Consider the following 57,671-nt stretch of genomic DNA (forward strand, 5'->3'; position numbering starts at 1 on the left):
CCCCCCCCCCCCCCCCCCCCCCCCCCCCCCCCCCCCCCCCCCCCCCCCCCCCCCCCCCCCCCCCCCCCCCCCCCTGCCGCGCGGCCTCGGCCTGCAGCGCGGCATCAGCCCGCCGCGCGCCGCCAGGCCGATTCGCGCAGCAGGCGCAGGCCGTTCAGCCCGACCAGCACGGTCGAGCCCTCGTGGCCGGCGACCCCGAGCGGCAGCGGCAGGTGCCCGGCCAGGTCCCAGACGACCAGGGCGCCGATGCAGACCCCGGCGATGACGAGATTCTGGACGACGAGCCGGCGCGCGCGGCGGGACAGCGCGACGACCGCGGGCACGGTGGCCAGTTCATCGCGTACGACGACCGCGTCGGCGGTCTCCAGGGCGAGGTCGGAGCCGGCCCGGCCCATGGCGACACCCGCGTGCGCGGCCGCCAGGGCCGGGGCGTCGTTGACCCCGTCGCCCACGACGAGGACCTTCTCCCCGGCCGCGGTCCAGGCGCGTACCGCTGCCACCTTGTCCTCGGGCAGCAGGCCCGCGCGTACCTCGCGGATGCCGGCCTCCTCCGCCACCCGGTCGGCGGCGCGCCCGTGGTCGCCGGTCAGCAGCGTCGGCGCTGAGCCGGTCAGCCGGCCGAGTGCGGCGACGGCGGCCGGGGCACCCGCGCGCAGCCGGTCGGCGACGGCCAGTACCGCGGCCGGCGCGCCGTCGACCCGCACGACCACGGCGGTGCGGCCGGTGTCCTCCACCTCGGCGACGGCTAGGGCCGCTCGTTTGGATCTTGCCGGGCTCGCGGGCCCTGGCACCGCACCTCGCCGCGTTGTCGTCAGTCGCCAGGGCTCCGCCATGGCTCCCTCCTCCGCCTTGCGATGCACGGCACCAGACCACGCTCCCTGATCCGGCCTGATCCAAACGAGCGGCCCTGGGCGGGCCTTGCTCGCGGGGCCGCCGTCACCGGCGTTGCCTTCCGTTGTGCCTTCGGTTACGCCTTCGGTGTCGCTTCGGGCATCGAGCAGCGCCGCCGGGCTGCCGACACGGATGTCACGTCCGGCGACGACCGCCCGTACGCCACGGCCCGGTTGCGAGCAGAACGTCTCCGGAGCGCCCGGCCGCAGGCCGCGTTCCCGGGCGGCGCTCACCACGGCGCGCGCCAGCGGGTGTTCGCTGGGGTGCTCTGCGGCCGCGGCCAGTTCCAGTACCGCGTCCTCGTCGAGTCCGGCGCCGGCCAGGACGCGTACCTCGGTCACCCGAGGGGTCCCTTCGGTGAGGGTGCCGGTCTTGTCCAGCGCCACCGTGGTCACTTCGCCCAGCCGTTCCATCGCGACCGCGGACTTGACGAGCACGCCGTGGCGGCCGGCGTTGGCGATCGCCGAGAGCAGCGGCGGCATGGTGGCGAGCACCACCGCGCACGGCGAGGCCACGATCATGAACGTCATGGCGCGCAGCAGGGTCGGGGTGAAGTCCGCGCCGAGGGCGAGCGGTACGAGGAAGAGGGCGAGCGTGGCGGCCACCACGCCGACCGAGTAGCGCTGTTCGATCTTCTCGATGAACAGCTGCGTGGGCGCCTTGGTGGCGCTCGCCTCCTCGACCATCGCCACGATCCGCGCGATCACCGAGGAGGAGGCGTCCTTGCGCACCGCGACCCGCAGCGCGCCGGTCCCGTTCAGGGTTCCGGCGAACACCTCGTCGCCCGGGGACTTCGGCACCGGGAGCGGTTCACCGGTGATGGTGGCCTGGTCGACCTCGCTCGCGCCGTCGAGCACGGTGCCGTCGGCGGGCAGCCGCTCACCCGGGCGTACGAGTACGGTGTCGCCGACCCGGAGCGCGGCGACGTCCACCCCCTCCTCGTCGCCGGTGCCCGTCAGCCTGGCCGCCCGGGCCGGCGCCAGGTCGAGCAGACCGCGTACGGAGTCGGCGGTGCGACGGGTGGCGAGTGCCTCCAGGGCGCCCGAGACGGCGAAGATGACGATGAGCAGGCCGCCGTCGAGGAACTGGCCGATCGCCGCCGCACCGACGGCGGCCACCACCATGAGCAGGTCGACGTCGAGTGACTTCTCCCGCAGGGCCCGCAGCCCGGCCCAGCCGGGCTCCCAGCCGCCGGCCGCGTAGCAGAGCGCGTACAGCGGCCCCCAGGTCCACGCCGGCGCGCCGGCCAGGTCGAGCGGGAACGCGCACAGGAACGCGAGGGCGGACAGCGCCGCCCAGCGCACCTCGGGCAGCGCGGACAGCCCGGTCCGGCGCGGGGACGGCGGTACCGCGGGCGGCGGCGCGGGCCGGCCGCCGAGCGCGTTGTCGAGTACCGGGGATGCCATGAAGCACACCTCTTCGGGGAGCGATCGGGGGATCGGGCACCACCATACCGGAAGACATGAACATCTCTTCATGTATTGCACCTGATGCGCGGTTACGATAGGCGCATGGGACACGGAGTCAACGGCGAGACCACGCCCGCCGCGCATCTGGACGCGGACTCCGCAGCCGCCATCGCCGCCACGCTCCAGGCGCTCGCCACGCCGTCCCGGCTGATGATCCTCACCCGGCTCCGCCAGGGGCCCTGCGGTGTGACCGAACTGGCCGAGGCCGTCGCCATGGAACAGTCCGCGGTCTCCCACCAGTTGCGGCTGCTGCGCGCGCTCGGGCTGGTCACGGGGACGCGCCAGGGCCGGCGGATCGAGTACAGCCTGTACGACAACCATGTCGCCCAGCTGCTCGACGAGGCGGTCTACCACATCGAGCACCTGCGCCTCGGCGCCCGCGACCTGCCGGGCCGTACGGACGGGTCGTAGGGCCGGCCGGTCCAGCGGGCAGCGGGTTCAGCGGGCAGCGGGTTCAGCGGGTGAGGACCTGCGCGAACGCCCCGCCCTCGGCGGTCAGTTCCGCCCAGGTCCCCTCCTGGGCGACGCGGCCGGACTCCAGTACGGCGATCCGGTCCGCGCGCCGGATCGTGTCGGGGCGGTGCGCGATCACGAGGGTGGTGCGGCCCCGCGAGGCGGCCCGCAGAGCCGCGGTCAGCTCGGCGTCCCCGGCCGTGTCCAGGTGGGCGGTCGTCTCGTCCAGTACGAGGATCCGCGGCCCGGCGAGCAGGGCGCGGGCCAGCGCGACGCGCGCCCGCTGGCCGCCCGAGAGGGTGGCGCCGCGCTCACCGACGAGGGTGGCGTAGCCGTCCGGGAGGCCGCCGGCTATCCGGTCGACGCCGCAGACCCTGGCCGCGCCGTACAGCGCGCCGTCGTCCGCCTCGGGGGCGGCGAGCCGCAGGTTCTCCGCCAGCGTGCCGTGGAACAGCGGGGCCTCCTGGCCGACCACCGCCACCGCGCGGCGCAGCTCCGGGTCGGCGAGGTCCCGTACGTCCACCGGATCGCCGTACGCGGGCACCAGCTCGACCGCGCCGGACACGGGGTCCCAGAAGCGGGCGAGGAGATGCGCGCAGGTCGACTTGCCCGCACCCGACGCGCCGACCAGGGCCGTGGTCCGTCCCGCCGGGACGGTGAGGTCGACGCCGTCCAGCACGGGTGCGCCTCCGTAGTCGAAGCGGACCTCGCGCAGGCGCAGACCCAGTGGCCCGGCCGGCAGCGGCCTGGGCCGGCCCGGTTCCGGCGCGCCGGCGGGGGCGGACACGGCGGCCCCGACCCGGGCCGCGGCCGCCCGCAGACCGCCCGCCTGGCTGAGCGCGGCGGCGGAATCGGCCACCGGTGCCAGGATGCCGAGGGCGAGGGCGACCGCGGCCGGAGCCCAGGCGCCGCTCAGCCGTCCGGCCGCGACGGCCTGCGCGGCGACGGCGACGACTCCGAGCACGGCGGCGGCGACCAGCACGTCCCGTACGGCGGCGGCGGTCGCCTCCCAGGCCGACTCGGTGCGCTGCGCCTGCCCCAGTGCCCGGCCCCGGTCGGCCAGTTGGGCGCGGCGCCGGTTCAGCGCCCCGAAGGCGAGCAGCTCCCGCAGTCCGTCGACGGCCTCCACGGCGTCGGCCGAGAGCCGCGCCGCCGCCTCCCTGGTGCGCGCTCCGTGCTCGGCCCTGCGCCGCGCGGCGACGAAGGGCGCCAGTGCCAGCAGGGCGGCCGCGGGCAGCACGGCGGCGAGCAGCAACGGCTCCGCGACGGCCAGTACCACCGTCCCGGCGCCGAACACGCCGCCGGAGGCGAGGAGTTGGGCCGTGCTGTGCGCGTAGAAGAACTCCAGCGCCTCCACGTCTCCCAGCGCGGTCGCGGCCAGGTCCCCGCTGCGCCGGCCGGCGATCCTGGCGGGCGCGCTGCGCGCGAGCCCGTCGAAGACGCGGACCCGCAGTTCGGCGAGGACCCGGTAGGCAAGGTCGTGGGAGAGGTCCATCTCGCGCCAGGTCGCGAACGCCCGCAGCAGGACCAGGCCCGCGATGGTCCCGACCACGGCGGGTCCGGGGACCGTGCCCGCGACGACGGCCGTACCGACGGCATGGGCGACCAGGGTGACCAGCGCGACCAGTGACGCCTGGTCGGCGAGCGCGGCGGCGCAGGTGCGGGCGACCATGGCGCGGTGCCCGGCGAGGGCGGGCAGCAGGGCGCGCAGCGCGCCGCGCCGGTGTCCGTACGCGAGGCCGGGTTCTTCGTTGCTGCCGTAGCTGCCGTAGCTGCCGGGACTCATGCTGCCCGCTCTCCATCCGTCTCCAGGCCCGCCGTGACCAGGCGGGCGTACAGGCCGCCGTCCCCGAGGAGACGGTCGTGGTCGCCGACCGCGTCGACGCGCCCGCCGTCGAGGACGACGATCCGGTCGGCGTCGCGTACGGACTCCAGCCGGTGCGCGACGATCAGACAGGTGCGTCCGGCGGCGGCCTTCAGCAGCTCGCGCCCGATGCGGGCCTCGCGGTGCTCGTCGACCGCGCTGGTCGCCTCGTCCAGCACGAGGAGCGGCGCGTCGGCCAGCAACGCCCGGGCCAGCGCGAGGCGTTGGCGCTGGCCGCCGGAGAGTGTGGCGCCGCGCTCCCCGAGCACGGTGGCGTAGCCCTCGGGCATCGCGGCGATCTCGTCGTGGATACCGGCCGCGCGCGCCACGCGCACGAGATTCTCGTCGGCCGCGTCGGGGCGGGCGAGGCGCAGGTTGCCGGCGATCGTGTCGTGGAAGAGGTAGGTGTCCTGGGAGACGACGGCGATGCCCCGGCGGAGCGAGTCGAGCGTGTACGAGCGGACGGGCGCGCCGTCGACCACCACCTGGCCGTGCTGCGGTTCGCACCGGCGCAGCAGCAGGGCGAGCAGGGTCGACTTCCCGGCGCCCGAGGGGCCGACGATCGCGGTCGTACGGCCGGCCTCGGCGGTGAAGCTCACCCCGTCGACGGCGGGGCGGCGCGCCTCGGGGTAGCCGAAGCGGACATTCTCGAACCGGACTTCGGGTGCCTGCCAGCGTGCGTCGGTGGTCCCGGTGTCCAGGATCCCCGGCTCGGCGGTGCGCAGCGCGGCGATGCCGTCGGCGGCCGAGACCCCGAGGTAGCCGGCGTGCCACTCCCGGGAGAGATCACGGACGGGACGGAAGCACTCGGAGGCGAGCATCAGCAGCAGATAGGTGCCCGCCGGGGTGGTGTGCCCGCCCGCGGCGGCCGCGCAGGCCAGCAGCGCGGCGGCGACCGTGCCGCCCTGGATGGCCAGGTCCGTGAGTCCCGTGTCGACGAGTGACACCCGCAGTTTGGCGACGGTGGCGCGGTGCAGCGCCGCGGACCTGTGTTCCAGTTTCCGGCGGGTGCGGGCGACGGCGCCGGCGGCGCGCAGCGCGGACATGCCCTGGAGGGCTTCCAGGTAGTCGGCGGCCAGGTTCTCGTACGAGTCCCAGTGCTCCTTGCCGCGGCTCTCCAGCAGCCGGTCCCACCAGCGGGGCACCAGCAGGGCCAGCACGAGCGCGGGGACCAGGGCGAGCAGGATGAACGGCTCCAGGATGCCGAGGGGGACGAGCAGCAGCTGGGGGACCACGCAGGTGATCACCAACTGGGGCAGGTAGCGCGAGAGATACGCGTCCACGCCTTCCACGCCGTCGACGAGTGTGGCGCGTACGGCGCCGGCCCGCGCGGCCGTGAGGGGTGCGGGGCCGGCCTGCCCGAGCCGGTGCAGGAGCGTGTCCCGCAGGCGTACGCGGGCCAGCGCTCCCGCGCGCACGGCGACCGCGCGCTGCCACCGGGTGAGCCAGGCGCGGACGGCGACGACGGCGAGTACCGCGCCGAGCAGGGCGGGCAGTTGGCCGGTTTCGCGGCGCGCGACGGCGGCCAGGGCGTGGGCGAGCAGGACGGCCTGGGCGAGGTGGGTGGCGCTCACGGCCGCGAGCAGGCCGGTGGCGCGGCCCAGCGGGCCGCGTACCGTGCGGGCCGCGGTGACGAGTTCGGGGTGCAGCATCATGGGCGCTCGCCCTTTCCGGTGGTGCCGATCGCGAGGGCGTGGATGATCCAGTCCCGGCCGGGTGCGCCGCCGAGCGCGGCACCGAGGTCGGCCTGCTGCCAGGACCCCACGGGCCGGGTGGCGAGGTCCGGCCGGGTCGCGGCGGCCTGGGCGAGCCCTGCACCGAGCCCGGCGGTGAGATGGTCCTGCCGGATGCGGCGGGGGGAGGCGTCATCGGGGCAGCCGTACGCCAGGAGTACCGCGCCGGCCTCGGCGATCCAGCTCTGCCGCGCGCCCCAGACGGCGAGGGTCGGCCGCGCGTCGCCGCCGGCGAGCCGGCGCAACTCCCCGGTCCCGGGCACGGCTTCGAGCAGGGCGGGCCGCGGCCCGCCGACGGCCACGCACCACCGGGGCCCGGCCCCGGCACTGCTCGCGGCCGCGAGAAGAGCGCGGAGGTCCTCCGCCCGCGGCACGCCGCGCAGCGGCGGCTCGGCACTGCGCCGCTCCGCCCGGCCCGTGCCGGGCAGAGCGGGGGTCACCTGCCAGGTACCGGCCCCGGACCCGGACCGCCCCAGGACGTCCAGGACATGCCCACCGGCCGCGGCAGTGCCGGGCGCAGGCCCTCCGGCCCAAGCCGCCAGGGCCGCCCGACCGACCGAACCCCCGGAGCCCGTCCCTCCGGCCGGCCCGGGCGGGCCAGACCCGCGCGACACGCCGCTCGCGCTCGTCGCGCGGGACGGCCGCGATACGCCGGACGCGATGGACCCGCCGGACAGGCCGGGCAAGGCCGTGCTGCCCGACACGCCGCCTGGGCTCGTCGCGCCGGAGCGCCCGTTCGAGTCCGTCGAGCCGCAGGCGTGTGACGAGCCGGTCGAGCCGGTCCGCCCGCTCGCGGCAGCCCCGCCCGCCGGACCGGTCGAGGAACCGGACCGGTCCCACGCGCCGGACGGGCCGGGCGAACCGGAGCGGCCGGACCCGCCCGACAGGCCGCCTGCGCTCGTCGCGCCAGAGTGCCCGTACGCGTCAGTCGGGCCATACGCCTGTGACCAGCCTGACCGCCCGCTCGCGACGGCCTCGCCCGCCGGGCCGGTCGAGGAACCGGAGGGGTCCCACGCGCCGGACGGGCCGGGCGAACCGGAGCGGCGGGACCCGCCCGACAAGCCGTCGGCGCTCGTCGCGCCGGAGTGCTCGTACGCATCCGTCGGGCCGTACGCCTGTGAGCTCGCGGCAGCCCCGCCCGCCGGGCCGGTCGAGGAGCCGGACAGGCCACGCGCGCCGGACCGGACACGCGCGGCAGTCGGGCCGGGCGGGGTCGGCGGGGGGAAGTGCGCCGCTGCGAGTGGGTGTTCCGGGGTGGTGTCCGGCCAGTCGTGTGCGTCGGCCGGGAGGGCCGCCGCCGCGGCCAGCAGGCTCGCGTCCGCGTCCAGGCAGAGTGCATGCGCGCCCGCCAGGGCGAGTGCGGCCAGTGCGTGGCCCGTGTCCAGCAGGAGCAGGGGCCACGCGCGGTGGGCGTAGTGGGACTCGGTCCGGCGGGCGGTGACCGTCAGCACGACCAGCGCACCCGCCGGCGCGCCAGCCGGGGCCGGGCCGCGTCGCCGCAGCCGGTGGGCGAGCGGGTCGTACGCGTACCGGCCCGGCGGCACCGAACAGCCGGGCCCGGCGAGCACATGCGCGTTGACCGGGTGCAGCGCTCCTGCCGACGGCACCGCGCGCAGCCGGCCGCCCCGGTCCCGCGCCGCGAGCGAGCGGCGCAGCACGGTCCCGAGGTCGACCCCCGTGGCCTCCGGCGCGGCAGGGAGCGGTTGCACCGGGCCGGGCCAGCGGGTGACGGGCGGGCCTGCCGAAGGGCCGGGGCCCGGTTCCTCGGCCGAGCGTGCCCGGGCCAGCGCGGCGGCCGGGTCGGTGGTCGTCATCGTCCGCCCCGTCACATGTGTGGGGGTGGGGTGAGGGTGAAGTCCCCCGGACCCGTAGGGAGTTCGGTACGCCAGCCGCGGGCGAGCGCCGCCCGGCCGAAGCGTGAACTGCCCAGGTAGGCGAACGCGGCGGGCGCGTTCGGGATGAGGCCGGAGACCAGCACCCTGGCCACCCGCAGGGTGGTCTCGGCGACGTCCTCCGTGGTCAGGTCGAAGGTCATCACCCGGTGACCGCCCGCCGCGAGCGCCTGGTCCAGGTGCTGTCTGCTGCCGGCGGCGACCGCGTCGATGCCGATGACCCCGCCGGCCGGGTCGGTGAAGCGCCGGGCGAGCGGCGCCACTCGGTCGTCGAGCCAGACCTGGACGTGCGCGCCGAGGTCCCGGACGGCTCCGAAGTCCTCGCCGCAGTCGTCGAGGTAGCGCCGGTCGGCCCGGTGGTCGAGGTAGAGCCCGCGGGCGAGCAGCCCGGCGTCGACGGCCCGGAAGACCCAGCCGTCCGGGTCCGTCAGCCCCTGGGTGAAGACCCAGGTGTGGACGGCTTCCAGTACGGCCTTGCGGGCCGCCTCCGCCGGGTCGTAGCGGCAGGCGAACCCGGCGGCGTACAGGCCGCGTACCGGATCGTGGACGAGTGCGGCCATGCAGGGCGCGAATTCCGACGGCATCTCGACGATCCGGACGCCGAGCCCGCAACCGGCGAGGTCGGCGGAGAGCCCGGGGACGCTGTCGGGGTCGATGCCCCGGGCCGGCCCGTCCAGATGCCACCACAGTTCCAGTGCGTCGCGCTCGACGACTTCGAGGAGCCCGCGCTCCACGGCGTCGTCGAACCCCTGCCCGGTGGCGATGCCCGCATAGTTGAGGTGGTGGGTGCGCGGCAGCAAACGCAGTTCGCCCTGGCGCCAGTTGAGGTGGGTGAGGGCGACGGGCGCCCAGCACTCCGCCTGCTCCCCCGCCCCCATCAGCTCGTGGCCGCGCGCCCACAGGGCCGGGGTGTCCTCGGTCAGCGGCCGGTAGGGGAAGCGGTCGCGCGCGTACTGCCAGTCCGCGTAGGCGGGCAGCTCGCCGGGGCCGTACAACCGCAGCCCCTTCTCCGTGAGTTCACCCGCGGTGGCCCGCAGCGGTGCCTCCGGATGGCCTGGCGGGGGCAGCCGGTTGCCGCAGTAGCGTTCGGCGGCCTCGGCGATGGCGGCGATCCGGGCGCCCTCGGGGTCGCCGAACGTGGTGCCGAGGGCGACCCGGTCGGCCGGCCACGCGCCGAAGCGCCGTGCGTCGGAGACCTCGGCGGTCATCGCGGTGTAGCGGGGCGGGGCACCGGCGGGGTGCTCGACGGGGGCGACGCTGCGGACGATGCCGCAGACGGGGTCCACGAGCGCGTCGGGCGACAGCGCGGTCATCGGCAGATCTCCTGTTGGGGGTTCACGGCGTGGGTGAAGTTCCTGGGCGAGGCCACGGGCAGCAGCAGAGCGCTGCCGTCGAGGCCGACCCTCCGCGCGGACGGCAGCAGCCGGGTCGCGGTCAGCGGGTCCTCGCCGGTGTGCGGATTGCGGGCGTGGGCGGGGAAGTGGTGTCCGGCGATCTCCAGGCGGAGCCGGGTACCGGCGGGCAGCCGCCGGGCGATGTGGCCGAGCGGCACCTGTACGTCGGCGGGGCGGCCGGGGTCCGCCCGCTGGCGTACGACCCCGGTGGCCAGCGGCTGGGCCGCGCCCTCGGGGCTGAGCGCCACCAGGCGTACGGCCCAGTCCGCCACCGGGGTGTCCGCGGTGGCGCGCAGCCGGACCTCGGCCGGGCCGATCAGGTCGACCGGGCGCGGCTGGGGGGCCGTGACCAGCAGGCAGCGGTCGGCGGGGCCGGTGCGGGGGACGACCAGGTCGTCGGAGCGGACGGGCCGGTCCGGGTCGGCGGTGAACTCCGGGCCGCGCAGCAGACGCAGCCCGGCGCAGTCGGCGAACCGGAACTCCCTCGGCCGGGTGTCCAACTCCCCCGCGTCCAGCCACAGTTCGCTGCCGCCGAGGGCGACGGCTCCGGCCCGGGCCGGGGCGGGGCCGGCGAATGCGGCCGTGGCCCAGCGTACGTACAGCTCCCCCAGCCGCAGCCGGTGCGCCGCGCCGGCGTCGGGGCCCGGTCCGGCGGTCAGCGCGTGCCCCCAGGGGCCGAGCAGCAGGCGCGCCGGGCCAACCCAGGTGCGCCACAACCGCAGGGTGTCCTCGGCGAAGGGGTCGTGGGTACCGCCGACGGCGAGCAGGGGCACGCGCGAGCCCGCCCCGGTCAGCGCGGGCCCACCGTCAGGGTGGTGCTGCCAGACGTAGCGCCAGGACGGCAGTGCGCGGCCGAGCCAGGCCGGCAGTTCGAGGAGGGGAAGGTGTTCGAGCAGCCGCGGATCGTGGGCCAGCGCCTTGGCGAGAGCATCCTCGTCACCGTCGCGGCGGTCCCCGTGCGCCGCCCACCAGCCGGCCCGCGCGAGCAGCCGCTCGGGCCCGGTGGCCTCCCGGGCCGTCTCGGCGAGGCCGAGGGCGGGCACCGCGGCGATCACGGCCTCCGGTGGCCGGGGCCCGGTCGTGGCGGCGAGGGCGCAGTGTGCGGCGTAGGAGGCGCCGGCGGCCACGACTCGCCCGTCCGACCAGGGCTGTTGGCGTATCCAGGCCAGGGTGGCGGCGCCGTCGGCGGCCTCGTTCCGGTACGGCTGCCAGCCGCCCTCGGAGTCGTGCCGTCCGCGTACGTCCTGGGCGAGGGCGGCGAAACCACGGGTGGCCCAGCCGCTCAGTTCGGCGTGGTGGCGGCGACGGTCGTACGGCGTACGGATCAGGACGGCGGGGAAGCGGACGTCCCGCGGCGACCCGGAATCGTCGGGGAGGCAGAGGTCGGTGGCGAGCCGGACCCCGTCGTCGGTCGTGACCACGTACGACGTACGTATGCCGCTTGTGCGAGGGGTCATGCGGCGGGCCGGGGCAGCGGCGCGACCTCGGGCACCGGCAGCACGGTGTGCGCGGTGACGGTGAGGTCGCGCAGGTCGATACGACGCAGCAGCCGGCCGGCGGGGGTGCCGTGCGCCCAGGCGGCGAGGTCGGTGGCCAGCAGAGCGGCGATCAGCGCCGCCGAGGCAGCGGTCGAGGCCGGTGTGTCGCTTTCCAGCCGGTGGCCGTCCCAGTAGGCGGCCAGTTCGCGGTGGGCGGAGGTCGCGGCCAGCCGCCGCATCCGTACCTGGGCGGACGTCACGTCACCCGGGTGGGCGGCGGTCGGTTCGATCCATGCCTGGAGGCCTTCGCGGTGGCAACGCAGCCAGGCGACTCCGTGTTCCGGCAGCCGATCGGCACCGTCCCAGAGGCCGGGCGGGACCGGCTCGTCGAGGCACCACACCACTGCGGCGGTCTGCTCCCGCCGCGCGGTGGCAGCCTCGTCGGCCGTCCCGGTGCGCGGCTCGGCTCCGGCGGCCGTCAGCAGCGCGGCGAGCGGACCGGTGAGCGCGGGGGCGCCGGTGAGCAGGACCGCACGGCGGGCGGCCAGCCAGGCGGCGCGGGGCGGCGCGAGATAACCCGCGGCCGCGAACGCCCCGACCAGGGCGTCCGGTTCGGCGTCCCGTTCGGTGTCCGGCCCAGCGTCACCGGCTGCGAGCCGGGCCAGCAGGGCCTGCGGTGACACCTGCCCGGTGTTGACGCGCAGGAACTCCCCGTCCGGCGTACGGACCGCGAGTCCCTGTCCAGGCACGGTGACGACGGCCGTACCGGGGGCCAGTTGCGTGCGGGTCACGTGACGTTCTCCGTTCGGGAATTGCGTTGCGGCTCTGGGTTGGGCGCCGAGGTGCGGCTCTGGGGGGCGAGTGGCGGGCCCGCCCGCTCAGGTACGGGCGGGCCCTCGGTGCTGCTTACTCCTCGCCGTCGTCGAAGGGGTTCTCGACGAGGGCGTTGGAGTGGGTGGCCGACAGGTGGGCGAGCTGGCCCTGCTCGGCGATCGGGGTGAACACCTTGTCCTGCTCCATGAGTTGAGCCTCCATGTCATGCGAGAGATGCCGCGTGTGAGGCGGCATCGGGGCCCGGTGGACCCCGCACGGACAACTTAATGAATATGATTGTCATTTTACAAGTGGCAGCGGGTGATCTGGGTAACACACCGGCCAGCCGCCCTGCGGGTCACGCCCCACCCTCCCCGCCACACCCAGCACATACGCGAGCAGCTCCGGCGTCACCACGTCGGCCGGGGCGCCGTCGGCGGCCACCCGGCCCTCGCGCAGCGCCACGATCCGTTCCGCGAACCGGGCTGCGTGGGCGAGGTCGTGAAGCACCATCACCACCGTCAGCGCCCGCTCCTCCCGCAGCCGCACCACGGTCTGCAGCACCTCCAGCTGGTGCCGCAGATCCAGGTAGGTGGTGGGCTCGTCGAGCAGCAGGACGGGAGTGTCCTGGGCCAGCGCCATCGCCAGCCGCACCCGCTGCCGTTCGCCCCCGGACAGCGAGTCCACCGGGCGCGCCGCCCACGCGCCGACCCCGGCGTCGGCCAGCGCGCGCCGGCACGCCTCGTCGTCGCCCTCGCGCAGCATGCCCAGGGGGCCCCGGGCCGCGTATCTGCCCTGCCGGACGAGCTGACGTACGGTCATTCCCGGTACGGGAGGCCCGGATTGGTGGAGCAGGGCCACCCGGCGAGCCGTCGCACGCCGGGAGAGCCGGGCCAGATCCTGGTCCTGGAGCAGTACGCGGCCCTCCTGGGGCCGCAGCAGTCCGGCCACCAGGCGCAGCAGTGTGCTCTTGCCGCAGCCGTTGAGACCGATCAGCGCGACCAGCTCGCCCGGGCGGATCCGCAGATCCACCCCGTCGAGCACCGGACGGCCGGGATAGCCGAAGCGCACGCCTTCGACGCGCAGGACGTCCTCTCCGGGTGGGGCGCCCTCGGCAGTACGGGGTGCGGCGGGTGCGGGTTGCGTCATGTCCGTCCTCGAATCTCGAAGTCACGAAGTCATGTGGCCTGGAGGTGTCAGTGCCCGTCGGCCGGCACCCGGCGGACCACCATCAGCAGCAGGGCCGCCCCGACGAGCGTGGTCACCGCGCCCGTCGGCAGCGTCAGCCGGTCCGTGTCCAGCACCGCGGCGAGCCACCGGGAGGACGCCTGTGCCACCGCGTCCGCGCCGCCCACCACGACCGCTCCCAGCAGGGCGGCTCCGGGCAGCGTGACGCGCAGGTCCGCGCCGGACAGGGCGAGCGCGAGATGGGGCACGAGCAGCCCCACGAACCCGAGGGCGCCCACCACCGACACCGCTCCCGCCGTCAGCGCGACGGCACACACCAGCGCGGCAGCCCTGGCCCGGCCCACGGCGAGCCCGGCCGCGGCGGCCTGCTCGTCGCCGCAGCGCAGCAGCGTGAGCGGCGCCGCGAGCGCACAGGCGGCGGCCACCCAGGGCAGGGCCCACGGCCACAGCAGGTTCCAGTGGTCCCAGACCCGCCCCTCGGTGGAACCGACCAGCCACTGCACCACGCTGCCCAGTTCACCCGGTGCGACCAGCAGCACCATGGCGGTCAGGCCCGCGAGCAGGGCGGAGACCAGCACGCCGTACACCGCGGTCCGGCCGGGATCGCCGCGGTCCCGCCCGGCGAGCAGCCACAGCAGTCCTGCGCCGGTGAATCCTCCGGCGCAGGACACGGCCACCACGGCCGCGGGCGACTCCCATCCCGCGAGGCCCACGCCGGTCGCGGCCACCGCGCCGAGCACGGCGCCCGGGGTGACCCCGGTGACCTCCGGTCCGGCGAGCGGGTTGCGCAGCGCCGACTGGAGTACGAGTCCGGCGAGCCCCAGGCACGCTCCCGCGCCGAGCGCCACGAGGAGTCGCGGGAACCGGAGTTGGAGGACGATGTGCCGGGCGGTCTCGTCGCCCCCGCCGAGGAGCACCTGCCACACGTCCGCGGGCGTCACGGCCCGCCCGGCCAGCAGGCTCGCGCAGCCGACGAGCGGCAGCAGTACGGCGACCAGCGCCGGCCGCCGCCAGGGGTGCACGCGCGCGGGCGAATCCGCGGGCGGCGTTATGGTGCGGGCGCTCATCGTGCCGCCTCCCGGTCCGGACCGAACGTCCTGTCCCGGCCTGCGTCGAAGCCCGCACCGCCACCACCGGCCTGCGCGGGTACGGCCGTACCGCAATGCGCGGGAGCCGCACCGGAGTCCGTACCGGCGGGCGGCCGCCCCCGCATCCGCAGCAGCGCCACGCCCGCCGGCACCCCGAGCAGCGCGGTCCACGCGCCCACCGGTGTCTCGGTCGGCGCCAGCGCCAGCCGGGCCGGCAGGTCGGCGCAGACCACGACCACCGCGCCCCACATCGCCGCCCACGGCAGCCACCGCACCGCGTCCGCGTCCGGGCGCAGCCGGCGGGCGAGGTGGGGGGCGAGGAAGCCGACCCAGGCGACCGGGCCGCACACCGCCACGACCGGGGCGATCAGCAGCACGGCCACGGCGAGCGCCGCGAACCGGGCCCGTCGCACCCGTACGCCGAGCGCCTGGGCGTCGTCGTCGCCGAGCCGCAGCACGGCGAGGACCGGCGCGCAGCACACCAGGGCGGGCACCGCGATCAGCAGCCAGGGCCACAGACCGGTCACGTCGTCCCAGGTCCGCGCGGACAGACTGCCCAGCAGATAGCGGTAGATGATCTGCAGATCGAGCTGATCCGCCATCACCATCAGGACCAGCAGGGCGGCTTGAAGGGCGGCGGCCACCGCCGCACCGGTGAGCAGGACCGCCGAAGGGCTGCGCCCGAAACCCGCGGCGACCAGCGTCAGCGCCCCGCCCAGTGCCGCGCCGCCGAGCGCCAGCAGCGGCTGTACGGCCATGGGGACGGCGAGGGCGAGCACCAGCGGCGCCGCCACGCCGAGCGCGGCGCCCGACGAGACACCGAGCAGTTCGGGGACGGCGAGCGGATTGCGCAGCGCCTCTTGGAGTACGAGCCCGGCGGCGCCCAGGCAGGCGCCGGCGACGAGGGCGAGGACCAGCCGGGGCAGCCGGAGCTGGGTGACGATCACCTGGGTCACGCCGTCGCCGGCGAAGAGCCGGTGCGGTGGCACCTGCGGGGTGCCCAGGCACAGGGTGAGCAGCGCGGCCGCCGCCAGGAGGGCGGCGGCCGCGACGCCGGGGAGGCGCCGGCTCACCGCAGTGCGGCCGTCGCCTCGTCGAGGACGAGGGAGAGCGAGCGGGTGCCGCGGCCCTTGGCCCAGACCTCCGGATCGACCTCGACGACCTTGTCGTTCCGTACCGCGGGGATCTGCGCCCACAGGGGGTTCTTGGCCAGCTTCTCGGAGAGCTTTCCGTCGGGCTTGCCGAAGGACAGCGTCTCGACGAACAGCACGTCCACGTCCCGGGCGATGATCTCTTCGAGGCTGTAGGTGCCCTCGACCCCGCGGCTCTTCCACGGGTAGTCCGCGATCGTGGGGAAGAGGCCGGCCACGACGTCGTTGCCGGGGGTGGCGACGCCGAAGTTCTCGTCGCTGCCGAAGATGATGAGCGCGGTCTTGTCGCTCTTGTCCGCCTCGGCCGCGGCCAGCTTGGTGCGGAACTTCTTCTCGGCCGCGACCGCCTGCTCACCCCGGCCGGTGAGCGCGGCCAGGTCACGCAGGTACGCGACGCTGTCCTGCCACGAGCCCGGCTGGACGGGCCAGAACGTCGTGGCGCCCTTCAGGGCGGGGGCGAGCTTTCCGTGGGTGTCGCCGAGTCCGATGACCAGGTCGGGCTTGTGGGAGAGGATCGCCTCCGCCTCCGGGCTGAGGAAGCCGCCGGGGATCACCGGGATCTTCTTGGCGCGGGCCTCCCCGAGGAACTTCGGGTGCGCGAGCAGGGCGGAGTTGGTGGCGGCCGGTTCGAGGCCGAGCTCGGTCAGCATGTCGTCGCACAGCGCGACCAGGCAGACGATGCGCTTCGGCGGCGCGGTGGTGGCGACGGTGACGCCCTTGACGTCGGTGATCTTCCGCGCGGACTTCACCGGTTCGACCGTGGTGTCCGTCTTCGACGCGGCCCTGGTGCCCTTGGCGTCCTTGGCGTCGGCCGGGTCCGCGGGCTTGTCCGTGGCCGTGCCACAGGCCACGAGTACGGATCCCAGTACGGCCGTCGCCAGCCAGCGGCGGGCGCGGCTGATCGCGGTGCGCGACATGGCAGCTCTCTGTTCTTCTCGTCTTCCGGAGCGCTGACGACAGTCACGTCAGATGCGGAGGGGCGCCCCGGCCATCCCCCCGAGAGCCACATTTAGACATGATAATCATTACCAAATCAAGTCCACCCGTCCCGCCCGGACCGAAGGAGCCCGCCCGTGCCCCCGCTGCCCCGACTGCTCGTCGCCGACCAAGTCGCCGGAGCCGTACATCTGTTGGAACTTCCGGAGGGCCGGCCGCTGGAGCGGCTCGACGGCCGTCACCTCGCCGAGCACGCGGGGTTCCTCGCGCTCCCCGGGGACCGCACGGCGTTCGTGGACGACCGCGCCGGAGAACTGGTCGTGCTCGCCCCCTTCGCGGCGGGCGCCGGCCGGCCCTGGGTGGAGACCACCGTCCCCGTCGCGGTGCCCGCAGAGCATCTGGCCGCCGACGCGACCGGCCGCCGCCTCGCGGTCACCACCGGCCTCGGCCGTAACTGGGAGCCCTGGAGCGACCTGTTGACCGTCGTCGACCTGGCGGCCGCGGGCGGAGCCCGCGCGGTACGGGTACGAACCCGGGTCGGCGAACCGGGGGTTGTCGTGCTGGGCGACCGGGATCCGCTGGTCGTGCTCCGGCACCGGGAGCCCGGCTCCCTCACCGCCTACCGGCACGCCGAACTGCTGGCCGCCGCGCCTGCCTGCCCGCCGGCCGAGGCGCGGCACAGTCTGCCGTTGCCGGCCGACGGACACGGGGACGCTCAGGACCCGTTGGCCGCACGGCTGTTCGCCGCGACCGGCGAGGGGGTGCACCGGGCACGGGCGGAGGACGGCCGGCTGGTGCCCGAGATCCCGCTGTCCTGGGGCGGCGCCGGGCGCGGCTACTACCTGCGGCTCGACCCGGCGCGGCGGACCCTGTGGTCCTGTGTTCGCGGCGGACCGGGCGCTCCCGGCGACTGGCCCGAGTGGACCAACCACGCCTGGTGGCACCGGCTCGACGAGGCCACGACGGGGCGCCTGGAACTCGGCCCCGGTCTGGTCTTCCGGCTCGCCGTGGCCGCCCGGCACGTCGCTTTCGTACGGATCCATCCGGACGGCGACGAACTGATCCTGATCTCCGCGGCCGGCCGGCCCGAGGTCACCGCCCGCGTCCCGCTCCCGCCGATGGCGGGCGCCCCTCGGCGCGGCGGAACCCCGTGGGACGGCGTCCAGCGGCGCGCGGTGGCTGCCTCCCCCGGCTCGTCACTGATCGCGGTGACCCGCGGCGGCCACGGCGAGATCCACCTGGTGGACGCCGAACGGCCCGCCCGCCACCGGGTGCTGAGCGTTCCCACGCCGCTGGACGAGGGCGGCCATCTGACCCTGATGACCCCGGCCGACGGTGCCCACGGAGACCCGGTCGGCCGTTAGGGGATGCCCGGTCAGTTTCAGTCGATGACGAGTCGGCTGTCGTTGGCCTGCTCCGTCTGGCGGCGCACCAGATAGGTGCCGGGGGCGTGGCCCATGGCTCCGTGTTCGGGGTGCAGGACGTAGGCGACAGCACCTTCGTGGACGGTGAAGCAGCCGACGTCGGCGCCGTCGGGCTCGATCGGCGTCCAGGTGACCGGTCCGTCGGCGACGAGCAGATGGGTGTTGCCGCCCCCGCCGGACGACACCAGGGGCACTCCGGCGGCGGGGACCTGCCCGCCGCCCGCTGGAGGCTCGTAGCCGATGAGGCCCACGGGGATGAGTCCGACGTCGCCCTGGCGCTGCAGGCCGGAGGAAACACGGATGGTGGCCTCGCGGTCGAGGTGGTCCAGGACATCGACCCCCGCGAGCGCGGTGACGTGCGCGAGCGTGGAATGCCGTTCGGTCATGTGTCGCTGCCTTTCAGGTGGCTCGGGTGAGGGTGAGGTACTGCTCGCGGGTCAGGCCGAGGAGACCGGCCGCCGCGGTGACGGGGTCGGGAACGTCGGCGGGGACGGTGAGCCCGTACTGGCGGCGACTGCCGTCACGTTCGGGTGAGGCATTGGTGCACAGCAGAACGCGCACGGGGACGTTGTAGATCTCGGTGGGCATGTCGTAGAGAGTGAGCCTCTGTCCCGGGTTGCCGGGATCGGGCTCGCTGTCACCGACCTGCCGCAGTCCCGCCGCCGCGACGAACTGCGGCCACCCCATCCGCTCGATCGCACAGCGGCGCACCTCGGTGTTGGGCTCCCGCAGGATCCGGTCGGTGTCCCATGCGCCCTCGATCAGGGAGGACGGAACCGTTGTTCCGTGCCAGGCATGGATCGACCAGCCGTCCGGCCACACCACCGCCGGACCGTCGGAGCAGTGGGCCCGCCCTTCCGCGTCCTGCCGGAAGACATCGGGACGGGGGGTGAGGACCGCGTAGTCGTGGAAGGCCCACCACCAGCCGGCGTGCCGGGCGACCTGCTGCTCCCCGTGGGTGATGCCGAGACCGGGCACGCCGATGCGTTCCATGGCGTCCGCCCACGCGTAGCACGAGACCCCCCATCGGCCCTGGGGGGTGTGGTGCCACCAGTGGAAGGGCAGCCGGGCCGGTACCTTCACGGGTCCGGGACGAACCCCGGCCTGAGCGGCCACCTGAGCCACCAGCTCGGCGTGCACCCGTGGCAGCACGTGACGGTCGAGTCTGGCCTGCGACTGGGTGTAACCGGAGACGGACGAGAGTTCCTCCCGTACGACACGCGACAGCTGCGCGGTGACCTCGTCCCTCGTCCGGCCCAGCGCCAGGAACTGCCAGCCGGACAGCGAGGACCAGGGTTGCAACGCAAGGCTCGTGACCCGCTCGGCCACCTCATCGGTCACCCGGGCGTCGATCCGGTCGTGGACGTCGGGCGAGAGGAAGGCGGCGAAGCGTTTGTCGGGCACCTGTCTGCGCAGCCGGGGGCGAAACGGGGCCAGCCGGTCCCCCGTCACCGAGGCGATGATCTTGGGGAGAATCGACTGCCCGATCACGCCGGCCCAGGGCGAGCCGAGCCAGACGATGAACCGCGGGGGCGCCAGTCCGAGGGCTCGGTATGCGGTTCGGACCCCGTCCTCCGCGGCCGCCCGGTCGCCCGGTCCGGTGGCGCACTCGACCGCTGCCCAGTCCTTCCCCACCCGGCGCAGAGCGAGCTCCTGCGCCTGGGTCAGATCCGCGATCCGCCGGCCCGATCTCATTCCACCCCCGTGAACTCCCCTCCAGAGTCTCATCGTTCTGCCCGCTGGAGAATGGACCCGGCCAAAGCCACGAGACCGGGCACCCTTAACCGACGGCCGGGGTCCTGGTGATCCGGCGCAGGCCCACCGCATAGCGGAGCCAGACCACACCGATCACCACCGGGAACGCCAGGGCGCACACCCCCTGGGTCACGGCCAGCGCGATCCCGGCCGCGCCGAAGTCGTCGAGGTCCAGCCTGAGTCCCTGCAGCGGCAGCCAGCACAGGCCGGCGAAACCGGTCACCGCGTGGACGACGGACGCCCGCGGTGCGAGGTGCCGGGCCGCGCGGGACTGCTGGAGGTGGCCGAAGCCGTACATCGCCCAGACCACGGCGAGCCCGATCACGGTGCGCGCCATGGTCTCGTCCCGCCACTCGTCGGTACGTCCGAAGGCCAGGACGCCCGAGGTGACCGCGGTGAACTGCAGCAGGCCGCCGGAGACGAACGCGCGGGCCGGGCGCGGGCCTTCGAGCCGGGCCAGCGCGCGACCCAGAGCCAGCGAGAACAGCGCGTTGACCAGCGCGCAGCCGCCGAGCACGACAACCGCGCCGATGAAGAAGCGCAACTTCTGCTGGGCCGTGGCCACTTGGATGCCGTCACCCATCAGCAGCAGGACGGCCGGGATGAGGAGCAGCCAGGCCACGCCGTTGGCGGTCACGAGCGCGGGCAGCACACCGAGGGCCCGGCCGGGCCCGGGGCCCGCTGCGGGCGGTGCGAGCGGCGCCGGCTGCGGCATGGGCGCAGGAGGTGGCGGTGTCCCTGCTCCGGCTCCGTTGAACGCCATGCGCCTGCCCTCCCCGCGGGGCGGCTTCCCCGCCCGACCGGTCGGCATCCTAGACCAGCGAGGTCAGCGTCCGGCGCGGCAGGAAAGTCGGCGGTTTCTTCCCGGGGACCGATGAGTTGTGCGTCGCGCCGGGGTCTACCCCTGCGAAGCAACCGCAATCGCAACCGCAACCGCCGACCAGGAGGCCCCGCCATGACCGCGACCGCGCACACCACCCCCCGCGCCGCCCGCACCTTCTCGATCCGTTCCGTGGTCACCGGCCGGCCCGTGTGGCAGGTCGGCGTCCTCGCCGCCGTCACCGGGGCCGTCGTCACCGAGGTGTTCGCGCTCGGCGCGCGGGCCGTCGGCGTGCCGATGGATGCGGCGAGTCCCGGCGCACCGGAGGCTCAGCCGATCCCGGTTCTCGGGTTCGCCGGCGGTGTGCTGTTCTGGTCGGTCGTCGGGATCGTGCTCGCGGTGGCGCTCTCCCGATGGGCGCGCCGTCCCGCGCGTATGTTCGTAGCCGTCACGGTCGCCCTCACCGCCCTTTCGCTCGTGGGACCGTTCATCGCACCCCACACCGCCGCGTCGACGCAGGTCGTGCTCGCCCTGTCCCACCTGGTCGCCGCGGCAGTGATCATTCCGCCGCTCACCGTGCGGCTCTCGGTCACGCGTGCAGCGTCGCCTCGCCGGTGACGCGGATGCCCGTCTCCTGGCCCGGGCGTACGGTCACGGGCCCCGAGACGCGGATGTCCACCGGGAGGTCCAGGCCGTCGACCGTGACGCTGACCATCGCGTCGTGGCCGTAGAAGCACACATCGGTCACCGTGCCGCGTACGCCCGTCGCAGCTTCGGTGAGCTGCAGCTGCTCGGGCCGGAGCAGGACCGTCCCGTCGCGCCGGCCGGCGGCGGGCGCGGCCAGCGGCAGCCGGCCCAGGGCGGTGGCGGCCGTGCCGTTGTCGGCGGTGCCGGGCACGAGGACGGCGTCGCCGACGAAGCCGGCCACCCAGGGGTTCGCGGGCCGGCGGTAGACCTCCTGGGGGGTGTCGCACTGGGCGATCGTCCCGTCGCGTACGACCGCGACGAGGTCGGCCGTGGAGAGGGCCTCCTGCTGGTCGTGGGTGACCAGGATCGCGGTGGCGCCGGTGGCCCGCAGGGCGGCCCGGACATCGGCCCGTACTCCCGAACGCAGGGCACTGTCCAGCGCGTTGAACGGCTCGTCGAGCAGTACCAGCGCCGGTTCCGGGGCGAGCGCCCGGGCCAGGGCGATGCGCTGCTGCTGGCCGCCGGACAGCTCGTGCGGCATCCGGTCGCCGTAACCGCCGAGTCCGACGAGTTCGAGCATCTCCTCGCTGCGGCCGCGCCGCTTGCCGCGGTCGAGGCCGGTCAGGCCGAAGGCGACGTTGCGCGCCACGCTCAGGTGCGGGAAGAGCGCGCCCTCCTGGGGGACGATGCCGATCCGGCGGCTCTCCGGCGGCAGATGCAGCCCCGGCCCGGTCAGCGTGCGTCCGCCGACCGTGACGGTGCCCGCGTCGGCCCGCAGGAAGCCGGCGATGATGCGTAGCAAGGTGGTCTTGCCGCAGCCGGACGGGCCGAGCACGGCGGCCAGCGCGCCGCCGGGAACCGTGAGGTCCAGCCCGTTCAGGACGGCGGAGTCCGGGCCGTAGGCCTTGGACAGGCCGGAGATCTGCAGTTCGGTCATGTGCGGTGCCCCTTCTTTCGGGCTCGGTTCGCCTCCGGGGCGCTCGGAGCCTGCGCCGACGGCGTCGTGCTCGGTCGTTCGTTCCTCACTCCCTGCGCTCTCCTTCCTTTCGGCGCAGGCGCGCCCCTTCGGCTCACCGGCGACGGCCGAGGAGGTAGGAGGGGACGGCGGCCAGCAGGATGAGGAGTGCCGCATACGGGGCCGCGGCGGCGAAGGATCCGGTGCCGGTCTCGGTCCACAGGCGGGTGGCGAGGGTGTCCATGCCGGTGGGGCGCAGCAGAAGGGTCGCCGGAAGTTCCTTCATGCACACCACGAACGTCAGGGCGGCGCCCGCCGCGACGCCGGGCGCGGCCAGCGGAACCGTGACCTCGCGCAGGACCCGCAGCGGGCTGCGGCCCAGCGAGCGGGCGACGTCCTCCAGCACCGGCGGCGCCTGGAGCACGGCGGCACGGGTGGCCGCCACCGAGACCGGCAGGAACAGCACGGCGTACGCGCAGACCAGCAGCGGCAGTTGCTGGTACAGCGGCTCGGCGTAGCGGACGGCGAAGAAGACCAGGGCCAGGGCGACCGTGATGCCCGGCAGCGCGTGTCCCGCGTACGCGGACTGCTCCAGCAGGTGCGCGGCGCGGCCCCGGTACCGGGCGGCGATCACGCCGACCGGCAGGGCGAGCAGCGTGGTGAGCGCGGCGCCGGCCGCGGCGACACCCAGGGTCGTGCCGGCGGTGTCGAGCAGCCCGGCCGGGTCCCAGGTGGCGGAGTTGCCGACGGCCAGCCAGTAGGCGAGCGTGCCCAGCGGGATGACGACGGCGATCGCGGTGACCGCCGCGCACCACAGCAGCGCGGGCGCCCGCAGCCGGCCCAGCGGCGCGGGGACGGCCCGGCGTGCGGTGCCGGTGCCGGTCCTGGCGTGCCCGGCACGCCCGCGCGTACGGGCCTCCAGGGCGACCAGGGCCACGGTCATCACCACCAGGACGACGCTGAGTGCGGCGGCCGGGGTGCGGTCGAAGCTGGCCCGGTAGGACGTGTAGATGCCGCGGGTGAAGGTGTCGTAGCGCATCAGGGACACCGCGCCGAAGTCGGAGAGCACGTACAGCGCGACCAGCACCGCTCCCCCGGCGGCCGCCGGGCGGACCTGAGGCAGAGTGACGCGCAGAAAGGTCCGCAGCGGGCCGAGGCCGAGCGAGCGGGCCACTTCCTCCTGCGCCGGATCGGTGCCGCGCAGCGCGGCGGTGACCGGCAGATAGACGTACGGGAAGCTCACCAGCGTCAGCGCCAGGGCGGCGCCGGTGAAGCCCGCGGTCTCCGGGAACGCCGACAGCCAGGCGAAGGCCGCGACATAGCTGGGCACCGCCAGGGGCAGCGTGACCAGCACCGACCAGGCGCGGGCGCCGGGCAGCGCGGTCCGTACGGTCAGCCAGGCCAGCGAGACGCCCAGCACCAGGCAGACCGCCACGACGACCGCGGCGAGACCGAGGCTGCGGCCCAGCAGCAGCGCGGTGCGCTCGTTGGCGACGACGTCCCAGGCGTAGCCGGGGCCGCGTTCCAGGGAACGCACCGCGAGGTAGCCGAGCGGCAGCAGGGCGAACACCGCGGCGACCGCGGCCGGGACCACCAGGGCGGCCGGCGGTCTGCCCTGGACGCGCAGCCGCCCGGCCGGCGCGGGCGAGCCGGCCGGGCGGGCGGCGGGACCCGTCCGTTCGACGGGATCCTTCGTACGCATGACCGCTCAGACCATCCCGACGTCCTGGAGCATCTTCAGGGTCTCCTGAAGAGAGTCGAGCTTGCCGAGGTCGATCTTGGGGGCGTCGAGGGAGTTCAGCGGCGGCAGGCCCTTGACCGTGCTGGTGACTCCGGCGGCCAGCGGGTACTCCTTGGTGTCCTCGGCGAAATAGGTCTGCGCCTTCTTCGAGAGCAGGAAGTCGACGGCCTTCTGGGCCACCGGTGCCTGGTCGCTGCCCTTGAGGATGCCGACACCGGCCACGTTGACCAGCGCGCCCGGGTCGCCGCCCGGCAGGAAGTGGATCTTCGCGCCGACCTTGTCCTCGCCCTTCTCGGCGACCTGCTCGTACCAGTAGTAGTGGTTGACCAGGCCGAGGGACACCTCGCCCTCGCCGACGCCCTCCAGCACCTTGAGGTTGTTCTCGTAGACCTTGGGGTCGTTGGCCTTGAGGCCCTTCAGCCAGGTGCGGGTCGCCTCGTCGCCCTCGAGGACGCGCATCCCGGTGACGAAGGCCTGGAACGAGGCGTTCGTCGGGACGTACCCGACCTTGCCCTTCCACTCCGGCTTGACCAGGTCGTGCACGCTGTCCGGCGCCTTGGCGACCTTGTCCGGGTTGTACGCGATGACCCGCGCGCGCCCGGAGGTGCCCGTCCAGTCGCCCGCGCCGCCGCGGAACTCCGCCGGCACCTGGTCCAGCGAGGCCTGCGGCAGCTTCTGCAGCCGGCCCTGCTTGGAGAGCGCGCCGAGGGCGCCGGCGTCCTGCGAGAAGAACAGTCCCGCCTTGGTCTTGTCGCCCTCTTCGAGGATCTGGGCGGCCAGCTCGGCGCTGTCGCCGTAGCGGACGGCGACCGTGGTGCCGACCGCCTTCTCCAGCTCCTCCAGGAGCGGCTTGACCAGCTTCTCGTTGCGACCGGAGTAGATCACCAGACCGGCGTCGTCCTCGTCGCTGCCGCAGCCGGCGACGGTGGGGAGGAGCAGGGCTGCCGCGGCGAGAGCGATCAGCGGGCGGGCCAAGGGGCGTCGCATGGGTGAAGCCTTCCGCGGAGGTACCTGGAAACGAACGCCCTATAAATAAGGTAAAGCTAACCTAAACGTCAAGAGTGACGTACGCAACGTTCCACCCTCAGTGGATCAGTTGTGACTTCTCTGTGACTATCCAATAAAGTAAGGCTTTCCTAAGATGCGCTCGTGATAGTCCCCTCCGGCCTGCTCTCGGGCAGCACCAAGGCCGTCCCGTTCGCCCGTTCTCTCGCCCTCCATGGCGAACGCACCGCGCTCATCACCGCCGACGGCACGGTCTCCTACCGCGAGCTGGCCGCCCGGGTCGACGCGACCGCCCGCCGCCTCGGCCGGGAGCGGCGGCTGGTCCTGCTGGTCGGCGCCAACACGGTCGAGGCCCTGGTCGTCCACCTCGCGGCGCTGGCCGCGGGGCACCCCGTGCTGCTGGTCCCGGGCGATCACCCCGAAGCGGTGCGGTCGCTGGTCGACGCCTACGACCCGGACGTGGTGGCGCGCCCGGAGGGCGGGGCATGGGTGCTCGACGAGCGGCGCGCGGGGTCCGTACACACCCTGCACCCGGACCTGGCCCTGCTGCTGAGCACGTCCGGCTCGACCGGTTCCCCCAAGCTTGTCCGCCTCTCGCACGAGAACCTGCAGGCGAACGCCGAGTCCATCGCCGAGTACCTCGGCATCCGGGACACCGACCGCGCCGCCACGACCCTGCCGCTTCACTACTGCTACGGCCTCTCCGTCGTCCACAGCCACCTGCTCCGCGGCGCCGGGGTGATCCTCACCGACCTCTCGGTGGCGGACTCCTGCTTCTGGGAGCTGTTCCGCGCGGGCCGGGGCTCCACGTTCGCCGGTGTCCCGTACACCTTCGACCTGCTCGACCGGGTGGGCTTCGCGGGGATGGAGCTGCCGCATCTGCGCTATGTCACCCAGGCGGGCGGCCGACTGGCGCCCGACCGGGTCGCGCACTACGCCGCCCTGGGCCGGACCGCCGGCTGGGACCTGTTCGTGATGTACGGCCAGACCGAGGCGACGGCACGCATGGCCTATCTGCCGCCGGACCTCGCACAGACCCGCCCGGAGGCGGCCGGGGTGGCCATACCGGGCGGCTCCTTCCGCCTGGAACCGCTGGCGGAGTGGCCCGGCGAGGACACCGGTGAGCTGGTGTACGCGGGCCCCAACGTGATGCTGGGCTACGCCGAGCGCCCGGCCGACCTGCGCCTCGGCCGGACCGTCGGGGAACTGCACACCGGCGACATCGCCCGGCGCGCCCCCGACGGGCTGTACGAGCTGGTTGGGCGGCGCAGCCGGTTCGCCAAGATCCTGGGCCTGCGGATCGACCCCCAGCGGGTCGAGGCGATGCTCGAAGGGCACGGCATCACCTCCTGCTGCGCCGGGGACGACGACGAGCTGGTGGTGGCGGTCGCGGGCGGCGCGGACGGCGTCGAGGCCGCGCACGTCCGTCGGCTGGTGACCGGCGAGTGCGGTCTGCCGGCTCGCGCCGTCCGGGTCTGCGTCGTCGCCGAACTGCCCCGGCTCGCCACGGGCAAGCCCGACTACCGGGCCGTCCGCGAGCTGGCGCGGGCGGCGGCCGGGCCGGGGGGCCGGCCGGCCGCGACGGTCACGCCCGAGGGGCCGGTCGATCTGTGCCGGCTCTACGCCGAGATCCTCGACCGTGACGACGTCACCGAGGACAGCAGCTTCACCGGGCTGGGCGGGGACTCGCTGTCGTACGTCGAGATGTCGCTCCGGCTCGAAGCGGCGCTCGGCCGGCTGCCCGACCACTGGCACACGCTCCCCATCCGGGACATCCGGGAACTGAGGCGGCCGGGCGGGCCGGCCGCGGACCGCACCGGCGTCCGCGGGCGGCGCCGCTCGCTGGAGACGAGCGTCGCGCTGCGCGCCGTCGCCATCGTCCTGATCGTCGGCTCGCACATCCATCTGTTCATGGTCAAGGGCGGCGCACACATCCTGCTGGGCGTCGCGGGATACAACTTCGCCCGCTTCCACCTGACCTCGGCCGACCGCCGCGAACGGCTGCGGAACACGGCCCGGAGCGTCGCGCGGATCGCCGTGCCGAGCATGGCCTGGCTGGCGCTGATGTTCCTGGTCACCGACGACTACCGGCTCACCCACGTGCTGCTGCTGACCAGCCTCCTCGGAGAGCACGACGGCTTCTGGTTCATCGAGGCGCTCCTGTACATGCTGGTCGTGGCGGCCACGGTGCTCGCGGTGCCGCTGCTCGACCGTACGGAGAGACGCTTCCCGTTCGCCTTCCCGTCAGCTCTGATGGCGCTCGGCCTGATCGGGCGGTACGACCTGTTCGGTCTCGACGCCCGGGGTCATGTCCCGCTGGCGGTCACCGTGTTCTGGCTGTTCGCCATGGGCTGGGCCGCCGCGAAGGCGGTCACGGTGCGCCGCCGGCTGCTGGTGACGGCGGCGGCGCTGGCGACGGTGCCCGGCTTCTTCGGCCAGCCCGCCCGGGAGGCGGTCATCGTGGCGGGACTGATGCTGCTGGTGTGGGTGCGCAGTGTGCCGAGCCTGGCGTCGGTCAACCGGGTGGCCGGGGTGCTCGCGAGCAGCTCGCTCTACATCTATGTGACGCACTGGCAGGTCTTCCCGCGCCTGGAGGACCAGTTCGCGGTGGTGGCGTTCCTCGCCTCGCTCCTGGTCGGCATCGCGTACGCCGTCGTGGTGGCGCGCGTGATGCGGTGGCGTCCCGCGGCGGCGCTGCGCGCCCGGCGGACGCGGGACGGCGGCGGAAAGCCCGACCTCGTCGCCGAGATCAACCCGTGAGGGCCGGGGAGGCCGCCGCGACGACGGTCCGCGTTCGCCGGGTGACCCCGTTGACGGTCACCGCGAGGGCGACCGTCCCGGGCCGCAGGGCGGTCAGGGTGCCCGTCGCCGGATCGAACGCGGCCGTGTGGCGCTCGCGCGCGCCGTCCGGGGCGCCGATGTGCAGATTCGGCGAGCCGGTCCAGTCGGCACTGAGCGGGAAGCCGACCGGGACACTGCGGCCGCCCTGGGTGACGGCCGCGGCAACGTCCGCGCCGCGCCCCGGAGTCAGCTCACGCGGAGCGTCGAGCGCCAGCGCGTCGGTGTGCGCACGGGTCTGTACGGAGACCCAGTCCGGGCCCCCCGCCCACGGCTTCGCCCGCGCTGCCGACCGCTCGCCCGGGGAGACGCGGTCCACCCCGACGAGCGACCAGCCGGTGAAGCCGCCCCGGTCCGGCGGACCGGCCGGTACCTTGCCCGCGTTGCCGTTGATCAGATACGGCACCGCGTCCACGCGCGAGGCGTGGAAGACGCCCACATGGCTGCCGATGAATCCGGCGCCCTTGCCGCTCGTACGCCGGAACTCCGCGAGCCACCCCTCGATCAGCGCCGCCTCCTTGCGGTCACCGAGCTGACTGGCCTGCTGCACGGTCGGGTCGCGCGGCGGCACATGCGCGATCAGCATCACCGAGCCGACGCGGTCGTCGCGCAGCGCCGCGTCGAGCTGCGCACGCAACGCCCTGATCTGGGCGAACCCGCCGCCGCGCAGGGTCAGGCGGGAGGTGTCGAGCGTGATGAAGCGCGTCCCCCGGTGGTCGAAGACGCGGTGGGCGGGCCCGAACTCGGCGGTGAAGTGGTCGATTCCGCCGCCCATGACCTCATGGTTGCCCGGCACGTAGTACCAGGGCAGGGCGTCGCCCAGTTCCTGGTCGAGGACCCGTCGGGCGAAGGCGAGGTCGGCCGGCGCACCCTCGTCCACCAGGTCCCCGTTGACAACCAGGAAGTCCGGCTTCGCCGCCCGGATCTCCCGCAGAGTGCGGCGCGCCCGGGCCACGATCGCGCTGTCCGGGTCGCGGGCGACGAACTGGGCGTCGGACATCACCGCGAACCGCCAGTCACGGCCCTCCGTTCCGGCCGCGGTGTCGATCAGCGGGTCCCGGGTCCGTGGCTGCTCGGGCAGGTCGACGGTGGGCGGCAGCTGCGCGGTGAGTTCGTCGATCACGATCTCCCCGGCGTACTGCCGGGCGGCCGCCGTCTCGGCAAGATAGAAGCGGTGCACCGTCAGCGGCATGGCGGCGCCGGGCGGCACCCGGAAGGTCACCTGCCGCCAGCCGGACCAGGTGAGGAGGGGCCCGCGCAGCAACTGGTCGGAGCCGGCCGCGTCCTTGAGGTGCAGGGTGGGCCAGGCGCCCTTGCCGTCCCCGTTGATCCAGAGGGTGAACGACTGCGGCCGGCCGGGCACCGCGAGCTGCCGCGGCGGGTTGGCGTAGGCCGCGCGGGTCGCTGTCGAGGCGGTGAAGTCGTAGGTCAGCCTCAGTCCGGTACCGCTGCGGCCCTCGGGAGTGGCCTCGGTCCGGCCGGTCGCGCGCGCCTGGGTGAAGGTCCAGGACGCGGCGTCGTCGAGGCCGGAGACCTGACGGTCGGTCAGGCCGACACCCGCGGCGAGGACGGTGGTGGCACCCGCGACGGTGGCCGTGATCCGTCCGGCGCCACTGCCCGTAAGGGATCTGACGGTGAAGGAACCCCGGCCGTCGTCACCGATGGCGAACAGCGTGCGGTCGTAGTCCAGGGTCACGTCGGCCGGTTCCACGGGCGCGCTCGCGCCGTGCGCGTCGAATCCGACCAGCCCGAAGGTCCCGGTCGACGCCGCGTCCGCGAGGCCGATCCGCCGGGTGGTCGGCTCGATCCGGTCGAGCTCGTCGAGCACGGTCAGCCGTGTGCTTCCCCGGGCGGGCCCGCGTTCCGCGCGGACCTCCGTGCTGCCGGGGCGCCGTGCGGTGAACACCCCGGCGCCGTCGATCCGGCCCACGGACGCCCGTACGGCATGCCAGCGCGGGTCTCCCGCCGCCGGCCCGTACGTCTCGTCGTAGCCGGCGGCGGTGAGCCGCCGGGTCAGGCCCGGGAAGACCCGGTCGGGCCGGCCGCCCCGGACGGGACCGGCGGCCGGGGCGACAACGGCCGGGGTACGGGTCCCGACCCAGAAGCCCCGGAGCCGGCCGCTTCCGTCCGGTGCGGTGAGGGCGAGGCCGTTGGGGACCGTGCGCTCGCTGCCGTCGGAGGGGCTGTTCTCGACCTGGAGGGTGTCGCTGCCCGGTTCGCGGGCGAGCAGGGTCGAGGAGCCGCCGCCGTCGAGGTTGAGCGCGCTGTGCGCGCCGGCCTGTTTCATCATCAGGCCGAGTTCGGTGAGGGTGACACCGCCGCTGTCGGCCTGCCGGCCGTCGACGGTGACCACCTGCATCACGCGGCCGTCCCGGGAGAAGCCGACGGCGGTGCGCGGCGCGGCGGTGTTGTTGCCCGCGCCCTCGTGGTTCTGCGGCACGCCGTCCACGACCAGGAGTTCGCGGCCGCCGACCGCGGTGCGCGGCACGGGTCCGCCGTCGGTGCGGGGCCGGTACTCCACGCCCACCGGGTCGCCGGGCCGCAGCGCCGCGAGTACGCGGGCGCCGGCCTCGCGGCCGACCAGGACCGTGCTGTCCGCCGGGACCGGCCCGGTGCCGGGCCGGCCGGTCACCGAGACGACACGGCCGTCCCGGACGAGCACCTCGGCGACAGGAGTTGCGGCGTCCACGGTCAGCGCCCGGTCGGCCTCGCCCCAGCCGGCGGTGTAGGCGCCGATGCCGCCGGGCGGTACGTTCGCCGCGTTGTACGCCGCCAGCGGGTGCGGCCCGGCGGGCACCGTCACGGTCCCCTCGAAGTACAGCTGGAGGACACGCCCCGCGCCCCCGGGTCCGAAGCCGACGGCCCGGTGGGCGCCGTCGGCCGGGGAGTGGACGGGGCGGCCGTCGCTGATGCCCGGGCCCTGGGGCGCGCCGGTCTGGCTGATGTCGAAGAAGTCCGCGTTGATCGCGGCGACCGTGCGGCGGCCCGCTCCGGGCACGTGGCGCGCGGCGAGTTCGGAGACCGTACGCCGGTCGGCGACCTTCCCCGAGGAGAGATAGTCGGCCTGGACACCGCCGCCGCCGAGGTCTACGGAGAGCGCGTCGACGCGGAGCCACTTGTCGGATTCGAGCCGGTCGTAGGAGGTCAGTGCGACGCCGGGGGCGACCGGGCGGGAGCTGCGCGCGGTCTCGATGCCGTCCGCGTCGGCGACGGATCCCGGGGTTCCGCGGGGCCAGTTCGCGGGTGGCGGCGCGATCGGCCGGAGTACCTCCGCGGCGTTGCGGGGACGCGGGTCGGGGGTGGTGTCGGCGGCGGCCGGGGGGATCGCCCCCGCCATGAGCGCGGTCACCGTCGCGAGCAGTACGACGGACCGGCCGGCGAGCCTTGGGCCCACAACTTCTCCTGGAATGCGGCTGGTTGTGCACGGGGTAAGCGCTGTCAGCGGCCAGCATCGCCGTGCACACGCCAACACACCAGGGAGTCAGGGAGACACCGGGATGGCACCGGGAAGAACCGGCGGCGCCGCCGGGGTGACACCTCAGGAGGGATCAGTCGCGCTCAGGGACGGTGAACTCGCACCACACGCATTTCCCACTGCCGCGCGACTCCACGCCCCACGCGTCCGCCAACTGGGCGACGAGGAACAGCCCGCGCCCCGACACGCCCGACTCGCCGGCCTCTCGGGGCCGGGGCAGCGCGCTGGAGGTGTCCTGGACCTCCACACGCAGCCAGCGCCCCTTGCCGCGCGCCACCACACGGATCGTCACCAGCGCCCCGCCCTCGGTGTGGACGAGCGAGTTGGCCATCAGCTCGTCGGCGACCAGCTCGATCTCGTACGCCGCCTCACCCGCGCCCCACGCCGACGCGGCCGCGCGGATCATGTGCCGGGCCGAGGCCAGGGCCTCCGGGTCGGACTGGGCGACGTGCTGCTGGAGCCGGCCGCCGGCCCGCGGCGCGTCGGAGCCGCGGCGGCGCAGCAGGAGCAGCGCCATGTCGTCGCCGCCGCCCCGCTCGCCAGGCATGTCGCACAGCAGGTCCGCCAGTTGTTCGAGGTCGGCCGGCCCCGAGCGGACGGTCCGCATCAGCCGCTGGAGCCCCTCGTCCAGATCGGCTCCCGGGCGCTCCACGAGTCCGTCGGTGCACAACAGGAGCGTCTCGCCGGGGTCGAGCTCCAACGTGGTCACGGGGTAGCCGAGCCCGCCGCCGGTGGCGAATTCGACCGAGAGCCCGAGCGGGAGTCCGCCGGCCACCGGAATCCGCCGGCAGCTCCCGTCGCCGCGCCGCAGGAAGGGATCCAGGTGCCCGGCCCGCACGATCTGGAGCACACCGGTCACCAGATCGGCCTCGGCATAGGTGCCGGTCGCGAAGCGGTCGGAGTCCAGTTCGTGCAGGAAGGCCGAGGCGCGGGCCATCGCGGTGGCGGGTGGGTGCCCCTCGGCCACGTACGCCCGGAGCACGATCCGCAGCTGGCCCATGATGGCCGCCGCGTCCGTGTCATGGCCCTGGACGTCACCGATCATCACACCCACCCGGCCACCGGGCAGCGGGATCACGTCGTACCAGTCGCCCCCGATGTCCTGGCGGCTGTGCGCGGAGCGATAGCGGACGGCGATGTCCGCTCCCGGTATGTCGGGGATGCGGCGCGGCAGCATCGCCTGCTGAAGCCCTTCGGCGAGATCGTGCTCCTGCTCGAAGAGGATCGCCCGCTGGAGGCTCTGCGCGATGCTGCTCGCCAGCGCGACCAGGACATTGCCCTCCTCGCGGGTGAAGTCGCCGTGCCGGGCGTAGAGCAGCCCGAGTACGCCGATCGGCCGGGCCTGCGCGATCAGCGGCAGATAGACGCCCGAACCGACGTCCAGCGGCTCGATGTGCGGCCACAGGACGGGGTAGCAGGAGGCGAACTCCTCGCGGGAGACGATGAAGCGGGGCTGGAGGGTGCGGACCACCTCACTCATGGGGAAGCCGTCGTCGATCCGCGTGTACTCGAACTCCGGTACGTTCGCGCCGAGCTGGCCCTCGGCGACCAGATGGATGCCCCGCGTCGACCAGACCCAGCATCACGCTCACCGCGCCGAGGTGCCCGAGCGCCTCGGGATCCTTCAGTACGTCGATGACGTCGCTGACCGTCCTGGCGTGCGCGAGGATGGCGGCGGTCCGCTCCACCACACCGGTCATCCGGCGGCGTCCCTCGTCCAGTTCGAAGCGGACGTTGGCGTCGTCGAGCTCCTGGGCGGCGTCCCGCACGATGCCGATGATCCGGTGGGGCCGGCCGTCCCGGTCGCGTTCGATGTGTCCCTGGGTGTGGGTCCAGCGCAGCGACCCGTCGCGGCAGCGGATCCGGAAGTACGCGCCGTACGCCGTCCTGCCGTCCTTGAGCGCCTGCGCCACCAGGGCGTCCAGGCGCCCGGACTCGGTCGGCGGCACCCGGTTCGCCAGGGAGGCCGGATGGCCGTCGTACTCGTCCCGGTGCAGGTCGAAAACCTCGAGCGCGGGTGTGTCCAGATACATCAGCCCACTGTCGAGGTCCCAGTCGAAGCTGCCCATGCGGTTGAGGGCGAGACTCAGGTCCGCATGGGCCGGCCAGTCGTCCGGCACCGACACGGCGGCCGGAGTCGCGCCCCGCTCAGCCATGCAGCCACTTTCTCACCGATCGCCGGACTTCTCGAAGGGAAGTCCGAGAAGTCAGGGTTCCGGAGCGGCGGCAGGCCCCCCGGGGGTATCCGGTCCAGGGCGCATCAGCATCAGGGCGACGTCGTCGCTGCGCTCGTACCGCAGGGTCTCCTCGGTGTGCCGGATCAGGCTGTCGGCCAGCTCCTCGAGCGGCCGGCCGCCCTCGCGGGCGAGGTGCGCGCCGAGGTCGGCCAGCGTGTCGTCGAGATCGGCCCCCGGGTCCTCGATCAGCCCGTCCGTGTAGAGGGCGAGGACGCACCCGGTGCGCAGCGGGACCTCGGTGACCGGGTACGCGGCGCCCGGGTCGACGCCGAGCAGCGGCCCGCCCGGCACGTCGAGCACACCGACCCGGGCGTCCGGCTCGCGCAGCAGCGGATGCGGATGGCCGGCCCGGGCCACCAGCGCGCAGCCTCGCGCCAGGTCCAGGCGCAGATAGACGCAGCTGACGAACAGCTCGGCGTCGAGGTCGATCAGCATCAGGTTGGTACCGGCCATCACCTCACCCGGGGACTGCCCGACCGCGGTGTACGCGCGGACGGCGGTGCGGACCTGCCCCATCAGTCCGGCCGCGGTCACGTTGTGGCCCTGTACGTCACCGATGACGGCGACGGCCGCGTCACCGGTCCGGATCAGGTCGTAGAAGTCGCCGCCGATCTCCATGCCCTGGGTGCCCGGCCGGTAGCGGACGGCGACGTCCAGCCCGGGCACGATCGGCAGGGTGTGCGGCAGCAGGGCCTCCTGCAGTCCATGGGCCAGCCGGTGCTTGGCGTCGTACAGGCGGGCCCGTTCGAGCGCCTGAGCGATCAGACCGCCCAGGCTGGTCAGGACCGCCCGCTCGTCCGGCGAGAAGCGGTGCGGCTCGGCGTAGCCGAGGACGCAGGTGCCCACGGGGCGGCCGGAGGCGATCAGCGGCAGATAGGCCCAGGCCGCCATGCCGTCGGGCAGCGACTGGCGTGCCGGATAGATCAGCTCCAGCTCCCGGCGGGACTCGAAGAAGGACGGCACCCCCGTCGCCAGGGTCCGGGCTCCCGGTGTCGGGGCCGTCAGGAACATCCCGTCGAACCGTTCGACGACCGAGGCGTCCTCGTACCCCCGGTGGCCGAGGACGTGCAGCCGGCCGCCGGACGACGCCAGCATGACCAGCGCCTGGCTGCCGACGGCCGGCATCAGTTCGTCCGCGACCAGCCGGATCACGTCCTGGACGCCCACCGCTTCGGTCAGTCCGCTCGCGAGGCTGAGGATGTGGGAGATCGCCACGAGGCGCAGCGGAGCGTGCGGCCCGGCCGGCCGCCGGCTGTCGTGCCGGATCGTCCGGGCCGGGGTGATGCGCACGCTGATTCCGGTGGTGGTCGGGTGCAGGATGAAGCGGAGCCAGTCCCGCGGCGGGCGCAGTGCGACGAACGTGGTGGACTCCTGGCTGATCAGGGCCGCCCGGTAGCGGTCCTCGTACACCGGATCGTTCAGCCAGGGCAGCACCGTCCACAGCGGGCGGCCCAGCAGCCGGCCCACGGGCGTGTCCGTGAGGGCGGCGGCGGCCGCGTTGGCGAAGGTGACGCGTCCGTGGAGGTCCAGGGAGCACAGGCCGTCCGACATCCGGGCCACCAGCTGGAGGGCCTCCTCGGCCTCCGATCTGTCGGTCATCCTGACGCCGCCGAGCAGGTCCGCCTCGGCGCGTACCGGATGTCCCGCGTTCGCCGCCCGCTCCAGCCGCAGGGCCAGGCGTTCGCAGGCGGCCGTGAGGTGTTCGCGTTCCCAGTCGGAGAGTTCGGGCGGGTGGGAGCCGGGCCAGGTCAGGAACACCGAGCCGTACACCGTGGCGGGGGTCGCCACCGGCAGTGCGGCCACTGTGAACGGGTACGGCAGGACCACGGCGACCCGCGGGAAGCGGCGCGCCATCTCCTCCTCGCTGCCCACCCAGACGAGCCGCCGTTCCCGCACCGCCTCGGCGACCGGGATCGGCGTGGCGATCCCCACCCGCTCCCAGGGCGCGGCGAACGCCCGGGGCAGCCCGGCCATCACGGCCATCTCCAGGACGGAACCGCCCGGCGCGAGGAGGTACACCGCGCCGGAGTGGGCGTGGACCTCGTGCATCATCCCGGCCAGCGCCATGGACAGCAGCGGCTGGTGGTGAGTCTCGCCCTCGCCCTGGGGTGATGCGGGCTCGGACGACAGCCGGTCGGACACGCCGGATCACCCCCTACGGCGCCGGGTCGACCGGCTCATCGACGACGGGCGGGGATTCCGAAGCGGGCGAGTCGGCCGGCGGTTCGGGTTCCGAGGCGGGCGAGTCGGCCGGCGGCTCGGGCTCCGACGCCGGTGAATCCACCGGAGGCTCCGGCTCCGACGCCGTCTCGCCCGGCGGCGGCTCGGGTACCAAGGCCGGCGAATCCACCGGAGGCTCGGGTTCCGAGGCCGGCGGGTCCACCAGGGACTCGTGCTGCGAGGCCGGCGTCAGCTCGCCGGTCTCGCCGGGCGGCGGTTCGGGGGACAGCGGCCGCGGCGGTTCCGACGGTGAGCCCGGTGGCCGGGACGACGGCCCCGGGGGCGTCGCGGCGTCCGGCACCAGGCGGTCGGGCCACGGCCGTGCCGGGGGCGGGACCTTCTTGTCCTCGCGGCCGTCGTCACCGTGCTCACGGGCGAACCAGTCCTTCTTCTGCTGGTCGAAGACGATGAACTCCTCGACGACCTGGACGGACGGGGCCACGACCACGACGTCCGACGGCTGGAACGCCGGCCACGGCGTGCCCGTCCGCCGGGGCGTCCCCTGCACGGCGACCGGGGGGAGCAGCGGATTGCCGCAGACGCACCGCGCCCGCGGCACACCGCGGCCGTCGACCAGGACAGCCGTGCCCGCCTGCAGCACGGCCTGATAGCCGACGGGTGATCCGTCCTTGTAGCCGTGCGTGGTGACCCGGGTGTCCATCCGCAGCTGGACGGGCGTCAGAGAACGCAGATACGAGGGGACGCCGGACGGCTGTATGTCCAGGACCGAGGCGAACGCACTGTTCCTGGCCGGGGCGGCGGCGAGGGAGGTGATCTGCTTCTCCACATCGCAACTGGGGGCGTTGCGGGTCCCGCTGTACACGCCGGGCGCCGAACCCTGCACGCTGCGCGTCACGTTGGCCGGCGGCGGCGCCGATTCGCGCGGGGTGGGCGGCGGCGGCGAGGGAGCCGCCTCGCGCGCGGAGGACTCGGTGAACGGATCCGGTCCGGTGGCGGCGGCGGGCTGAAGGAAGACCTCCCCGCCGGCGCCCGTTCCGCCGCCGTCGGGGCGGGTGAGCACGAGGGCGAGCACCACCGCGGCGATCAGCGCGACGGCGACGCTCGCGACTCTGGGCACCGAGCGCCACCAGTGGCGGCCCGGCTCCCCGTTCCCGTCCGGCCGCCCGGTGCCGCCCCGTCCCGTCGGCGGTCCGGAGGGGGGTCCCGACGGTGGTGGACGCGACGGCGGTGGCGCGGGCGGCGGAGCGGGCCCCGAGGGACCACCCGAGAGAGGGCCCGAAGGGGGCCCTGTGGGGTGGCCGGACGGTGGCTGGGGGCTCACAGGCTCTTCTTCCCTGGCGACTTCCCTGATGGGCGTATCGACTTGTCCGCTGTGTCACTCCTGCAGTCAATTGTGTGCTCCGCACCCGTACGGCCCGCAAGCGGACGCGGTCGGCCCTCCCGGCAGGCGCGCCCTCTCCCTGCTGCTTAACGTGACAAGGTGACCCGGAACGCCGCACACCACTGGCTCGACGCTCTCGTGGCGGTGCTCGAAGGACTGGCCGCCATGGTGATCGTGGCCGCGCTCGGCCTCTGGGCGGCCGGTGCGGCGGACCTGCCCGGCGGCTCGTTGCCGCGTGTCGTGGCGGCCGTCGTCGTGATGGCCGTGGGCGGTTCGGTGGACATCACGGGCGGCGCCGGGGCGTTCGCGGAGACGGAAGCGGACCTGAGTGTGCTGCCGCTGTCGGTGAGCCTCGCCGGCGCGCTGGTGACCGCCCTGGGCTTTCTGCGCCCGCTGCGGCACCGCGCCATCGCCCGGCCCCGCGAACTGCTCGCCCGGACCGCCCGCATGGCGGTGCTGTGGCTCGCCGGGCTCCTCGCCCTCGCACTCGTCGCCCGGCACACCTTCGAGATCCGGCTCGATGACTCACTGGTCGGTGACCTCACGGATCTGCTGGACGCCTCGCCCACCGTCGGGTTCCGCGCGGATGTGCCGGTCACGCTCGTGTTCGGTCTGCTGTGGCTGCTGGGCGTCATCGCGCTGGCCCTGCTGGTGTCCCGCCGGGCCCCGCTGCCCGCACGGCTGGTGCGCTTCCAGGAGTCGGTGCGCCCGGCCGCGTACGCCATGGTTCTCCTGCTGCTCGTGTACGTCGTGCTCGCGCTGGTCGTCGGCCTCGTCGTCGCGGCGACCCGCGGCCGTCCGGCCGAGACGTTCGCCGTGATCCTCCTCGGCCTGCCCAACCTCGCCTGGCCGGCCCTCACCCTGGGCATCGGCGCGTCCTGGGAGGGGAAGGTGGAGGGCCCGTTCGGGCTGCCGATGCCGAAGGTGCTGGACCAGGTGCTGCGGTCGCCGGAGCGCTCCACGCTCAGCGTGGGCACCCTCGCCGAGTACGACAGCCGGGCCCGCTGGCTGGTGGTCGTCGCTGCCGTACTGCTGCTGGCCGCGGCCTTCGTGATGGCGGTACGCTCCCCCGCCCGGACCCGGTCCTGGCAGCACGCGGTGCACATGGCGGTGGCGCTGGCCCTCACCGTGCTGATGATCTGTCTGACCGCGCGGGTCTCCGCCCATTTCGGGCTGTCGCTGATGGGCATCGGCGATTTCGGCGGCGGCCTGGCCGGCGAGGTCGCCGTGTGGCCGCACCTGTGGCGGGCACTCGGCATGGCGCTGCTCTGGGGGCTGATCACCGGCTTCCTGGGCAGCCTGTTGGCCTCCCGGGTACGCCGCAGGGGCAAGGTGGACGCCCCCGCCGCGCAGCCGCCCCCGCCGCCGCCCGTGCCGGGGCCCGACGGCTGACGCACGCTGGGGCCTGTCCGGCGGATCTTGGCCGGGGCCACGACGCTCCCCCAGCTACCTCCCCCAGACTCCGTCCGGGGGTGCCCCCAGGGAGGTGCCCCCAGGCACGGCACCTCGCCGCGTTGCCGAAATGCCCGAATAGCTCCGCTATTAGGGCACTCCGGCGCCTTGCGATGCAGCTCCGCATCCAAGGGCCTGGAAAAGAGCGGAGACGGAGCGAAGCGCAGTGCACCAGACGCCGCGTCCTATCCGGCCCTGATCCGCCGGACAGACCCTAGTAGGAGGTGTCCGGCGGCTCGCGATCCGCTTCCCGGTCCGGGCCGAAGGCCTCGGGAGGCCGGTGGCCGGCCGGCGGAGGGCCGTCGGAGTTCACCCGGGTGGCCGCCGCGGGCCTCGCCGACGGCCCGGGTGGCTCGATCCCGCTGGTGGCCGGCTCGGGCCCGGGGGGCGGCTGCCCGTACCCGTCGGTGGCCGGCTCAGGCGCGGGGGCCGGCTGCCCGTACCCGCTCGTCGCCGGCTCGGCCGTGCGCCGCGGTGTCGATGCCGCGTACGTACTGAGGTGCCGGCCGTCGCAGTACACCCAGCGCTCGTGCTCGGCGTCGTACAGCCAGACCGCCTCGCCGTCGACGACCATCCCGGCGCGCAGGCCCACCGTTCGCCGCCGGAACGTCTCGCCGTCCGCCCGGCCGTCCGCCAGGTCACTCGCCGCACTGCGGTAGCGGGCCAGCGACTCCTCCACCCGGGCCAGCAGCGGACGCGGGTCCGCCGTCCGGGCGAGTGGCTGGCCGGCCGCGGGCGGCGGCTCCGGTACCGCGACGAGCAGCCGGCCGTCGACCCAGGCCGACCAGCCGTTTGCGCACAGGATCTGCCCCCAGTCACCGCGCCGGTCGAGCAGCCGCACGGGCAGGAACGGGTCGAGCGGTTCGGTCGGCCGGGAGACGTCGGGCGCCTCCCACGCGGGCAGCCCTTCCCTGGGCACCACATGGGTCGGGGCGAAATCTTCCGTGGTCATGTCCGCCGCCTACTTCCGCATGACCGCGGGCTCGTGGCGGCGCAGCAGTCTCATGACGCAGAAGCCGAAGACGACCGAGAGCGCCACCAGCATCCCCATGGCGAGCAGCCACACATCTGCGGAGTGCTCGAACAGCGGGTCCGTCGTCAGCTTTCCCGGCACGATTCGAGCGATGTCCACGGTGCCCGACATCGCCCCGAACGCCCACCGTGCGGGGATCAACCAGGCCAGCTGCTCAATCCCGAACACGCCGTGCAGCTTGAGCAGCGCACCACAGAACACGATCTGGACGATGGCGATGAGGACCAGCAGCGGCATGGTGACCTCCTCCTTCCGCACCAGGGCGGACACGAGCAGGCCGAGCATCATCGCGGTGAACGACACCAGCGCCACGACGAGGGTGATTTCGAGCAGCGGCGGCATGAGCACGCCTTTGCCGCCGGGGGCGCTCAGGTCGACGCCGACGAGGCCCACCAGGGTCAGGACGACGGCCTGGACGACGGTGATCGCGCCCAGCACCACCACCTTGGACATCAGGTACGCGGATCTGGACAGTCCGACGGCGCGTTCGCGCTGGTAGATGACCCGTTCCTTGACCAGCTCGCGGACGGCGTTGGCGGCGCCGGTGAACACGCCGCCCACGCACAGGATGAGCAGGGCGTCCATCGCGGACTCCAGGCCCAGCTTCGAACCGGCCAGGGCCCGGGTCATCGCGCCCATGATGAACGGCAACGCGAGCATGATGACCAGGAAGGTCCGGTCGGCGCTCAGCGCGGCCGTGTACCGCCGGACCAGCGTGCTCAGTTGCGCTCCCCAGGACTGGGCCTTGGGGGGCCGCGCGACGTGGTCTGCTCCGCCCTCGCGCGGCAGAGGCGGCCGGGCGGTGGAGTGCCCGATGTACTGGCGGTGGAAGGGGGAGTCCCGGTACTCCCCCGCCCAGTCGCGGTCGCGGTCGTTCTCGAAGGCCTCGAACGCCTCCGGCCACTGCTCGAAGCCGAAGAACGCGAGGGCGTCGTCGGGCGGCCCGTAGTAGGCGATCCGGCCGCCCGGCGCGAGGACCAGGAGCCGGTCGCACACACTGAGGCTCAGCACGCTGTGTGTGACGACGATGACCGTACGGCCGTCGTCCGCGAGCCCGCGCAGCATGTGCATCACCGAGCGGTCCATTCCGGGGTCGAGACCGGAGGTCGGCTCGTCCAGGAAGAGGAGGGACGGCTTGGTGAGCAGCTCCAGGGCCACGCTCACGCGCTTGCGCTGGCCGCCGGAGAGACTGTGGACCGGCTGTTCCGCCCGCTGTTCCAGGCCCAGTTCGCCGATGACCTCCTCGACCCGGGCGCGGCGTTCCGCGCTGGCGGTGTCCTGGGGGAAGCGCAGCTCGGCGGCGTACGACAGGGCTTTTCGCACCGTCAGCTGGGAATGGAGGATGTCGTCCTGCGGTACCAGGCCGATGCGCTGGCGCAGCTCGGCGTAATCGCGGTACAGGTCGCGGCCGTCGTAGAGAACGGCGCCCCGCTCGGCGGGCCGCAGCCCGGTCAGCGCGTTCAGCAGCGTGGACTTCCCGGCGCCGCTGGGTCCGACGACGGCCAGCAGGCACTTCTCGCCGACGGGGAAGGAGACATGGTCAAGGAGGGTCTTGCGGCCTCGGTCGACGGTGACCGTGAGCTCCTGGACGTCGAGTTGCACCTCGCCGATGTCGACGTACTCCTGGAGCTGGTCGCCGACGAGGCAGAAGGCGGAGTGGCCGATGCCGACGATGTCGCCGGGGCCGACGCGGGCACGGTCGACCGTGGCGCCATTGAGGAAGGTGCCGTTGTGACTGCCGAGGTCGACGATCTCGTACGTACCGTCGAGATGGGCCACCAGCTCGGCGTGCCGGCGCGATACCACCAGATCGTCGATGACCAGGTCGTTGTCGGTGCCGCGTCCGATACGGATGGTCCGGGTCGGCAGCGGGCGTACGGACGTCGGCCGGCGGAACGTGCTGGTGGACGCCGCGGAGGCCGGGGGCGCCGCCGGCGGACGCGGCCGGGCTTCGGTTTCGGACGTGGGGGTGAATCCGGGTTCGGGTTCCGGTTCCGGCGGGCGCAGTCCGACGAGTACCGCGCGCGGGCCGTCGGCCGGGTTGCCGAACCTGATGACGCTGCCGGGGCCGACGCCCCATTCCTCGATCCGCCGGCCGTCGTCCGTGTACGTTCCGTTGGTGCTGTGCTCGTCCCGGAGCGTCCAGTGGTCGGCGTCCGGCCGCAGCACCGCGTGGTGCCAGGACACGCGTGCGTCGTCGATGACGACCTCGCTCTGTGGGTCGCGCCCGACGTGATAGACGCGGCTCGGGCTCATCACCGTCGAGCCGCCCTCGGTCTCGAGGACGAGCTCGGGCGCGGTCGGCGCCACGGGCCGATCTCCCATGGCAATATCGTAGCTTTTGCCCCTGGAACGCGCCTGATGGGCGAAGAGTGGGAGGTGTGGCCATGAGACGCAGTGCGGGACTTCTGCTGTTCCGCAGGGCGGACGCGGGTACCGAGGTACTCCTCGCCCACATGGGCGGTCCGTTCTGGGAACGGCGCGACGCCGGAGCCTGGTCGGTCCCCAAGGGCGAGTACACCCCCGAGGAGGAGCCACGGGACGCCGCCCGGCGGGAGTTCACGGAGGAGCTCGGGCTGCCGCCGCCGGAGGGCGAGTACGTGCCCCTCGGGGAGGTACGGCAGACGGGCGGCAAGGTCGTCACGGTGTGGGCCGTGGAGGCGGACCTCGATCCGGACCTGGCCGAGCCGGGGACGTTCACCATGGAATGGCCCAAGGACTCCGGTGTGATGAGGGTGTTCCCGGAGGTCGACCGGGTCGGCTGGTTCGGCATCGAGCGGGCCCGGGCGAAACTCGTGGCGGCGCAGGCGGCCTTCCTCGACCGGCTGGCGGCACACCTGGAGGGCGTCAGGTAGCGCGACAGGCACTCTTGTGGGGCGGCTCAATCCCCCGGACATTACGAGTCATGGCGATCGTGGCGCTGGTGGGAACGCTGGACACCAAGGGTGTGGAGTACGGCTGGCTGCGGGAGCGGCTGCTGAGCGCCGGCGTGGAGGTGGTGGTGGTCGATGCCGGTGTCATCGGCGAGCCCCGGATACCCGCCGACATCCCCCGCGCGGAGGTGGCCCGCGCGGCGGGCGCCGACCTGACGCGGTTACGGGCCGACGGTGACCGCGGCGCGGCCGTGACGGTCATGGCCCGCGGCGCGGCGGAGACCGTCCTGCGGCTGCACGCCGAGCACCGGCTGCACGGCGTACTGGCCATCGGCGGCAGCGGTGGTACGTCGATCGCGACCCGGGCGATGCGCGCGCTGCCGCTCGGTGTTCCGAAGCTGATGGTGTCCTCGATGGCGGCGGGCGACGTCTCGGCGTATGTCGGCTCCGCCGACATCACCCTGATGTACAGCGTGGTCGACATCGCCGGGATCAACAGTGTCTCGGCGCCGGTGCTCGCCAACGCGGCGGACGCGATCGCCGGGATGGCGAAGGGCTTCGCCGCGGCCTCGCGGGCGCTGCGGCCGGCCGATCTCGCAGCGGGCGGCAGGCCGCTGGTGGCGGCCAGCATGGCAGGGGTGACGACGCCCGGAGTCGACGCGGCCCGGGAGCGGCTGACCGAACTCGGCTATGAGGTACTGGTGTTCCATGCCAGCGGGGCCGGAGGACGGACCCTGGAGTCGCTGGCCGGACAGGGGCTGTTCGCCGGCGTGCTGGACCTGACGCTGTGCGAACTGGCCGACGAGCTGGTGGGCGGCATCCTCTCCGCCGGTCCGGACCGGCTCGGCGCCGCCGGGCGCAGGGGAGTTCCGCAGGTGGTGAGCCTGGGTGCGCTGGACATGGTCAAGTTCGGGCCGCCGGACACCCTTCCGGAGCGATTCCGCGACCGGGATGTCCGGGTGCACAACCCGTCCATCACCGTCATCCGTACGACAGCGGAGGAATGCGCCGAGCTGGGCCGCGGTATCGCCGCCAAGTTGCGGGAGGCCACGGGGCCGACGGCGGTGCACGTTCCCCTGCGCGGGCTGTCCACCCTCGGCGCGCCGGGAGGTCCGTACCACGATCCGGTCCCCGACCACGCGCTGTTCACGGCCCTGCGGGAGGGCTTGCGGGGCAGCGCGGCGGACGTCGTCGACTTCGACACGCACCTCAACGACCCGGCCTTCGGACGTGCGGCGGCGGAGCGGCTGCACCGGATGATCAGGACTCGCTGAACCGATCGCCGAACTCGTCGCCGAACCGGTTGCCGAACACGCGGCGTTGACGGGAACCGGTCGTGGCGGAAATGTGTCTGTGGTGGGGACAGCGAGTGCGCTTGGGGGGCGAGATGAACACATGGTCGGTCCCCGGATACACGGAGACCAGAGAGCTCGGATCCGGCGGCAGCGGACGCGTCGTCCTCGCCGTCCACGACGCGACCGGAATTCCGGTCGCGGTCAAGTACCTCAGCGAGCGGATGCGGCACGACGCGGCCTTCGTACGGGAGTTCCGGGCCGAGGCGCAACTGCTCGGAGGGCTGGACACACCGCATGTGGTGCGGCTGTACGAGTACGTCGAGGCGCCGGCCGGCGCGGCCATCGTCATGGAACTGGTGGACGGCATCGCTCTGCGCGCACTGCTGTCGCGGGAGGGCCGTACCGATCCCGAACCGGCGCTCGTCGTACTGAAGGGGTCCTTGCTGGGGCTGGCCGCCGCGCACCGCGCCGGAGTCGTGCACCGGGACTACAAGCCCGAGAACGTCCTGGTGGCGGCAGACGGTTCGTCCAAACTGGTCGACTTCGGCATCGCCGCCGGCCGGGGCACCACGCCGGGGGTGGCGGGCACTCCCGCGTACATGGCACCCGAGCAGTGGAGCGGGGAGCCGGCCTCGCCGTCCGCCGATGTGTACGCCGCGACGGCGACGTTCTTCGAGTGCCTGACCGGCCGCAAGCCGTTCTCCGGTGAGAACTTCGCCGAGCTGGCCCTGCAGCACATCGGCGCACCGGTTCCGGAGGAAGAGGCTCCGGAGCCGGTCCGTCCGCTGATCCGGCGCGGGCTGGCCAAGACTCCCGAGGAGCGGCCCGCGAACGCCGCGGCCTTCGTGGCGGAGCTGGAGGAACTGGCCGGGGCGGCGTACGGACCGGACTGGGAGGAGCGGGGACAGCGCAAGCTCGCTGCGCTCGCCGCGCTGGTGCCCCTGCTGTTCCCCTCGGCAGGCGCCCCGCCGGCCGGCACGACCGCCGTGGCCACCACGTCCCTGGGCCGCGGGCACCGTCTCGGCGGACTGTGGCCGGGCCGGCCGGGTCTGCTGGCCGGCGCCCTCGCACTGGTCCTGGGCATGGTGCTGGCGATCTCCGCACAGGCGACCGGCGACGAGCCCGGGCCTTCGACGGCCCAGGCCGTCGCCACCACCAGCGCCCGGCCGGAGAGCGCCCGGGCCGAGCCCGGCCCGACGTCGGCCGGCCCGGTGACGGCGGGGCCGACGGCGAGCCCGTCGCCGGCCGGATCCGCCGGGCCCTCCGAAACTGCCGCCGGCCCCACCGAATCCGCCTCTCCTCCGGACGGCCCGGCGCCCGGACCGGAGACGCCCGCGCCGCCCCCGGTCGACCCGCCCACCACCCCGCCGCCTCCCGTCACCGACCCGCCGGTCACGTCCGCCCCACCGCCGGTGCGGGTCACGTCCCTCGCCGTCACCTCGCTGCGGCAGACGGGTACCGCGACCGCGGCCGCCACCGTCGAGATCAGCACGGACGGGACGGGCCCGCTGACGATCACCGTGGGCTGGGCCACCGGCGACACCAAGGGGGAGCCGGGCAGCCCGGACGGCCCCGCGCAGACCTTCGAGCGCAGCGGCGCCACGCAGTACACGCTCACCCTCGACCACACGTTCCAGGGCCGGGGGTGCTACTGGAGCGTCCGCGCGGACAGCGATCCGGCCGCCGCGGGCGGCGGTTCGCAGCAGCAGATCCTGACCAGGCGGTGCACGGTTCAATGAACGATCCGCGCATCCCCTTCGCCCAGGGACCGGAACCCGAACACGGACCAGTCTTCGACGACGCGTACGGCGACGGCGAGTACAGCGACGACGAGTACAGCGCGACCGTGCTGGCCAGTCACTGGATCCAGCGGCCCGAGGCCGCCCCCGACCGGGTGGAGGGCTCGGTTCTCCGTTTCGGCCCCGGGGTGACGGCCGCCGCGCACCATCACGGCGGCCGCGACAGCACCGCCACCGTCTGGCACGGCACCCTGCCGGGACGGACTCCGCCGCCCCCTGGGCGCCGCACCCGGCGGTTCGCCGGGCTGCGCCGTTACGCGCTGGCCACCGTGGTCCTGCTGGGGGTCCTCGGGTTCCTCGCCTGGCAGCGGTACGGGCCGGGGCTCGCGGTGCGGAGCGTGACCGTACAGACCGCCCCGCAGGGCCCGGCATGCGACGCGGCCGCCAACATCACGGCGGTGGTGCGGACCGACGGGCGTCCGGGCACGCTGACGTACCGCTGGCTGCGCAGCGACGGCACCACGTCCGGGGAGCTGCGCGAACGTGTCGCGCGCGGGCAGCACGAGGCACGCCTGCACCTGCTGTGGACGTTCCACGGACGCGGCGAGTACCGGGCCCGGGCCGAGCTGCTGATCACGTCGCCCACCCGGCACACCGCCGCCACCGGATTCACGTACCGCTGCCCCTGAGGCGGGGGCCGCTGAGGCCGGGGTACGCTGACGGTGGCGCCGTCCCGCGCCCCACCCCCCTTCCGGTGCTCACGCCACCGGCGTCGTGGGGGCAAAGGGAGCTCGTGTTCTCGGGACGCCGGTTGCATGCCCCATCCGGCGGGGCCGACGGGAGCGTGAGTCCTGCGGTCGCGCCGTTGACAGGGAGCATGTGATGACCAGGCAGAAGTCCTTCAAGACGCGCGTACGCACCCGTATGGACAAGACCGGCGAGAGCTACACGACCGCGCGCCGCCGGCTGCTCGACAAGGCCGGCGCCGAGCCGGAGCAGGCGGCCTCGCAGGCCGCCGGGCCCGAGCAGGCGGCACCTGCGGCCTCCGGGGTCAGGGCACTGCGGCTGCCCGACGCGGCGGTGCGCGAGCGGACCGGGCGCAGCGGGGACGAGTGGTTCGCCCTCCTCGACACCTGGGGCGGCACCGGCCACACCCACACCGAGATCGCCCGCTGGCTCGTCGAGGAGCACGGCGTCGACGGCTGGTGGGCGCAGAGCGTCACCGTCGCGTACGAGCAGGCCAGGGGCATGCGGGCGCCGGGCCAGAAGTCCGACGGGTACTTCTCGGCAGGCGCCAGCAAGACCGTCGCCGTCTCCGTCGACCGCCTCTTCGAGGCGTTCGCGGACGCGGACCTGCGCGAGCGGTGGCTGCCCGGCGCGCGGCTGGAGGTGCGTACGGCCACCGCCCCCAAGTCGTTCCGGGCCGACTGGGAGGACGGCTCGACCCGCCTGGTGGCGGCCTTCACGGTCAAGGGCGAGGCGAAGGCCCTGGTCGGCGTCCAGCACGAGAAGCTGACCGACGCGGACGCGGCGGCCCGGATGAAGGTGTACTGGCGCGAGCGCCTCGCCGCGCTGAAGGAGCTGCTCGAAGCCTGATCGCCCTCGGCGGTGTGCGTGCGCGGCGGCACATGGACGCGCGGCGCGCGGGCAGGCGTAGACGCGTACGCACACCGGGCAGTACGTACACGGGAGCAGGAAGGAGCGCTTGCCGTGGACAGCGCCGCACACCGCAACGAGGAGTACGGAAAGACCGAGTTCACCCGCTCGGCCAGCCATTTCGCGGACCGGATCACCGCCGACGGACGGGACGGCTGGCCGGTGGGGCCGGGCCGGTACCGGCTGGTCGTGAGCCGCGCGTGCCCGTGGGCGAACCGGTCGCAGATCTCCCGCCGGCTGCTCGGCCTGGAGCCCGCGATCTCCCTGGCGATCGCCGACCCGATCCAGGACGAGCGGAGCTGGCGCTTCACCCTGGACCCGGACGGCAGGGATCCGGTTCTCGGCCTCCGGTTTCTCGGCGAGGCCTACGACCACCGCGAGAAGGACTATCCGGGCGGCGTGAGTGTGCCGGCGATCGTCGACATCGCGAGCCGCAGGCTGGTGACCAACGACTTCCAGCGGATCACGCTCGACTTCGCGACCGAATGGACCGCCCTGCACCGCGACGGCGCTCCCGATCTGTACCCGGAGCGGCTGCGGGACGAGATCGACGACGTCATGGAGGGCGTCTTCCGCGATGTCAACAACGGGGTCTACCGTGCGGGCTTCGCCTCTCGGCAGGCCGCCTACGACGAGGCGTACAACACGCTCTTCGCCCGGCTCGACCTGCTGGCGCAGCGCCTGGCCGGGCAGCGCTACCTGGTGGGCGACACCATCACCGAGGCCGACATCAGGCTGTTCACCACGCTGGTCCGCTTCGACGCGGTCTACCACGGCCACTTCAAGTGCAACCGCAACAAGATCAGCGAGGACCCGGTGCTGTGGGCTTACGCCCGGGACCTGTTCCAGACGCCCGGCTTCGGCGACACCGTGAACTTCGACCACATCAAGCGGCACTACTACCAGGTGCACACCGGCATCAACCCCACCCGGATCGTGCCGCGCGGACCGGATCTCTCCGGCTGGCTCACGCCGCACCACCGTGAGCAGCTCGGCGGACGCCCGTTCGGCGACGGAACGCCGCCCGGCCCGCCGCCGGCCGCCGAAGCGGTCCCGCGCGAGGGCCGCGCCGCGGCGGCGGCCTGACGCCCCCGCCCTCCCGCGCGCCGTCAGCCGACCTTGTGACCGACCAGCGGCTCGGTGTCCATTCCGCTGCCCTCCCGCAGCCCGAGGAGGAACTCCTCGATCGCCTCGACGGACGTACGCGAGGCGCGCCATCCGAGTTCGGCCTCGGCCCGCCCCCAGTCCATCAGCGGCAGGTGCAGCACCGCGTCGAAGAGCTGCGGCGATGCCGGGACGAGGTGCATCCCCCAGGCCGCGGACAGGATCGAGCGCGCCACCGTACGGGGCACCCGCAGCACCCGAGCGTCGAGCAGCCGGGCCAGTACCTTCACGTCGACAGGCGGCTCGGCCGCCAGGTTGAAGGCGCCGCTGACCTCCCGTTCCAGCACGAGCCGGTAGGCCTGCGCCGCGTCGTCGGTGTGCAGGGCCTGGAACCGCAGGCCCGCGATGCCCGGCACGGCGGGCAGCAGACCCGGTCGCAGCAGGGCGCCCGGTATGAAGCGCCCGGCGAAGATGCGGCGCTGTTCGCTCGCCGACTCCTTCTTGAACATGAAGCCGGGCCGCATCCGCACCACCCGGATGCCGGGATGGCGTGGCTCGAAGGCGTCCAGGGTCCTTTCCAGATACGCCTTCTCGACGCAGTACCCCGCCTCCGGCCAGCCGTGCGTGGGCCAGCTCTCGTCCACCGCCCGGTCCTTGGGCCCCGGCGAGTACGCCCCGACCGATGACGCGTGGACGAGCACGGGGACGCCGGCGGCCGCGACGGCCTGGAACACCCGGACGCTGCCGAGCACGTTCGTACGCCAGGTCACCGCCGGGTCGTGCGTCGGCTGGAACTTCCAGGCCAGGTGGATGACGGCGTCAGCGCCTTCGAAGTACCCCTCCAGCCCGGGATCGAGTGACAGATCCGCGGCCGCCCACTCCGTCTTCGCGGGCGACCAGGCGGGGATCCTGCGCGCGATGCCGAGGATGGACGCGATGGACGGATCCGCACCGAGCGCCTGTACCACGCTGGTGCCGCAGTTGCCGGTGGCACCGGTGACGACGATCCGCTTGCCGGACGAAGAGCCCATGGGTGAGCTCCCTCCTGGGAGGCCCCCTGTCCCCCAGTATCCCGTCACGCGGGAGGCACCGTCCACCGCGGACCCGGGCCGGTCCGGACCGGTCCTACGTTGCGGGGTCGTGTGGTGCGGTGCAGGGTGGAATCCGAAATGCTTGTGAGACCGCTGAGCACACCAGCCCTGAGCACACAAGAGTGAGGCGAGTCTGGCATGACCTCAAGTCATGCGGTCTATGGAGCGCCATGCTGGGTCAGCCTCATGACCCGAGACCTCGCAGCCGCGCAGGACTTCTACGGCGCGGTCCTGGGCTGGACGTTCCGCCCGGCGTCGCGGCTGGGCAAGGAGTTCTCCATCGCCATGCGCGACGGGGTACCCATCGCCGGCATGGGAGCGCTGGCCCACGCCCTGCGGATCGCGGTGTCCTGGACGCCGTACTTCGCCGTGGACAACGCGGACGAGACCGCCGCGCGCATCAGGGAGCGGATGGGCACGGTCGCGGTGGGCCCCCTGGCCTTCGGCACCGGCCGCGCCGCGCTCGGCGCGGACCGTGACGGAGCGGTGTTCGGCTTCTGGGAGGGCGATGTGCTGCCCGACTGGTCGGTGGCCCGGGGCAGCTCCCCGGCGTGGATCGAGCTGCGCACCCGGGACGCCTTCGACGCGGCGATCTTCTACGGCGAGGTCCTGGGCTGGGCCGGTGACCGCCCGGGCTGCTGCCAGGTCGACTACGAGGACGACCATGTCGTGCTGCGGCAGGACGACCGGATAGTGGCGAAGCTCAGCAGCGGCGGCGTGGAGGCGGCCCCCGACCCCCATGTCCGTCCGCGATGGCACGTGTACTTCCTGGTGGCCGATGTCGAGGCCGCCGTCGCCGCGGCGAAGCGCCTGGGCGGCGGTGTCGCCACCACGCCGGAGGCCGACGCCGCGGCGGGCCGGGTCACCCTGCGTGATCCGGACGGCGGACTGTTCACGGTGGCGGCGGACAACTAGCCCCGGTCCGGACCGGACCCGGGCGGTCGGCCGGTGCGGGTCCACTCCAGTACTTGGTCGGCCGTCCAGGTGTTCACCACCCGCTCCGCCGGCACCTCGCAGTCCTCGGCTCGGGCGCATCCGATGATCTGCCAGTCGAGCTGGCCGGGCGCGTGCGCGTCCGTGTCGACCGTGAAGTACGCGCCCGCCGCCAGCGCCTGGCGGATCATCCGCCGGGGCGGGTCCCGCCGCTCGGGGCGGCTGTTGATCTCCACCGCCGTGCCGTGCTCCGCGCATGCGGCGAACACCCGCTCCGCGTCGAACTCCGATTCGGGCCGCTGCCGGCCCGCGAGCAGCCGGCCGGTGCAGTGGCCCAGCACATCGGTCAGCGGGTTCTCCACCGCCTTGATCATCCGGCGGGTCATCGCCGCGGAGTCCATGCGCAGCTTGGAGTGGACGGAGGCGACCACGACGTCCAGCCGCTCCAGCAGCTCCGGGTCCTGATCGAGCGAGCCGTCCAGCAGGATGTCGCACTCGATGCCGGTGAGCAGGCGGAACGGCGCCCACTCCCGGTTGAGCCGCTCCACGAGGTCCAGTTGCTCCCGCAGCCGCTCGGCCGTCAGCCCGCGCGCGACCGTCAGGCTGGGCGAGTGGTCGGTGAGTACGGCCCAGTCGTGCCCCAGCGCGGCGGCCGCCCGGCCCATCTCCTCGATGGGGCTGCCGCCGTCCGACCAGTCCGAGTGCAGATGGCAGTCGCCGCGCAGCGCGGCGCGCAGCCGTTCGCCGCCCTCGGCCAGCGGCTCCGCCGCCTCTTCCTCCAGCCGCCGCAGATACCCGGGGACCTCGCCGGTCAGCGCCTCTTCCACCACCCGCGCGGTCTTGGGCCCGATGCCCTTGGCCTTCTCCAGCGTGCCGGCCTCGGCCCGCCGCCGTACCTCGTCCACCGTCAGGCCCTCCAGCGCCGCGGCGGCGTTGCGGAAGGCGCGCACCCGGTAGGTCTCCGCCTGGGAACGCTCCAGGAGGAAGGCGATCCGGTCCAGTGCCTCCACCGGCTGCATGCGCGGCTCCTTCGCCTCAGGGCGGCTTCCCGCCCGGACAGGCCCTGGGGCCTGTCCGGCGGATCATGGCCGGGGCCACGACGCTCCCCCAGCTACCGCTGGGAGGTGCCCCCAGGCACGGCACCTCGCCGCGTTGCCGAAATGCCCGAATAGCTCCGCTATTAGGGCACTCCGGCGCCTTGCGATGCAGCTCCGCATCCAAGGGCCTGGAAAAGAGCGGAGACGGAGCGAAGCGCAGTGCACCAGACGCCGCGTCCTATCCGGCCCTGATCCGCCGGACAGGCCCCAGTCTCCGCGACGCGCCGCACCCCCGCATCCCGCGTTGCGGGAGCGACCGGGGCGCGGCAAGGTCGGTGAGGCGAGCCCAAGGAGGAGCCACCCATGCCCATCGCCACGGTGAATCCCGTGAACGGGGAGACGCTCAGGACGTTCGACGCGCTGACCGCCGAGGAGATCGAGCGTCGGCTCGCCACTGCCGCGGCCGCGTTCCGGCGGTACCGCACGACAAGTTTCGCCGAGCGGGCGCGGCTGCTGAACGCGGCCGCCGCGCTCCTGGAGGCCGACCAGGAGGCCATCGCCCGCACGATGACCACCGAGATGGGCAAGCCGATCGCCGCCGCACGCGCCGAGGCGGCGAAGTGCGTGAAGGCGATGCGCTGGTACGCCGAGCACGCCGAGGCTCTGCTGGAGGACGAGTACCCCTCCGACGACGACGTACAGGACTCGGGCGCGTCCGGAGCGCGGGTGCGCTTCCGGCCGCTCGGCGTGGTGCTCGCGGTGATGCCGTGGAACTTCCCGCTGTGGCAGGTGGTACGGTTCGCCGCGCCCGCACTGATGGCCGGCAACGTCGGGCTGCTCAAGCACGCGTCGAACGTGCCGCAGACCGCCCTGTATCTGGGTGACCTGTTCCGCCGGGCGGGCTTTCCCGAGGGGTGCTTCCAGACGCTGCTGGTGGGGGCCGGCGCGATCGAGGCGATCCTGCGTGACGACCGGGTGGCCGCGGCGACGCTCACCGGCAGCGAGCCGGCCGGCCGCTCGGTGGCGTCGATCGCCGGTGACGAGGTCAAGAAAACGGTGCTGGAGCTGGGAGGCAGCGACCCGTTCGTGGTGATGCCGTCGGCCGACATCGAGAAGGCCGCCGCGACCGCCGTGAAGGCCCGGGTGCAGAACAACGGGCAGTCGTGCATCGCCGCGAAGCGCTTCATCGTCCACACGGACGTCTACGACGCGTTCGCCGACCGTTTCACCGCGCGGATGGCGGCGCTGACGGTGGGCGACCCGATGGCCGAGGGCACCGACGTCGGCCCGCTGGCGAGCGAGCAGGGCCGCGCGGATGTCGAGGAGCTGGTGGAGGACGCCGTACGCAAGGGCGCGACGGCGCTGTGCGGGGGCGGGCGCCCGAAGGACCGGGACCGTGGCTGGTTCTACTCCCCCACGGTGCTGGCCGGCATCACGCCCGGCATGCGCATCCATCACGAGGAGGCGTTCGGGCCGGTGGCCACGCTCTACCGGGTGGCCGGCATCGACGAGGCCGTGGAGGTCGCCAACGACTCCCCGTTCGGGCTGAGTTCGAATGTGTGGACCCGTGACGACACCGAGGTGCGGCGGTTCGTACGGGACCTGGAGGCGGGCGGGGTGTTCTTCAACGGGATGACGGCATCGCACCCCGCCTTCCCGTTCGGCGGCGTCAAGCGGTCCGGCTACGGGCGGGAACTGTCGGGTCACGGGATCCGGGAGTTCTGCAATACCACGACGGTGTGGCACGGCTGAAAACCGCCCGCCGCCTAACAATCAATGGTTCAAGGATTTATCAGCCTTAAATTCGATCGATAAACCACGCGCTACGTCTTTCTTCAGCCGATTGCCGTGACATTTGCCCCGCAGGTCAGCGGCACCCCTGCGGCCACAACCTGCACACAAGGCATCACGTGTGGTGACCGGATCTCGCCGTAGAGTGAAGTGACCTTCATCCGCGTGGGCAAGACTCGCGTCCGATTTCCGAAACTTCGACCCCGAGGAGTGTTCGAAATGCGGTACACCGCAAGGAGTCTGACGCTCGCAGCCGCCGCCCTGGCGCTCACCGTGCTGCCCGGTGCCGGCACGGCCGGCGCCACGCAAGCCGGAGCGGACAGCCTGTACGCGCCGTCCGCCCTGGTGCTCACCATCACCGAGGGCGCCGACCCCGACAGCGGAACGGTGCAGCGTGCGGTGACCCTCAGCTGCGCGCCCGCCCCGAGCGGCACGCACCCCGACCCGGCCGGTGCCTGCGCCGAACTGAGCGCCAACGATGCCCGGTTCGACGCCATCACCACGCCGGGCTCCCATGCCACCTGTACCAAGGAGTGGGACCCGGTGACGGTGACCGCGGACGGCGTGTGGGAGGGCCGGCGCCTCTCGTACGTCCACACCTTCGGCAACCCGTGCGCCATGGACGGCGGAAGCGGAACGGTGTTCAGCTTCTGATCCGGTACTGATCCGGCGCCGATCAGGCGCCGTCACCGCGCCCCGGTCGTTCGGTACCGGGGCGCGGTGGCGTGCTACGGCGTGGCGGTGAGGTCCCGCACCGTCGCCATGTCGCTGAAGGGGAGCAGTTGCTCGCCGACGATCTGGTACGGCTCACTGCCCTTCCCCGCGATGAGGACGATGTCGTACCGCTCGGCGGCGGACAGCGCGAACGCGATCGCCGAGCGGCGGTCGGCGATCCGCTCGAAACGGGTGCCGGTGCTGGTGAGACCGGGGGCGATCTGGTCCAGGATCCCCTCGGGGTCCTCGTTGCGGGGGTTGTCGGAGGTGAGGACGCAGAGGTCGGAGTACGTCCCGGCGATCTCGCCCATGCGCGCCCGCTTGGTGACATCCCGGTCGCCGCCGCAGCCGAAGACGGTGATGACCCGGGCCGGGGCGAAGTCGCGGATGGCGCTCAGCACCTTGTCGAGGGAGTCCGGGGAGTGCGCGTAGTCGACGATCACCGAGGTCTCCCCCGGCGTCTCGAAGCGTTCGAACCGGCCCGGGACCGGGGGCATCCGGTCGAGGGCCGCGACGAGGCCTTCGAGATCGTGGCCCAGCAGATGGCAGGCCGCCAGCGTGGCCAGCGCGTTGGCCACCGAGAACCGCCCGGGTACGGGAATCGACGCGGGATAGGTGCGTCCGCCGTGGTGGAGCAGGAATCGGGTGCCGACCGCCGTCATGAGCAGGTCGGTCGCCCGGTAGTCGGCCTCGGCGTCCAGCGCGTACGTCGTCACCTCGCCCGGCATCATCGCCGGGATCGAGGCGCCCGTCGCGTCGTCGGCGTTGACCACCGCGCGCCGGCAGAGGCCCTGGAACAGGCGGAGCTTGGCGTCCCGGTAGTTCTCCATGGTGCCGTGGTCGTCCAGATGGTCCTGGGTGAGGTTGGTGAAGATGCCGATGTCGATGAACGCCTGGTCCACCCGGTGGGTCAGCAGCCCCATGGAGGTGGCCTCCAGGACCACGGTGGCGACCTCCCGGTCGCGCATGCGTCCCAGCAGGTACTGGAAGTCCGGCGACTCCGGCGTGGTCAGGACCGACCTCGGCATGGGGATCAGCTCGTCCCCGATCCGGCTGCCGGCCGTCCCGATCACGCCCACCTTCGCGCCCTCGGCGATCCGGAGCAGCGACTCGAGCATGTACGACACCGAGGTCTTGCCGTTGGTGCCGGTGACGGCCACCATGTCCATCGCCCGGCCGGGCTCGCCGTAGTACCGGGAGGTGACGACCGCCGCCGCTTTCCGGGCGTCCGGCACCCGGACGACACAGAGGCCGGTGGCGGCTGCCCGCACCGAGGCGGGGAGGTCCGGTGCCGCGCCGTCGGCGCCTTCCACGAGCACCGCCGCCGCGCCACGGGCGACGGCCGGGCCGACGGCCTCGGGCCCGCCCTCGCGGTGGCCGGGCACGGCGATGAACAGCGAACCCGGCGACACGCGAGGGGCGTCGAAACAGGTTCCGGCGGTGATCCTCGTCTCCGGATCGCCGTGGAGTACCTCATGGTCGTACCCGGCCAGCAGGTCGCTCAGCTTCACAGGGGGTCCTCTCGAAGGGTGCGGCAGAACATGCCGCGAGGAAGGAGATCCCCGGGCTGGGTGGACTGGGTGGAGGGCGGCAGAGCCCCCGGAAACGGCGGGCGGGAGACCGCTAGCCGTGGCCGTGCAGCGCCCGGCAGGAGGCCGGCGGCGCGATCGGGCGCAGCGCGTGAGGGGCCTGTCCCAGGCACTTCCCCACCGCATGTGTGCAACCCATCCTCGGAGTGTACGGCCCGGCGGCGGCCCCGGACGACGCCGCCGGGTGCCGGGGGCGGCAGCCGGACGGAGACTGGAAGTACAGGGGCGGAGGCGGAGAGGAGGAGCCATGACCGAGAGCGCGATGGGCGACGACGTCTACCAGCCGGACGGGTCCGAGGTGCAGGACGATGCCGGGCTGCTGGACGCCGAGGACACACTCCAGGATCCCGCGCGGGAGATCCTCGGTGACAACGGGTACTCCCCGCCCGAGCGGCCCTGGGCCGTGGACAAGGCGGGCACCACGGCGTCCGAGCAGAACCGGGGCCAGACCCTCGACGAGCGGCTGGCCCAGGAGGCGCAGGAGGTCTCCGTCCCCGAGGGGGACGGCCTGGGCGACACCTGGGACACCGACGGCGAGCTGATCGACGACGAGGTCGGCGGGATGCGGGCCGGCCGGCTGGTGGCCCCGGACGAGGGTGCGCATGCCCATGAGGAGAAATCCTTGATCGCACACGACATCGGCATCGACGGGCCCGCCTCGGCGGAGGAGGCGGCCATGCATCTGATCCCCGAGTCCGAGGAGTGATCGCTTCCGCGCTCTCCTGATCGAGAGGCGCACGCGGAACTCCCCTTGAGGACCGGGAGCGTGCAGAATCCTACCGTCAACGGCCCTTTCGCCGAACTCCAGTTGGGGCCGCCCGGTACCGAGGGAAGGAGCAGCCTTGGGCAACGCGAAGTCCGGAAAGGACACCCGTGGCGGTCGGCGCGATGCCGAGGCGTTCAGCCGGGCCGCCGTGGCCGTGTTCCGGCTGAACGGCAGATTCACCGCCGTCCTCGACCAGTTGACGCTGCCCTCCGGCCTGAGCGCCGCGCGGTGGCAGATACTCGGTGTGGTGTCGGCCGAGCCGATGTCCGTCTCGGCCATCGCGCGTGGGCTGGGCATCACCCGGCAGAGTGTGCAGCGCATCGCCGATCTGCTGGTACGGCAGGGACTCGCGGCCTACCGGGACAATCCGGCCCACCGGCGGGCCAAGTTGCTCACCGCAACCGCCGACGGAGTCGCGGCGATGCGCGAGATCGACGCCGGTCATGCCGGTCTGGCACAGCACCTGTGCGAGGAACTCGGCGGCGAGGCGGAGTTCCACCGCGCCGTCGCATTGCTGCGGGAGCTCTCTGTGGCACTGGGCTCCCTCGCTTGTGAGACTGATGTTCCGCCGCCGCGTTCCCCGTCCCGGACGGCATGAAGACGGCTTGAATTCGCCCCTGTGCACTGGGGCATTTGGCCCTCATCAAGTTCACGTCTTTGCTGTACCGTTACCGCCCTCACGCAGGGTTGCGGGGCCGGGGGGTCTGTTGAATCAGTTCGTCTTCAGAATGCTGGGACCACTGTTGGTCCAGACCGGCGAAGGGCCGCTCCGCATTCACGGCCGCCGCCAGTCCACCGTTCTCGCGATGCTGTTGCTTTCCGCGGACCGGGTCGTGTCGGTCGACACCCTCGTGGACGCTGTTTGGCCGGAATCCCCTCCCGCGACCGCCCGCAATCAGATCGCGATCTGTGTCGCCACGCTCCGCAAGAGCTTCCGGCTGGCGGGGGTGACCGATCTGCTGCTCACCTCTCCCCCGGGCTATGTGCTCGCCAGAGGGGAACACCGTATCGACGTCATGGAGTTCATGGCGGAGGCCGAGCGGGGCCGGAACGCGGCCCGGCACGGCCGGGCCGAGGACGCCTGCGCCCTGCTGGAGGAGGCGCTGAACCAGTGGCGGGGGGCGGCGCTCGACGAGCTGACCGGGGAGCGGATCGAGGCGGAGGCCACCCGCCTGGAGCAGATGCGGCTCGACCTGATCGAGGAACGGGCCGGGCTGATGCTGGAGCTCGGCCGGCACCGCGCCCTGACCGGGGAACTCACGGAACTCGTCCAGCAGCATCCGCTGCGGGAGCAGTCGCGTGAACATCTGATGCTGGCGCTGTACCGGTCGGGACAGCGCGCCGAGGCCCTGGACGTCTTCCGGCAGGGCCGGCGCTTACTCATCGAGGAGCTCGGCATCGAGCCGGGCCCCGGCCTGCAGCGGGTGCACGACCTGATCCTCCAGGACTCGCCCGAGCTGACCCGGCCCCCGGACGCCGGGTCCCTCAGACCGGTGGCCCCGCAGACCGTCCCCGCCCAGCTGCCGGCCGATGTCATGGGATTCACCGGGCGACAGGAGGAACTGGCCGCTCTGGACCGGTTGCTGAAGGAGCCCTACAACCTGCACGCGCCGGCGGTGGCCACCGTGGTCGGCGTCGGCGGCGTGGGCAAGACCGCCCTGGCCGTGCACTGGGCGAGCCAGGCCGCGGACCGGTTCCCGGACGGCCAGCTCTTCGCCGACCTGCGCGGCTACGACGAGGAGCACGCCC

At 73.7% G+C, this 57,671-nt stretch carries 42 protein-coding genes and 2 pseudogenes (1 of these 44 running past the window's edge); 17 read left to right on the forward strand and 27 right to left on the reverse strand.

The window, feature by feature from the left end:
• Window positions 1–104 precede the first annotated feature (104 nt).
• Window positions 105–2,297 (reverse strand): heavy metal translocating P-type ATPase, encoded by a 2,193-nt coding sequence (locus tag ACWV17_RS07960; protein ID WP_455359080.1) that lies wholly within the window; start codon window positions 2,295–2,297, stop codon window positions 105–107.
• A 105-nt stretch (window positions 2,298–2,402) separates the two neighbouring features.
• On the opposite strand from ACWV17_RS07960, the gene ACWV17_RS07965 reads away from it, so the two are divergent.
• Window positions 2,403–2,771, forward strand: coding sequence for an ArsR/SmtB family transcription factor (locus tag ACWV17_RS07965; RefSeq protein WP_455359081.1), 369 nt, complete (start codon window positions 2,403–2,405; stop codon window positions 2,769–2,771).
• Between the two features lie 43 nt (window positions 2,772–2,814).
• Here ACWV17_RS07965 and ACWV17_RS07970 read toward each other — a convergent pair whose 3' ends face one another.
• The 11 genes and pseudogenes from ACWV17_RS07970 to ACWV17_RS08020 all read right to left on the reverse strand — a co-directional run bounded on the left by ACWV17_RS07970 (window position 2,815) and on the right by ACWV17_RS08020 (window position 16,331).
• Window positions 2,815–4,599, reverse strand: coding sequence for an ABC transporter ATP-binding protein (locus ACWV17_RS07970; protein WP_455359082.1), 1,785 nt, complete (start codon window positions 4,597–4,599; stop codon window positions 2,815–2,817).
• Window positions 4,596–6,332, reverse strand: a complete 1,737-nt coding sequence (locus ACWV17_RS07975) for an ABC transporter ATP-binding protein/permease (protein WP_455359083.1) — start codon at window positions 6,330–6,332, stop codon at window positions 4,596–4,598. Before ACWV17_RS07975 ends, ACWV17_RS07970 begins: the two co-directional genes overlap by 4 nt.
• Complete coding sequence (locus ACWV17_RS07980; RefSeq protein WP_455359084.1) at window positions 6,329–8,224, reverse strand: hypothetical protein; 1,896 nt, start codon at window positions 8,222–8,224, stop codon at window positions 6,329–6,331. The genes ACWV17_RS07975 and ACWV17_RS07980 overlap by 4 nt, the downstream gene beginning before the upstream one ends.
• Window positions 8,225–8,235: 11 nt before the next feature.
• A complete protein-coding gene (locus tag ACWV17_RS07985) occupies window positions 8,236–9,615 on the reverse strand; it encodes a YcaO-like family protein (protein ID WP_455359085.1) in 1,380 nt (459 codons plus the stop codon).
• Complete coding sequence (locus ACWV17_RS07990; protein WP_455359086.1) at window positions 9,612–11,153, reverse strand: CocE/NonD family hydrolase; 1,542 nt, start codon at window positions 11,151–11,153, stop codon at window positions 9,612–9,614. Before ACWV17_RS07990 ends, ACWV17_RS07985 begins: the two co-directional genes overlap by 4 nt.
• Window positions 11,150–11,965, reverse strand: coding sequence for a hypothetical protein (locus ACWV17_RS07995; protein WP_455359087.1), 816 nt, complete (start codon window positions 11,963–11,965; stop codon window positions 11,150–11,152). Before ACWV17_RS07995 ends, ACWV17_RS07990 begins: the two co-directional genes overlap by 4 nt.
• Window positions 11,966–12,080: 115 nt before the next feature.
• Window positions 12,081–12,194 (reverse strand): streptamidine family RiPP, encoded by a 114-nt coding sequence (gene amiA, locus ACWV17_RS08000; RefSeq protein WP_254373437.1) that lies wholly within the window; start codon window positions 12,192–12,194, stop codon window positions 12,081–12,083.
• 77 nt (window positions 12,195–12,271) lie between these two features.
• Window positions 12,272–13,136, reverse strand: a pseudogene (locus ACWV17_RS08005) (ABC transporter ATP-binding protein).
• A gap of 47 nt (window positions 13,137–13,183) precedes the next feature.
• Complete coding sequence (locus tag ACWV17_RS08010; RefSeq protein WP_455359088.1) at window positions 13,184–14,242, reverse strand: FecCD family ABC transporter permease; 1,059 nt, start codon at window positions 14,240–14,242, stop codon at window positions 13,184–13,186.
• Window positions 14,239–15,336, reverse strand: a complete 1,098-nt coding sequence (locus ACWV17_RS08015) for a FecCD family ABC transporter permease (protein ID WP_455359089.1) — start codon at window positions 15,334–15,336, stop codon at window positions 14,239–14,241. Before ACWV17_RS08015 ends, ACWV17_RS08010 begins: the two co-directional genes overlap by 4 nt.
• On the reverse strand, window positions 15,333–16,331 hold the full coding sequence (locus tag ACWV17_RS08020) for an ABC transporter substrate-binding protein (RefSeq protein WP_455353859.1): 999 nt from the start codon (window positions 16,329–16,331) through the stop codon (window positions 15,333–15,335). The genes ACWV17_RS08015 and ACWV17_RS08020 overlap by 4 nt, the downstream gene beginning before the upstream one ends.
• A 156-nt stretch (window positions 16,332–16,487) precedes the next feature.
• Here ACWV17_RS08020 and ACWV17_RS08025 point away from each other — a divergent pair, with 156 nt between their 5' ends.
• Window positions 16,488–17,714 carry a hypothetical protein gene (locus ACWV17_RS08025; RefSeq protein WP_455359090.1) on the forward strand — a complete coding sequence of 409 codons (1,227 nt, stop codon included), beginning with the start codon at window positions 16,488–16,490 and terminating at the stop codon, window positions 17,712–17,714.
• A 17-nt stretch (window positions 17,715–17,731) separates the two neighbouring features.
• Here the strand turns inward: ACWV17_RS08025 and ACWV17_RS08030 are convergent, their stop codons facing one another.
• The 3 genes from ACWV17_RS08030 to ACWV17_RS08040 form a co-directional block, all read right to left on the reverse strand.
• Window positions 17,732–18,160 carry a hypothetical protein gene (locus ACWV17_RS08030; protein WP_455359091.1) on the reverse strand — a complete coding sequence of 143 codons (429 nt, stop codon included), beginning with the start codon at window positions 18,158–18,160 and terminating at the stop codon, window positions 17,732–17,734.
• Between the two features lie 13 nt (window positions 18,161–18,173).
• Window positions 18,174–19,469 carry a DUF6745 domain-containing protein gene (locus ACWV17_RS08035; protein WP_455359092.1) on the reverse strand — a complete coding sequence of 432 codons (1,296 nt, stop codon included), beginning with the start codon at window positions 19,467–19,469 and terminating at the stop codon, window positions 18,174–18,176.
• Window positions 19,470–19,554: 85 nt separating this feature from the next.
• Window positions 19,555–20,244 (reverse strand): hypothetical protein, encoded by a 690-nt coding sequence (locus ACWV17_RS08040; RefSeq protein ID WP_455359093.1) that lies wholly within the window; start codon window positions 20,242–20,244, stop codon window positions 19,555–19,557.
• A gap of 240 nt (window positions 20,245–20,484) precedes the next feature.
• On the opposite strand from ACWV17_RS08040, the gene ACWV17_RS08045 reads away from it, so the two are divergent.
• Window positions 20,485–20,967, forward strand: a complete 483-nt coding sequence (locus ACWV17_RS08045; RefSeq protein ID WP_455359094.1) for a DUF6069 family protein — start codon at window positions 20,485–20,487, stop codon at window positions 20,965–20,967.
• On the opposite strand, the gene ACWV17_RS08050 is transcribed toward ACWV17_RS08045, so the two are convergent.
• The 3 genes from ACWV17_RS08050 to ACWV17_RS08060 form a co-directional block, all read right to left on the reverse strand.
• Window positions 20,939–21,973, reverse strand: a complete 1,035-nt coding sequence (locus ACWV17_RS08050) for an ABC transporter ATP-binding protein (protein WP_455359095.1) — start codon at window positions 21,971–21,973, stop codon at window positions 20,939–20,941. The two genes, ACWV17_RS08045 and ACWV17_RS08050, sit on opposite strands and share 29 nt — an antisense overlap.
• 133 nt (window positions 21,974–22,106) lie before the next feature.
• Complete coding sequence (locus ACWV17_RS08055; RefSeq protein WP_455359096.1) at window positions 22,107–23,693, reverse strand: ABC transporter permease; 1,587 nt, start codon at window positions 23,691–23,693, stop codon at window positions 22,107–22,109.
• A 6-nt stretch (window positions 23,694–23,699) separates the two neighbouring features.
• Window positions 23,700–24,719 (reverse strand): iron ABC transporter substrate-binding protein, encoded by a 1,020-nt coding sequence (locus ACWV17_RS08060; protein ID WP_455359097.1) that lies wholly within the window; start codon window positions 24,717–24,719, stop codon window positions 23,700–23,702.
• 162 nt (window positions 24,720–24,881) lie between these two features.
• Here ACWV17_RS08060 and ACWV17_RS08065 point away from each other — a divergent pair, with 162 nt between their 5' ends.
• A complete protein-coding gene (locus ACWV17_RS08065; RefSeq protein ID WP_455359098.1) occupies window positions 24,882–27,497 on the forward strand; it encodes an AMP-binding protein in 2,616 nt (871 codons plus the stop codon).
• Here the strand turns inward: ACWV17_RS08065 and ACWV17_RS08070 are convergent.
• The 4 genes and pseudogenes from ACWV17_RS08070 to ACWV17_RS08085 all read right to left on the reverse strand — a co-directional run bounded on the left by ACWV17_RS08070 (window position 27,487) and on the right by ACWV17_RS08085 (window position 36,789).
• Window positions 27,487–30,912 carry a phosphodiester glycosidase family protein gene (locus ACWV17_RS08070; RefSeq protein WP_455359211.1) on the reverse strand — a complete coding sequence of 1,142 codons (3,426 nt, stop codon included), beginning with the start codon at window positions 30,910–30,912 and terminating at the stop codon, window positions 27,487–27,489. The two genes, ACWV17_RS08065 and ACWV17_RS08070, sit on opposite strands and share 11 nt — an antisense overlap.
• A 211-nt stretch (window positions 30,913–31,123) precedes the next feature.
• Window positions 31,124–33,206 (reverse strand): annotated as a pseudogene (locus ACWV17_RS08075) (SpoIIE family protein phosphatase).
• A gap of 51 nt (window positions 33,207–33,257) precedes the next feature.
• Window positions 33,258–35,429 carry a SpoIIE family protein phosphatase gene (locus tag ACWV17_RS08080; RefSeq protein ID WP_455359099.1) on the reverse strand — a complete coding sequence of 724 codons (2,172 nt, stop codon included), beginning with the start codon at window positions 35,427–35,429 and terminating at the stop codon, window positions 33,258–33,260.
• A gap of 13 nt (window positions 35,430–35,442) precedes the next feature.
• A complete protein-coding gene (locus ACWV17_RS08085; protein ID WP_455359100.1) occupies window positions 35,443–36,789 on the reverse strand; it encodes a DUF6777 domain-containing protein in 1,347 nt (448 codons plus the stop codon).
• 159 nt (window positions 36,790–36,948) lie between these two features.
• On the opposite strand from ACWV17_RS08085, the gene ACWV17_RS08090 reads away from it, so the two are divergent.
• The gene (locus ACWV17_RS08090) at window positions 36,949–38,241 is read left to right on the forward strand and encodes a streptophobe family protein (RefSeq protein ID WP_455359101.1); all 1,293 of its coding nucleotides are present in this window, start codon (window positions 36,949–36,951) and stop codon (window positions 38,239–38,241) included.
• A 274-nt stretch (window positions 38,242–38,515) separates the two neighbouring features.
• On the opposite strand, the gene ACWV17_RS08095 is transcribed toward ACWV17_RS08090, so the two are convergent.
• Together ACWV17_RS08095 and ACWV17_RS08100 are read right to left on the reverse strand one after the other, a co-directional pair.
• Complete coding sequence (locus ACWV17_RS08095; RefSeq protein ID WP_455359102.1) at window positions 38,516–39,253, reverse strand: hypothetical protein; 738 nt, start codon at window positions 39,251–39,253, stop codon at window positions 38,516–38,518.
• Between the two features lie 9 nt (window positions 39,254–39,262).
• On the reverse strand, window positions 39,263–41,659 hold the full coding sequence (locus ACWV17_RS08100) for an FHA domain-containing protein (protein ID WP_455359103.1): 2,397 nt from the start codon (window positions 41,657–41,659) through the stop codon (window positions 39,263–39,265).
• A 62-nt stretch (window positions 41,660–41,721) separates the two neighbouring features.
• Here ACWV17_RS08100 and ACWV17_RS08105 point away from each other — a divergent pair, with 62 nt between their 5' ends.
• The 6 genes from ACWV17_RS08105 (at window position 41,722) to ACWV17_RS08130 (ending at window position 47,983) form a co-directional block, all read left to right on the forward strand.
• Window positions 41,722–42,189: an NUDIX domain-containing protein gene (locus ACWV17_RS08105; protein WP_455353874.1), complete on the forward strand. Its 468-nt coding sequence runs from the start codon at window positions 41,722–41,724 to the stop codon at window positions 42,187–42,189.
• Window positions 42,190–42,239: 50 nt separating this feature from the next.
• The gene (locus ACWV17_RS08110) at window positions 42,240–43,481 is read left to right on the forward strand and encodes a Tm-1-like ATP-binding domain-containing protein (protein WP_455359104.1); all 1,242 of its coding nucleotides are present in this window, start codon (window positions 42,240–42,242) and stop codon (window positions 43,479–43,481) included.
• Between the two features lie 113 nt (window positions 43,482–43,594).
• A complete protein-coding gene (locus ACWV17_RS08115; protein WP_455359105.1) occupies window positions 43,595–45,241 on the forward strand; it encodes a protein kinase domain-containing protein in 1,647 nt (548 codons plus the stop codon).
• The gene (locus ACWV17_RS08120) at window positions 45,238–45,930 is read left to right on the forward strand and encodes a hypothetical protein (RefSeq protein ID WP_455359106.1); all 693 of its coding nucleotides are present in this window, start codon (window positions 45,238–45,240) and stop codon (window positions 45,928–45,930) included. The genes ACWV17_RS08115 and ACWV17_RS08120 overlap by 4 nt, the downstream gene beginning before the upstream one ends.
• A gap of 193 nt (window positions 45,931–46,123) precedes the next feature.
• Complete coding sequence (locus tag ACWV17_RS08125; protein ID WP_455359107.1) at window positions 46,124–46,837, forward strand: DUF4287 domain-containing protein; 714 nt, start codon at window positions 46,124–46,126, stop codon at window positions 46,835–46,837.
• 114 nt (window positions 46,838–46,951) lie between these two features.
• Window positions 46,952–47,983: a glutathione S-transferase family protein gene (locus ACWV17_RS08130; RefSeq protein WP_455359108.1), complete on the forward strand. Its 1,032-nt coding sequence runs from the start codon at window positions 46,952–46,954 to the stop codon at window positions 47,981–47,983.
• A 23-nt stretch (window positions 47,984–48,006) separates the two neighbouring features.
• On the opposite strand, the gene ACWV17_RS08135 is transcribed toward ACWV17_RS08130, so the two are convergent.
• Window positions 48,007–49,032, reverse strand: a complete 1,026-nt coding sequence (locus ACWV17_RS08135; RefSeq protein WP_455359109.1) for an NAD-dependent epimerase/dehydratase family protein — start codon at window positions 49,030–49,032, stop codon at window positions 48,007–48,009.
• Between the two features lie 246 nt (window positions 49,033–49,278).
• Between ACWV17_RS08135 and ACWV17_RS08140 the strand changes: the two genes are divergently transcribed.
• On the forward strand, window positions 49,279–50,007 hold the full coding sequence (locus tag ACWV17_RS08140) for a VOC family protein (RefSeq protein ID WP_455353881.1): 729 nt from the start codon (window positions 49,279–49,281) through the stop codon (window positions 50,005–50,007).
• Here the strand turns inward: ACWV17_RS08140 and ACWV17_RS08145 are convergent.
• The gene (locus ACWV17_RS08145) at window positions 50,004–51,044 is read right to left on the reverse strand and encodes a PHP domain-containing protein (protein ID WP_455359110.1); all 1,041 of its coding nucleotides are present in this window, start codon (window positions 51,042–51,044) and stop codon (window positions 50,004–50,006) included. The two genes, ACWV17_RS08140 and ACWV17_RS08145, sit on opposite strands and share 4 nt — an antisense overlap.
• 381 nt (window positions 51,045–51,425) lie before the next feature.
• Between ACWV17_RS08145 and ACWV17_RS08150 the strand changes: the two genes are divergently transcribed.
• Together ACWV17_RS08150 and ACWV17_RS08155 are read left to right on the forward strand one after the other, a co-directional pair.
• Window positions 51,426–52,814, forward strand: coding sequence for an NADP-dependent succinic semialdehyde dehydrogenase (locus tag ACWV17_RS08150; RefSeq protein WP_455359111.1), 1,389 nt, complete (start codon window positions 51,426–51,428; stop codon window positions 52,812–52,814).
• A 258-nt stretch (window positions 52,815–53,072) separates the two neighbouring features.
• Window positions 53,073–53,507 carry a subtilase-type protease inhibitor gene (locus ACWV17_RS08155; RefSeq protein WP_455353884.1) on the forward strand — a complete coding sequence of 145 codons (435 nt, stop codon included), beginning with the start codon at window positions 53,073–53,075 and terminating at the stop codon, window positions 53,505–53,507.
• Between the two features lie 74 nt (window positions 53,508–53,581).
• Here the strand turns inward: ACWV17_RS08155 and ACWV17_RS08160 are convergent, their stop codons facing one another.
• Window positions 53,582–55,078, reverse strand: a complete 1,497-nt coding sequence (locus ACWV17_RS08160; RefSeq protein ID WP_455359112.1) for a UDP-N-acetylmuramoyl-L-alanyl-D-glutamate--2,6-diaminopimelate ligase — start codon at window positions 55,076–55,078, stop codon at window positions 53,582–53,584.
• 325 nt (window positions 55,079–55,403) lie between these two features.
• On the opposite strand from ACWV17_RS08160, the gene ACWV17_RS08165 reads away from it, so the two are divergent.
• The 3 genes from ACWV17_RS08165 to ACWV17_RS08175 form a co-directional block, all read left to right on the forward strand.
• Window positions 55,404–55,862: a DUF5709 domain-containing protein gene (locus ACWV17_RS08165; protein ID WP_455353886.1), complete on the forward strand. Its 459-nt coding sequence runs from the start codon at window positions 55,404–55,406 to the stop codon at window positions 55,860–55,862.
• A gap of 136 nt (window positions 55,863–55,998) precedes the next feature.
• A complete protein-coding gene (locus ACWV17_RS08170) occupies window positions 55,999–56,520 on the forward strand; it encodes a MarR family winged helix-turn-helix transcriptional regulator (protein ID WP_455359113.1) in 522 nt (173 codons plus the stop codon).
• A gap of 130 nt (window positions 56,521–56,650) precedes the next feature.
• Window positions 56,651–57,671 carry the 5' end (the start) of a BTAD domain-containing putative transcriptional regulator gene (locus ACWV17_RS08175; protein ID WP_455359114.1) on the forward strand. Its footprint extends 2,000 nt past the window's final position, so only the first 1,021 of its 3,021 coding nucleotides appear in the window; the start codon lies at window positions 56,651–56,653; the stop codon falls past the right edge of the window.

The sequence above is a fragment of the Streptomyces mabaensis genome (genome assembly GCF_053763515.1).

Excerpts from the sequence above, each read along its gene's own strand:
- ACWV17_RS07960 (WP_455359080.1), bottom strand. The coding sequence starts at position 2,297 with ATGGCATCCCCGGTACTCGACAACGCGCTCGGCGGCCGGCCCGCGCCG.
- ACWV17_RS07965 (WP_455359081.1), top strand. The coding sequence starts at position 2,403 with ATGGGACACGGAGTCAACGGCGAGACCACGCCCGCCGCGCATCTGGAC.
- ACWV17_RS07970 (WP_455359082.1), bottom strand. The coding sequence starts at position 4,599 with ATGAGTCCCGGCAGCTACGGCAGCTACGGCAGCAACGAAGAACCCGGC.
- ACWV17_RS07975 (WP_455359083.1), bottom strand. The coding sequence starts at position 6,332 with ATGATGCTGCACCCCGAACTCGTCACCGCGGCCCGCACGGTACGCGGC.
- ACWV17_RS07980 (WP_455359084.1), bottom strand. The coding sequence starts at position 8,224 with ATGACGACCACCGACCCGGCCGCCGCGCTGGCCCGGGCACGCTCGGCC.
- ACWV17_RS07985 (WP_455359085.1), bottom strand. The coding sequence starts at position 9,615 with ATGACCGCGCTGTCGCCCGACGCGCTCGTGGACCCCGTCTGCGGCATC.
- ACWV17_RS07990 (WP_455359086.1), bottom strand. The coding sequence starts at position 11,153 with ATGACCCCTCGCACAAGCGGCATACGTACGTCGTACGTGGTCACGACC.
- amiA (WP_254373437.1), bottom strand. The coding sequence starts at position 12,194 with ATGGAGCAGGACAAGGTGTTCACCCCGATCGCCGAGCAGGGCCAGCTC.
- ACWV17_RS08010 (WP_455359088.1), bottom strand. The coding sequence starts at position 14,242 with ATGAGCGCCCGCACCATAACGCCGCCCGCGGATTCGCCCGCGCGCGTG.
- ACWV17_RS08020 (WP_455353859.1), bottom strand. The coding sequence starts at position 16,331 with ATGTCGCGCACCGCGATCAGCCGCGCCCGCCGCTGGCTGGCGACGGCC.
- ACWV17_RS08030 (WP_455359091.1), bottom strand. The coding sequence starts at position 18,160 with ATGACCGAACGGCATTCCACGCTCGCGCACGTCACCGCGCTCGCGGGG.
- ACWV17_RS08035 (WP_455359092.1), bottom strand. The coding sequence starts at position 19,469 with ATGAGATCGGGCCGGCGGATCGCGGATCTGACCCAGGCGCAGGAGCTC.
- ACWV17_RS08040 (WP_455359093.1), bottom strand. The coding sequence starts at position 20,244 with ATGCCGCAGCCGGCGCCGCTCGCACCGCCCGCAGCGGGCCCCGGGCCC.
- ACWV17_RS08045 (WP_455359094.1), top strand. The coding sequence starts at position 20,485 with ATGACCGCGACCGCGCACACCACCCCCCGCGCCGCCCGCACCTTCTCG.
- ACWV17_RS08050 (WP_455359095.1), bottom strand. The coding sequence starts at position 21,973 with ATGACCGAACTGCAGATCTCCGGCCTGTCCAAGGCCTACGGCCCGGAC.
- ACWV17_RS08055 (WP_455359096.1), bottom strand. The coding sequence starts at position 23,693 with ATGCGTACGAAGGATCCCGTCGAACGGACGGGTCCCGCCGCCCGCCCG.
- ACWV17_RS08060 (WP_455359097.1), bottom strand. The coding sequence starts at position 24,719 with ATGCGACGCCCCTTGGCCCGCCCGCTGATCGCTCTCGCCGCGGCAGCC.
- ACWV17_RS08070 (WP_455359211.1), bottom strand. The coding sequence starts at position 30,912 with ATGGCGGGGGCGATCCCCCCGGCCGCCGCCGACACCACCCCCGACCCG.
- ACWV17_RS08095 (WP_455359102.1), bottom strand. The coding sequence starts at position 39,253 with ATGACCACGGAAGATTTCGCCCCGACCCATGTGGTGCCCAGGGAAGGG.
- ACWV17_RS08100 (WP_455359103.1), bottom strand. The coding sequence starts at position 41,659 with ATGGGAGATCGGCCCGTGGCGCCGACCGCGCCCGAGCTCGTCCTCGAG.
- ACWV17_RS08105 (WP_455353874.1), top strand. The coding sequence starts at position 41,722 with ATGAGACGCAGTGCGGGACTTCTGCTGTTCCGCAGGGCGGACGCGGGT.
- ACWV17_RS08110 (WP_455359104.1), top strand. The coding sequence starts at position 42,240 with ATGGCGATCGTGGCGCTGGTGGGAACGCTGGACACCAAGGGTGTGGAG.
- ACWV17_RS08115 (WP_455359105.1), top strand. The coding sequence starts at position 43,595 with ATGAACACATGGTCGGTCCCCGGATACACGGAGACCAGAGAGCTCGGA.
- ACWV17_RS08120 (WP_455359106.1), top strand. The coding sequence starts at position 45,238 with ATGAACGATCCGCGCATCCCCTTCGCCCAGGGACCGGAACCCGAACAC.
- ACWV17_RS08125 (WP_455359107.1), top strand. The coding sequence starts at position 46,124 with ATGACCAGGCAGAAGTCCTTCAAGACGCGCGTACGCACCCGTATGGAC.
- ACWV17_RS08135 (WP_455359109.1), bottom strand. The coding sequence starts at position 49,032 with ATGGGCTCTTCGTCCGGCAAGCGGATCGTCGTCACCGGTGCCACCGGC.
- ACWV17_RS08140 (WP_455353881.1), top strand. The coding sequence starts at position 49,279 with ATGACCCGAGACCTCGCAGCCGCGCAGGACTTCTACGGCGCGGTCCTG.
- ACWV17_RS08145 (WP_455359110.1), bottom strand. The coding sequence starts at position 51,044 with ATGCAGCCGGTGGAGGCACTGGACCGGATCGCCTTCCTCCTGGAGCGT.
- ACWV17_RS08150 (WP_455359111.1), top strand. The coding sequence starts at position 51,426 with ATGCCCATCGCCACGGTGAATCCCGTGAACGGGGAGACGCTCAGGACG.
- ACWV17_RS08155 (WP_455353884.1), top strand. The coding sequence starts at position 53,073 with ATGCGGTACACCGCAAGGAGTCTGACGCTCGCAGCCGCCGCCCTGGCG.
- ACWV17_RS08165 (WP_455353886.1), top strand. The coding sequence starts at position 55,404 with ATGACCGAGAGCGCGATGGGCGACGACGTCTACCAGCCGGACGGGTCC.